This window comes from Bradyrhizobium sp. CIR18, assembly GCF_014198295.1.
Classification (GTDB): domain Bacteria; phylum Pseudomonadota; class Alphaproteobacteria; order Rhizobiales; family Xanthobacteraceae; genus Bradyrhizobium.
The window spans coordinates 168,411-225,125 of record NZ_JACIHF010000006.1; the positions used below are offsets into that span (position 1 = coordinate 168,411).

Consider the following 56,715-nt stretch of genomic DNA (forward strand, 5'->3'; position numbering starts at 1 on the left):
GCTACCAAACCTGTCCGTCCGGAACGACATGGCCTCTGCGAGTGCTATCGGTTCAGACCGTCAGCATAACTAAGCGATCGTTAATTTCGTGTGAGTTCGCGCACACATCGAAGCCGAAGCAAGCTCCGGGCCAATACGGGAGCTTCGAGGGCTAATGCCTCTGCCTCTGGAATCGGCTGGTGGCAGCCAGGATGAAGCCCCGCGGGAAGAAGCGCAGCGCGAATGGCACAATCTTGATGCCGAGACCAGGCAGCACTGCCCGTTTGTTGGCCATCAGGCCGCGATAGGCCTCCTGCGCGACATCGGCGGCCGAAACATTGAGCAGGGCCGTATCATGTCCGGAGCCGACGCCCGCGCGCGCCTGGAATTCGGTGGGCACGGGACCCGGGCAAAGCACGGTGACGCGAACGCCGCGCGGCGCGAGCTCGGCCCGCAGCGCTTCGGTGAAGGAAATCACGTAGGCCTTGGACGCGTAATAGACGGCCATGCCGGGGCCGGGCAGGAAGCCCGCGACCGAGCCGACATTGAGAAGGCCGCCCTTGTTCCTGATGAGTTGATCGGCGAAGCGCAGCGACAAATCGGTCAGAGCCCGCACGTTGACATCGACAATCCCGATCTGCTCGTCGCGATCGCGCTCGATGGCATCGCCGAACACGCCGAAGCCGGCATTGTTGACGAGGTGGTCGAGCTCGACGCCTTCGGCGGCGAGCGCCGCCGCGATGGTCTCGCCGGCGTCGGGGTCCTCGAGATCGCAGGCGATCACGATCGGCTTCTTGCCGCCTTTGGCGGCGAGCTCGTTCGCGAGCGCCTCCAAACGGTCGGCGCGCCGCGCTGTCAAAGCGAGACGATGTCCATTGGCGGCGAACACGCGCGCCAGCTCCGCACCTATGCCCGCCGAAGCACCGGTGATCAACGTTACCCGCTCAACCACGATCGAAGTCTCTTGAATTGAAGTTTTTGGCCCCGCAATGACGGAACGAGAGCATAAGCCGTGCGCGACAGGCAAGCGGTGTCGGCCGCATGGCCACCTGAGCGGGCGACAGGAGGAGCGGGAAAGCCGGGTTTTTACGGACGAATCCGGAGCCGGACGGCCGGCAGCTACATTAAAGTTTCGTCATGTGATCCGCACAACCGGCCATCCACCGGTTTGCGCGGATCAGCCGCCGACGGCGCTGTCCGTCACCTGACCACCAGCGCGCTCCGCCACCGTATGCTTCAGGTCGATCCGGTCGCGCTGGGAAATCCCGAGCAGGTCGGAGGCGCGCCAGACGACGTTGTCTTCGAATTCGGAGACCTGGCCGTCGGCATAGACCAGCTCCCACATCATCCGGACGATGCGCTTGCGGCCCTCTTCGTCGAGCGAGCGCATGATGACGCTGGTGAAGTGATAGAGGTCCACCGCCTCGCCCTCGACCTGGGTGGCGTCCGCGATCAGACGATCCGCAGTGCCGCGATCGAGCTTAAAGTGGCTTTCGATCAGGCTGTGCAGCTTGCGCTGCTCGGCCGCGCTCGGCTGGCCGTCGAGCGAGATTACGTGGACCAGCAGCGCGGTGGCCGCCAACCGATAATCGCTGTCACCGAACGTGCGGTTCTGGTCATTGGGGGCAACAATATCGGCGATGAATTGGCGCAGGCCGTCGAGCATAAGATCCTACCGAAATCGATACAGCCGCGAGGCGCGGCCGTTACCAGCATTATATGAGCAGGAAACTCAACCGGCGCAACGTGCGTCAGTTCCGCGCGCTGCATTACGTTTCGGCAATCTGGCCGCTGTGAATCGGACGCGAGTAGCAAGCCAAGCCCTTCGCTGTCGTCCCGGCCTAGTGCGCAATTGCGCACGGGCGCCGGGACCCATAACCACAGCCTGTGGATTGACGAAGACCTCACCATCCCGCCCATTCCAGAAATCACGCGGTATGGGTCCCTGCTTTCGCAGGGACGACAGCGGAATTCCGTCACGGAATCTCGTACACCACCATCTTGTCGGCGATGCCGCGCAGCGCCGCCTGTTTCTGGATCGGCTTGATCGCGCGCTGCTCCAGCACCTCCGCAACCGCGGGCGCATCGAGCACCGGGCCGGTGATGTGGATCTCCTGCGCGGTCGACAGGCTCTGCACGCGGGCGGCGATGTTGACCGTCTGGCCGAAATAATCCTGCCGCTCGTTGAGCATCACCGCGAGGCAGGGACCTTCGTGGATGCCGATCTTGACGATGAGATCATCAGTGCCGCGCCGCTTGTTGAGCTGGTCCATCGCCGCGCGCATCCGCAGGCCCGCGACGATGGCATGCTCGGGACGGACGAAGGTCGCCATCACGGCATCGCCGATCGTCTTCACAACGGCGCCCTTCTCGGAGGAGATGATCTCGAGCAGCGCATGGAAATGCGCGCGCACGAGATCGAAGGCGGCGAGGTCGCCGACGCGCTCGTAGAGCGCCGTCGAGCCCTTCAGATCGGTGAACAGGAAGGTGAGCGACGTGATCTGGAGCCGCTGGTCGAGACTGAGATTGTCCGCCTTGAAGACATCGCGAAAGGTCTGGTTCGACAGCATCCGCTTGGCGGTGAGGAACGGCTTGCGCTTGCCGATGAGATGATGAAGCGCCTCGGCCGCGATGAACACCGACGGCAGCACGCGCACGCCGGCCTGGTTCTCCAGCGACAGCCGCAGCGGACCCGGCCGCATGGTCGTGGTCCCCGTCGGGGCCTGCACCTTGTTGTACATGATGGCGAGCTGCTGACGATCCTTGGTCGGCTCGCCCTGGACGTCGATGAAATGGGCGGCGTGCGTGACCGGCTCGAAGATGATGACAAAGTCACTCGGCAGCTGCAGCGACATGGTCGCCTTCTCGCCGGCCGGCAACTCCATCGTATCCAGCGTCACCTCGTTCGCCAGCGTCGCGAACGATTCCTTGTTGAAGTCGACGCCGGAGCTCCAGAACACCTGCTTGAAATACTCCCACACCGGCAGCGTGTCGGGGTCATGCGCCGCGATGCGCCGGACGCGCGGATTCACGGTGAAGGACACCTCGACCTGATCGTCGACGGAGGCCTTGTAGCCGCAGGCGCAGAGCGCGCAGTGATAGTCGTCGGGCTTGAGCGCCTTCAACGTCGTGTGCGCGCCGAGCACGCCGCCGCAGCCTGGACACAGCACGTTCCAGCCGAGATCGAACAGCCCGAGCCGTGCTGCGTGCAGGAACGCCGAGATCGCGTGCTCTTCGTCGACGGCATGGTGCGTCGCGAAGTCGAGGACATTGACGCGATTGAGCTCGTGATCCTGGCCGTCCTCGATCAGACGCGCAATCGCATCGACCACCTTCGCGTCGGCGGTCTGCTTGAGAACGGAGAACTGGGCCTGGATGTCGCTCATCGCGGGACTCTGCTGGTTGAATCACGCCATCGGCCAGGCAATCGCCTGTCACCGACGGGTGATACGGAACATAGGTGAGTGGTCCGGCTGGGTCGTGACGACGCCGAGCGGGATCACGGGATCCGCCTGATCGGCGAGCTCGACGCGGAACGCGCCGATCAGCCGGGCCAGCGCCAGCACGGATTCAGCTTGCGCAAACGGTGCGCCGATGCAGACGCGTGGACCTGCGCCGAACGGCAGATAGGCGAAGCGATCGGGCGCCTCCGTCGACATGAAGCGCTTTGGAATGAACGCGTTCGGTTGATCCCACAGCTTCTCGTGCCGGTGCAAAAGCCAGGGCGCGATCATGATGATGTCGCCCTTGGCGATCTCGACGCCGGCCGCATTGTCCTTTTCGCGTGCTGCGCGCGCGACCAGGAAGGCGGGCGGATAGAGCCGCATGGTCTCGTCGATCACCGCGCGGGTGAATTTCTGGCGATCGATGTCGGCCATGCTGTCGAGATGCTCGCCGCTTGTCTCGGACGCCACCTCCTCCTGCGTCTCCGGATCGAGTGCGAGCAGATAGAGCGCCCAGAACAACGCCGTCGCCGTGGTCTCATGACCCGCCAGGATCATGGTCGCGACCTCGTCGACGAGCTGCTCGTCGGAAAAGCCCTTGCCGGTTTCCGGATCGCGCGCCACGTCCATGAGATCGAACAGGTCACGCGGCGGCGCGCCGTCCTTCTTGCCGGCAGCGCGCCGCTCGGCGATCAGCATGGCGACGAACTCGGTCCAGCGCTTGCGGAAGCGGGCGCGGGCAAAATCCATCGGGCTCGGCCACGACACCGGCAGCAGCATGTCGAGGAAGTAGGGCCGTCCCAGCCGGGACGCATACTCCATGATGAAATTGCGCAGGGTCGCGCCATGCCGGTCCATGCCGAACGAGAACATCGTGCGCCCGGCGATCTCTAGCGTCATGCGCTGCATGATTTCGCGCAGATCGACCGGCGCGCCCGTCTGCGTATCGAGCTTCGCGATGGTCTCGTCGAGCACCGCCGTCATGTGCGGCACGAGGTTGGCGGTGGCGCGCGGCGTGAAGGCCGGCGCGAGCGTGCGGCGCTGGAACGTCCAGGAATGACCTTCCGCGATCAGAAGCCCGTCGCCGAGCACCGGGCGCAGCATGCGGATGCCCGCCGGCGTGCGCGTATAGTTCTCATAATTGTTGAGCAGGACGTGCCGGATCGCATCCGGCTGATTCAAGATGAAGCTGTTGCGAAGGAAGAAGCGGCCCTTGATGACCTCTTCCTCATAGGCGGGCTGCCCCCATGTCGCGATCATGTTGCGCCGGATCACGGCAAGCCGGCCGAAGAACGACATGTCGTCGGGCGCACGCGGGGGAGCCGGGGGGACGATGGGCCTACGCACGCTGGCGATATTCATGGCTCTCTCCCGCAAGATGTGACGCTGGCAAAATAGCTAATAAGTCAGCTCGGCGACCGCAATCCTGTTCTCCTGGGCGGGCCAGGCGCGCGCCACAATTCGTTCTTCGCCGAACTCGGCCACAATGTTACGCCCAACCTCGCTGGCGGGAAGCCGCAGGGTTGCTGCCGCATCCGTGGGCACGCCTGGCTTGACGTCGGCCGGCTCCTTGCCGTCGAAGAGCACCACGTCCCGCGGCAGGCCGAAATAGCCCCTCGGCCGCGACATGATCACGACCGCGGCTGCGTCCTTGTCGGCCGGCCCGAGTGGGCGCGCGGCGCGCAAATGCACGACATCGGATGAGCGCGGGAACGGCGAGCGGTAGATGTGCGTCGTCGGCGTGTCGGGCGATGCCAGCACGAATTCGAGCGACCAGGCGGGATCGACCTGCGCCGGCCCCCAGCGGCCGTCGGCACCGGTCTTCGCGCTGTGCAGCGCACCACCCTTGCGCTCTCCGGTTTCCGGATCGACGCGGAAGATATCGACGGTTGCGCCCGCCGCCGGGCGATTGGTCGGCACGCCGCCCGGCGTCCCCGTGACGAGGCCGCTCAGCCGGACGCTTGGCTCCGGCACGATCGCGATGCGCGCGGGCTCGCGTCCCGCGATGAATTTGTAGATCTCGCGGAAGGCGCGCGGGTGGAATGCCACCTCGCGATGGTCGAGCGCGCCGAGCACGAGATTGGTGGCGCCCTTCAGCTCCGGCCCTTCATTGGTGACACCGGTCGGCGTACCGGGCTTGCCGATGAAGCGGCCGTCGGCCTGGGCGTATTTGTCCATGCCGTCGCTGCGCAAGGTGAGGAAGGCGACACCCGGCGTCACCTCACTCTCGCCCTCGTTCAGGCCACGCAGGAATACGCCACGGCCGTTGAACTCGTTGTTGGGCTGGTCGTCGGTGGCGAACACGCCGTGATTGGGCGTGCCGCACAAGACCGCGTGGCTGACGTCGCCGGCACCGCCATTCTTGATCACGTTGCGGATCGAATAGCCGCCGCGCGAGCTGCCGACCAGCGCCACGCGCGCCGCGCCGGTGCGGCGCTTCAGCTCAGCGATGGCAGCGGCGAGCTCGCGGCGCTGGTCCTCGGTCGAGGAGCGGTTCGCCTGCTCGACCTTGTCGTCGCTGCGCGCGTTGGGATCGGTGAAATTGATCGCCATCATGCGATCGCGCGCGATGCCGTTGGATTCCATCCGCCACAAGGTCGTCATCCAGAGCGCGTCGTAGTCGCCATTGCCGTGGACGAACAGGATCGGCGGCACCTCGGTGCCCGGCGCCGCAGCGGGCGCGGATTGGGCCGATGCGCCGGTCCGCAAGCTCGCAATTGCGAAAGGCAAGCTGCCGGCCCCCTGCAGGATCGTCCGTCGCGACAGCTTCATTTGTTCCTCCCGGCAAACCAACTCTTTGCACCGCTTATAGCGGCTTAACCACTGGACAGCGAAGGACTTTCGCGGGCATCACTGAATTGGCCGGAATCGCCCAGGATCACTCCAAGACCATTCTGCCAGCCCGTTTGGAAGGGGATATGACCGAGCAGACGAACCGCCAGAAAATCGCCGCCGACGGCATCACCGCGCCTCTGCGGTACACGGTGTTCCGGCGCATCTGGCTCGCCAGCCTGCTCTCCAATCTCGGCCTCCTGATCCAGGGCGTCGGCGCGGCCTGGGCGATGACGCAGATGGCGGCCTCGGCGGACAAGGTGGCGCTGGTGCAGACTGCCTTGATGCTGCCGATCATGCTGATCTCGATGCCGGCCGGCGCCATCGCCGACATGTATGACCGCCGCATCGTCACCCTGGTCTCGCTGATGGTCGCGCTCGCCGGCGCGACGGTACTGACGGTGCTGGCTGGGTTCAATCTCATCACCCCGGAGACGCTGCTCGCCTTCTGCTTCGTGGTGGGCAGCGGCAACGCGCTGTTCGGCCCGGCGTGGCAGTCTTCGGTCAGCGAACAGGTGCCGCCCGATGCGTTGCCTTCGGCTGTCGCCCTGAACGGCATCAGCTACAACATCGCGCGCAGCTTCGGTCCCGCGGTCGGCGGCGTCATCGTCGCCGCGCTCGGGGCGGTGGCCGCCTTCGCCTGCAACGCGATCCTCTATCTGCCGCTGCTGGTGGTGCTGCTGCTGTGGCGGCGCAGCACCGAGCCCTCGCGCCTGCCGCGGGAAAAGCTCAACCGCGCCATGGTCTCGGGCTTCCGCTACATCACCAATTCACCGCCGATCAAGATCGTGCTGTTGCGCACGCTGGTGATGGGCCTGATCGGCGGCGCCATCATGGCGCTGATGCCGCTGGTCGCGCGCGACCTGCTGCATGGCGGTGCGCAGACTTACGGCATCATGCTGGGCGCCTTCGGCATGGGCGCCGTGATCGGTGCGCTCAACATCCACGAATTGCGCAAGCGCATGAGCGGCGAGGCTGCGATCCGCGCCTGCACCATCTCGATGGCGTTTGCGATGGCCGCCCTTGCCCTGAGCACCGAGCCGGTGCTGACGGCGACCGCGCTGGTATTGGCCGGGGCGGTCTGGATGGCCGCGATCGCGCTGTTCAATATCGGCGTGCAGCTCTCAGCGCCGCGCTGGGTCGCCGGCCGCTCGCTCGCGGCGTTCCAGGCCTCGATCTCGGGCGGCATCGCCATCGGTGCCTGGGGCTGGGGCCATCTCACCGACTATGCCGGCGTCGAGATCGCATTGCTGACTGCGGCTGGCCTGATGCTGATCTCGCCGTTGCTCGGGATCTGGCTAACGATGCCGCGCGTCGGTGCCCGCAACGAGGATGCCGACGTGCTGGCCGATCCCGAGGTGAAGCTGTCCCTGACGGGACGCAGCGGACCTCTGGTGGTCGAGATCGAATATCGCGTCGCCCAGGAGAACGCGCGCGCGTTCCACAACGTGATGCAGGACGTGCAGCTCTCCCGGCAGCGCAACGGCGCCTATGGCTGGTCGATCGCCCGCGACATCGCCGACCCCGAATTGTGGACCGAGCGCTATCATTGCCCGACCTGGTTCGACTATTTGCGCCAGCGCAACCGCTCGACCCAGTCAGAACGCGCGCTGCATCAGCAGGCGATCGATTTCCATATCGGTCCCGAGCCGGTGCGGATCCGCCGCATGCTGGAGCGTCCGTTCGGTTCGGTGCGCTGGAAGGAGGAGACGCCGGATCGTGCCAGTGCCGAGGTGCTGCCGGTGGTCGCGACCGCGGCGGGGAGCAGTGTCAGACCGTAGCCCGGATTACGCTTCGCTCCATCCAGGCTACGAGAACTCTTACTGCCCGTGCTCGGTCAGCACCTTGTCGCAGCCTTTGCTCAGCTTCGTGCGGTGCTGCTTGAGGCAGGCGAGCACGGCGCCATCGCCATTGTTCATCACGGCACGGCAGAAGCGGGTGACGTCGCGCGCGCAGGCATCGTGGCCCGGCTGCTGCTGCGCGGATGCGACCGATGCGCCGAGCAGCAAAGGAAGAATGAAAAGAAATCTGGTCATCGCGTAATGCCTCTTACCCGGAAGAATGTGCGGGCGAAGCTAGTGCGACGATCCCTCAGCCGCAACGGCTTTATTGGCAGGCTGCATGGCGCTGCCGCGTGACCCCGGCTTGACGCCGGGGCGTATCGCGAGGGGAGCTAACCGACGCAACGATTGCAGTGTTGCGTGCTCTTACTGCTTGTCCTGGGCGTCAGCGACCTTGCGCGACGCGCCCTTGGCGAGATCCTTATCCATCACCGCGCGGCAGCCGGCGCTCAGATCGGAGCGATGCTTCATCATGCACGCCGTGATCTTCGGGATGTTGGGGATTTCCGACGAGCACAGGCGGAAGGCGTCGCCGGTGCACATCTGCTGCGCCTCGGCCGAGAAGGCGAAGCTCGAACTCGTCGCGACGAGTGAGACGATGGCGGCCAAGCCGAGCGCCAGGCTGGCGTCACGGAGACTGGCAGAGAAGGACTTGGTGTCAATAGGCTTGGTGTCAAGAGACTTGGTCATTTGAAGCTCCCATTGGCACCGTCGCAACGGTGCCCGTTGTTGATGGGAACTACGATGCTCCAGCAAAACAGTTTCCACTGTGATGATGGTCACGGGCGGCACCCCGACTGTGACGTCGGTCACTTTGGCGCACCTCCCTGAAATTCCTCCACAACCGCCGTCGTGTTGGTGTCACGTTAACTGTTACTTCGCATTAATGGCTCGTCGCGCGGGAAATTCCGCCGGTTTGGTTGCGTAATTGGAAAGAGTAGCGATGCGTAATGCGTTGGGCCTGATGTTGGCCAGTGTAGTTGCGGCGGTCGTGATCGCCGCCGGCGGTTGGTTTTATTATTCCTCGCGCGCCGATCAGGCCGCTCCCAAGACAATTGCCGCCCGTGCCGCCGATCCATTGCCGGCACCGGCGAAGCTCGCCGCCAGGGATGACGTCGAGACCACCGCGACGATCGCGGCCAGGCCGACAACGGTTGCTCAGGCACCCGCGCCCGCCCCGGCCATGCCGGTTCAGCAGAAATCGACCTGCGCCAATCCGAACGCGCTGGGCGTCTCCCGCGTGGTCGAGATCGACACCACCGGCGGCCCCGGCTTCGGCTTCGATCATTTCAAGCAATTCGACTTCCTCACCGACAAGGAGGTCGTGCTGACCTTCGACGACGGTCCCTGGCCCGTGAACACGCCGAATGTGCTGAAGGCGCTGGCGGATGAATGCACCAAGGGCCTGTTCTTCTCCGTCGGCAAGCACGCGACCTATCATCCGGAAATCCTGCGCCAGGTGCTGGCCCAGGGCCACACGGTCGGCACGCACACCTGGTCGCACGTCAATCTGAACGGCAAGAAGATGACCGAGCAGATGGCCAAGGACGAGGTCGAAAAGGGCATCAGCGCGGTGAAATTCGCGCTCGGTGCCAACCCCGCGCCGTTCTTCCGCTTTCCGCAGCTCCAGCATAATCCGGCGATCGTGAGCTATTTCGGCACCCGCAACGTCGCGATGTTCTCGACCGACGTCGACTCCTTCGACTTCCGCAAGGGCGCGACGCCGGAAAAGATCATCGAGACGGTGATGACCCGGCTCGACAAGCTCGGCAAGGGCATCATCCTGATGCACGATTTCCAGAAGAATACCGGCATAGCCCTGCCGACGCTGCTCGCGCGGTTGAAGGCCGGCGGCTACAAGGTCGTGCAGATGAAGGCCAAGACGACGCTGCAGACGCTGCCGGAATATGACGAAGCGATCATGAAGGACATGAAGGTGCCGACCGCGAGCACGAACACGCGTCCGATCGGAAGCGTGGTGCAGACGGTGTCGCAGTAAACGCCATCTATCCAATCCAAAACTCTTGCGTCATGGCCGGGCTCGTCCCGGCCATTTGCTTTTGGCGAGCCCCTTACCAATAGATGCCGTGGCGGTGCAGCTCGCTGATGATGCGGCGCTCGGTCCAGCGCTTGGACTTCGGCTTGTCCGCCCTTGCCGTTTTCTTGGTGGCGGGCTTGGTTGTCGCGACCGGCGCCGGGGTGGTCGTGGACGTGGTCGCCGCCGGAGCGGTCGGAGTGGCCGTGGCGGCCGGCGCAGAGAGCGACACTGCCGGCGGACGATCGGAATATTTCGGCGCCTCGGTGGCCGGCGCAGCTTCGCTCGCCTGCGGCGTGGAGGTGGTCGCCGAGGTTGGCGTGGTCAGTGCAGCGGGAGCCTGAGCGCCTGCCGCGGACAGCGACAGGCTGCGGGAGCCGTCTGCCTGGGCAGAGGCAGAAGCCAGGACCATGGCGGCAACCAGAATGATCTTGCGCATGTGAAATCTCCCCGTGATGGCGTGCCCGGGACATTACGGGGAAGGTGTCCGGGGTTAAGTGATTGGCCTCACACAATCGCGGAGCAATTTCGAACCGGCCGGCTGCGATCAACACCCCCGCCGATAAACCCGCAGCGTCACGTCCGGAAAGCTCATGCTGTCGAGCAGGCAGACGCCCTTTTCCGCATCCATGCGGGCGATGAGCTCATCGCCGACCCGCGGTCCGACCAGCGTGTGCTGGATCGAGCTCGATACGACGAGGATGTTCGACTGCAGAAGCGCGTCTGCGGTGGCCGCTGCCGTTCGATGCAGCATCTCGCCACGGACGACCAGATTCATCCGCGCCTGCGCCGCATACAACTGAATGGTCGCGGGCGTGACCGGGTAGGGACTCGAAAAGCCGATGTAAAGCGGGCCCGACAGCGGTGGCTTGACGTCGCGCAGAAGCGACCAGAGACGCTCGGTCGATGCGCGGATGCTGTCCTGCTGCTGCGCGCTCAGCGGCGTCGCCACGCTGAGCTGACCGATCACGACGTGCTTGACGAACAGCGCGAGGGCGATTGCGAGCGCAAGCACGCGGCCTGCCGTCAGCAGATGGCGACGGATGTCTTTCGCAAGGGCCGTGCGCGCAAGCAGTGATTCCATGGACGCCATGCTGGCGCAGCCATTGAGGACCATCGCGACGATGAACACGCCGTAGAACATTGCGCCGAAAAAATAGGTCTTGATCTCGGCAACGGACGGAATGGCGTAGGCAATCAGCACGGTGGCGAGCAGAACGACCGCATCCAGCACCGCGGCCGAGCCCTGGATCGCAGCGAGCACGAAGCGCAGCAGCATCAAGGCCAACCCGATAGCGAGCCAATAGTGCAGGCCGAACTGTCCCTCTCCACCGATGGAGAAACGTAGCAGCCCGGGCCAGAATCCTTCGCCCGTCGTCCAGAGGTCGCGCTGGCCGACGAACACCATGAGGATGTAGGTGACGGTCTCGACCAATGCGGGTCCGATCAGCACGGCCGTGGTCGCGATCAGCGGCAGCACAAACCACGCGAGCGCGCCGAGCGCAGTCCTGATCGACAGGCGCAATCCGCCGGCCTGGATGCAATCGACGACCAGCCGGATCGCGAACGCGCTGCCGAGCAGAGCAAGCGCAGCCGGGAACGATGTCGGCTTGATGCAGGCGGCGAGTGCGCAGGCAACGCCGAGGCCAGCCAGCGACCGGGCGCTGCGCCGGAGCACGCCGCGATAGACGATGGCACCGGCAGCAAGGCCGACGGTAAGTCCCGAGGGCAGATCGGGACGCGCCTCGGTAATCGTGTGCCACAGCACCGGCACGCACTCTGCTGCGACCAGACACGATGCGATCTCGAGGACCGGCCGTCGCCGAGCCAGCCAGATGATCCCGAGCAGGAAGCCGAAGACGATCACGGCATGAACGAGATAGGGACCGACATAGCTTCCGGGAAACGACCAAAAACCGGTGGCCGCCACCAGCGTCGAAAACGGCGCATGGTGATGCAGCAAGTCCCAGACGCTGCCGGCGACGCCGCGGCTTCCAAAGGCATTCACCCATCTGACCGCGTCTTCGAAATAGGCGACGTCGTCATAGAGCGGGGGAACGGACAGCCGGCTGTGCAGCCGCGACGCGTCGAGCGATTTGGAGGCGGCGATGGCGGTGATCAGCGCCGCTGGGATGACGAGACCGGGCAGCCGGACCCAGTCGCTCCGATCCGCGGCCCCGGTTCCGTTCGCCATGCCCCTGCCTGCCCCCAACGCCCACACCCCAGCCAGGCAGCATCGTAAGGACACCGGCATCGCGCGCAATGCGCCGGATGCAATGGCCGGGACCTAGGCTTGCGCTTCTTGGATCGGAAAGTTTGAGCGCTGGTGCCGCAAGAGGGATTCGAACCCCCGACCCCGTCATTACGAATGACGTGCTCTACCAACTGAGCTATTGCGGCGAACCCTGCCGGGGCCAAGGCGATGCCGGCCCCGATACGCGCGCTCCTGATATCGGGCATGGCCCGAATTGGCAAGGACAAGCCGGGTTCGAAATGCGGCTCAGGCGCCCCAGCGGGACCAGAATCCGCGCCAGCCGCCGGCCTGGGCCTTGGGTGTACCGATTTGTTCCGTAAATTCATCACTCGGACCCTCGTCATCGATCCCGGGATCGTCGGGGGCCCGGACGATCGGAATGACCGCGGGAATCGGCGCTGGCGCGGGTTTGCCGAGGTCGGCGCGGCTCCGGAACACCGGTGTCGCCGCCGGCGGCGGTGATTCGGCGGGCTCCGGGGCCGGTTGGACCGGTTCGGCGGTCACAACGGCCGGCTCTTCTTTGGCCATCGGGGGCGAATTGTCCTGCGCAGCTGGCACTGGCGCCGGTGCTGGTGCCGGTGCCGGTGCTGTCGCGGGCGGTTCCGCCGGGCGTTCGCTGGGAGCCACCGTCACCCGCTTCGGCGGCGGGGCCGCCAGCATGGCCTCCTCGAAGGCCGAGGATTCGATCGTGGTCCCCTTGTCCGAAGGCAGGCTCGCGACCGGGGTCTGCCACTGGAACGCATCGAGCCGGCCGGTGACCGGCGAGACCGGGCGCCAACGATCGCTGACATAGCCGTCCGCAGTCCAGGCCGGATCGTGACGGGCGCGCACCGCCCGCAGGGTCCAGGCGCGGGCGCGGCCGCTATCGCCATGCTCGGCACGCTCGATCTCGGCCATCAGCAGCGCGACGCGCTGGGTCGGATCGCTGAGATAAGGCGCGAGCACTTCGCGCGCGCGGGCGAACTCGGAGGCGTCGATCGCGGCACGCGCGATCGCGAGCTGGCCCTCGATATGGCCGGACTTGTCGGCAGGCGTCTTCGCCGCGAGCGTCTCGACCCGCTGCAAGCGGTGCCAGGCGGTATCGCCGAGCTTCACATGGGCATAGGCATCCGCGAGATCCGGATGCGGATTGGCGAGCCAGGCAGCTTCCACCCGCTTCATGGCGCGGCGCACCTGATGTGCCTCGCTGTCGAATTTTGCCGCGAGCACGGCCGCGGGCACCAAGGTCGGCGCAAGCTTCACCGCCTCCATCACGCTCTCGCGCGCGACGTCGCGGTCCATCGTCTGCAATTCGAGCGCGCGCGCCGTGAGCAACACACCGCGCTGCCGGCGATAGGCCTGCTTGTCGATCAGGCCTGCGGACAAATTCGAATCGAGGATCGCGAGCGCGCCGCTCCAGTCGCCGCGCGCGCAGCGGAAGCCGAGCACCGCTTGCGAGGCCCAGGTCGAGGACGGCGACAGCTTGATCGCTTCCTCCGCGATCATCACGGCGCCGACCGCATCGTCGGCGCGCTGCGCCTCAATGAACAGGCCGCGCAGGCCGAGCAGGCGCGTGTCCTCACGCTCGGCCATGGCGCGGAAGACGCGCTGCGCCTCGTCGCGATTGCCTTCGAGCTGCGCCGACTGCGCATGCAGGAGCAGCGCGAGCGGATCATTCGGGGCATGCCGCCGCGCCGTTTCCGCGTGCCGGCGGGCGAGTGCGGTATCACCATGACCGATCGCGAGCAGGCCGTGGGTGATGGCGTGGCGGCCCCGCGCGTGGCGCTTGTCGTGGCGGCGGCGGCGCAGACGCCCCGGCGTGCGCCAGATCGTCGTCACGATGCTCCAGACCAGCACGACGGCCGCGGCAAACAGGCCAAGCAGGAACACGAATTTGGGAAGCGTGGTCGAGGCGCGGAAACTGCCCGCAGTCAGGACGAGATCGCCGGGCTGGTCGGCAACCCAGGCCGCGCCGGCCGCCGCCAGCGCGATCAGGACAAGGAAGAGGACGATGCGAAGCATGGCGATCCCTATACGCGCTTAGTGTTGCGCGAAGCTTTATTGAGCAGGCTTGACGAGATCCGCCATGGCATCGTCGGCGAACTTGCGGGAAGCGGCGAGCGCAGCGTCGCGGGCATCGGCCTTGTCGAGCCAGGCCTGCGCCGGCGCACGATCGGCCTCGGCCAGCGTCTTGAGCTCGCGCCGCGCTTCCACGAAATCATTGCGAAGCGCCGCCGCCGTCACCCGTGCGACGATGGCGCCACGATCGTTGCCGACCCCGTCGGTGCGCTCGATGCGGACCAGCTTTGAGGCTCCTGCCTGGAGACGCTCGACGATGCCCGTGCCGCTGGTCTGGGCTTCCGCCGGCGGCGACAGCTTCGGCACGATGTTGAGCAGCTCGCGGCTCAGCGCCACCGGCGTCGGGATACCTGACGCGGCAAAGGTGTCGAGCGGCTTCAGCATATCGGGCTTTGTCACCATCGCCCGCGCTGCGGCCAATTGCGACTCGTAAGCATCGCCGTGACGAACGGCGACGTCGAGCAGGGCCGCCGCCACCACATGGCGCAGCGGCTTGTCGTCCAACGTCTTCGCATCGGCGATCTTCTCGCCCTGCTGCGCGAGCTCGGCACGTTCGGCCTTGCTGGCGCGCTCGAGCTGGGCGATGCGGTCGCTCAGAGCGGCGAGGTCGGGTGCGGCAGCGCGGGGGGCGGATTTCGCATCGTTCAATGTGCTCGCGGTCTTGTCGAACTGCGTACGCAGATTGGCGACGTCGCTGCGCAAGCCGCTCGCGGATTTCTCCAGCGCGTCGATCCGCGCCGCCATGGCCGGATCGGCGACGGGCTTGCCGGCCTTGGCTTCAACTGCCGCAACGCGACCGCTCAGCGCATCGACCGTCGCGCTCGTGACTTGCGGGGTGGCCGGCGGTGCCTGCACGGCGGGCCAGCCCAGCATCCAGCCGACCGCGATCACGACCGCCGCCGCGACAGCGCCGGAGAACGGCGCGATGACCCAGGGCGACATCGGCGCAGACACGGGAGCCGGCGCAACCGCGGCCTGCGGTTCGGTCCGCTCCGGCTCTGCGTCAACCTGGTCGGATTTTGCCTGCTCAGGCTCGGCGTGCTCCGGCGCCGGCGGTGCCTCGGGCTCGACTGCCGGCTCCTGCGGCTGGGTCGAGACTTCGGTGGCTTCGAGGTCGATGGTGGGCGGAGTGCGCTTGGCACGGCCGGACTCAGGAGCCAATCCTGCGTCTTCAGGCTTGTCGTCGGCCATCGTGACGGTTCCTCACTTCCATACGCGGGACGGACCCGATTACGTCGGATTCGGCTCGACCTCTTACGCCAAACGGGTGCGTAACGCACGCTCCAAGGTGGTAAATAAGGCATTTTCGTCCGGTGTCGCAGCCACCAGAACCTGCGACGCGCCGGCATCACGCAGCACGCTGGCCACCGTCTCGGACAGGCAGCATTGCGGTATGGCCAGCGCCGAGATTTCGACGCCTTCGTCCCTGGCCGCATCCAGGAACGCCCGGGCGCTGCGCCGGGAGTAGTGCAGCACCGCCTCGACGCCGTGGGCGGCAAAGCCCTCGCAGACCTCGCGCGGCAGATGCTTGACCGGCGCCATGCGATAGGTCGTCTGCGTGACCACGCTAAACCCCTCCGCACCGAGCTCGCCGCCGAGGTCGCGCGACAGATCCGCGCCTGCGAGATACAGCAGCGTGCTCTTTTTCTTCAGCACCTTGTCGCGCGCGCTCTGCATCACCTTGTCGCGCAAGGAGGCGGCATCGCCGCCGGCGACGATCACCTCGGCAAAGCCGGCGTCGCGCGCTGCAGCAGCCGTATGCTCGCCGACCGCAAACAACGGCAGCTCCAACAGACCAAGATCCCGCAATTGTGGCGCGACGGCACGGATCGCGTTGGCCGATGTGACGAGGATGGCACCGTAGGGAGCTTCACTCTCATCATGGAAGGCGACCGGCTCGAACTTGAGCACCGGCGCAAGCAGCACCGCAAGGCCTCGCGCACGCAGGCTTTCCGCCGTCGCCTCATTGTCGGGATGCGGCCGTGTGACAAGGATGGACATCGCTGGTGTTCCCGGACCAATTGGCGGCGACGCATTCGTGAGGAAGCCGCGCGTGACGATTGCGCAATCTGGCCCCGGAATGCTACCGGACGTACCAGAACTCTGCTTTACGGATGAGCGCAAGGGCGCAAATTGGATAACAATTCGCCAATGCTGGTGCTGGGCATTGAAACCACCTGCGACGAGACCGCCGCGGCGGTGGTCGAACGCTCGCCTGACGGCAGCGGCAGAATCCTGTCCAACATCGTGCGGTCGCAAATCGAGGAGCACGCCCGCTTCGGCGGCGTGGTGCCGGAGATCGCCGCCCGCGCCCATGTCGACCTGCTCGATGGCATCATCGAGCGCGCGATGCAGGAGGCCGGCGTCGGCTTCGCTCAGCTGGGCGGCGTTGCTGCCGCTGCGGGGCCGGGCCTGATCGGCGGCGTCATCGTCGGGCTCACCACCGCGAAGGCGATCGCGATGGTGCACGACACGCCGCTGGTCGCGGTGAACCATCTGGAGGCGCACGCGCTGACGCCGCGCCTCACCGACGGAATCGAATTTCCCTACTGCCTGTTCCTCGCCTCGGGTGGCCATACCCAGATCGTCGCGGTCACCGGCGTCGGCCAGTATGTACGGCTCGGCACCACCGTCGACGATGCGATCGGCGAGGCCTTCGACAAGGTCGCGAAGATGCTGGGCCTGCCCTATCCCGGCGGGCCGCAGGTCGAGCGCGCGGCGGCAAGCGGCGATGCCACGCGCTTTGCGTTTCCGCGGCCGATGCAAGGGCGTCCCGACGCCAATTTCTCGCTGTCGGGATTGAAGACGGCAGTGCGCACCGAAGCGAGCCGGCTGGCCGAGATCACGCCGCAGGACATCAGTGATCTCTGCGCGAGCTTTCAGGCCGCCGTGCTGGATTCGACCGCCGACCGGTTGAGCGTCGGCCTCAGGCTGTTCCGCGAAAAATTCGGCGCGCCGCGCGCGCTGGTCGCGGCCGGCGGCGTCGCCGCCAATCAGGCGATCCGCGGCGCCCTCGATGCCGTCGCGCAGCAAGCCGGGACGCAGCTGATCATGCCGCCGCCGGCGCTCTGCACCGACAACGGCGCGATGATCGCCTGGGCCGGTGCCGAACGCCTCGCGCTCGGCCTGACCGACACGATGGAAGCGCAGCCCCGCGCACGCTGGCTGCTCGATGCCAACGCAACGGCGCCGGCGGGCTACGGCAAGACCCGGGCGGGATACTAGCCATGACTGCATTCCAATCCGTCGCGGTGATCGGGGCAGGCGCCTGGGGCACGGCGCTGGCGACCGTGGCGGCGCGGGCGGGAAGGAGCGTCACGCTCTGGGCACGCAATGCCGAGCATGCCGCGCGGATCGCCTCGACACGCGATAATCCGCGCCTGCCCGGGGTGCGGCTCGCGGCGGAGATCGTCGTGACCAGCGATCTGGCGCTCACCGCGCACGCCGACATGTTGCTGATCGCAACACCGGCGCAGCATTTGCGTGGCGCCGTCAACATGCTGGCCTCGCATTTGACAGGGCCGGTGCCGATCGTCGCCTGCGCCAAGGGCATCGAGCACGGCACCCATAAATTCATGACCGACGTGATCGCGGAGGCCGCGCCGCACGCCCAGCCCGCGATCCTGTCGGGTCCAAGCTTTGCCGACGATGTCGCGCGCGGCTTGCCCACGGCGGTGACGCTGGCGGCAGGCGATGAGACGTTGGCGCGCGCACTGGTGCAGGCCCTGGGCTCGCCGACGTTCCGTCCCTATCACTCCACGGACATTCGCGGCGTCGAGATCGGCGGCGCGGCCAAGAACGTGCTTGCAATCGCAGTCGGCATCGCGGTCGGGCGCAAGCTCGGCGCCTCCGCCCAGGCTGCCCTGACGACCCGCGGCTTTGCCGAGCTGACGCGTCTCGGCCGCGCGCTCGGCGCACGCAGCGAGACACTCGCCGGCCTCTCCGGTCTCGGCGATTTGATCCTGACCTGTGCGAGCCCGCAGTCACGCAACTTCGCCCTTGGTCTTGCACTCGGCCGCGGCGAGCAACCGCCTGCCGGCAAGCTTGCCGAGGGTGAGTTCACCGCGCCGGTGCTGATCGAATTCGCAGCTTCGCAGGGCATCGAGCTGCCGGTATCAGAAGCGGTCGCGTCGATCCTGAGCGGCCGAAGCACGATCGACGCGGCTATCTCGGGGCTGCTGACGCGCCCCTTCAAGTCAGAGGAATAAACATGGCGTACTGGCTGGTGAAATCCGAACCATCGGTGTGGTCCTGGGACCAGCAAGTGGCGAAGGGCGCCAAGGGCGAGGCCTGGACCGGGGTGCGCAATTACACCGCGCGCCAGAACCTTGTCGCCATGAAGAAGGGCGACAAGGCGTTCTTCTATCATTCCAACGAGGGCAAGGAGATCGTCGGCATCGCGGAGATCATCAAGGAGGCCTATCCCGATCCGACCGACAAGACCGATAAATTCGTCTGCGTCGACATCAAGGCCGACAAGCCGTTGAAGACGCCGGTGACGATGGCCACGATCAAGGCCGAGAAGAAGCTGGCCGACATGGCGCTGGTGAAATATTCGCGCCTGTCGGTGCAGCCGGTGACAGCGGAGGAGTGGAAGCTCGTCTGCAAGATGGGCGGGATGTAGGCGCTGCCGTAGCCCGGATGGAGCGCAGCGAAATCCGGGACAGTCTTTCCGTATGCACCGATCCCGGATTACGCTGCGCTCCATCCGGGCTACGATGTCCGGTTCTGCATCTCCGGCAGCGCAAACACCTCGCATGGCGCGGCAATGCCGCGCAGCGAATGCGATCCGAGCGCGACCAGCGGCATGTCCGTTTCCGCGGCGAGCGCTCCCGACACCAGCACGGCCCGCCCCAGCGGCTTGCACAATCCTTCGAGCCGGCTGGCGAGATTGACAGCGGGACCGATCGCCGTGAAGTCGAGCCGGTTGGCGGCGCCGATATTGCCCCACAGCATCTCGCCCAGATGGAGCGCAGCGCCGAATGCCAGCGGCGGCAACCGTTGAGCGCCGCGCTCCTTGTTGAGATAGACCATGCCGGCCTCCGCCGCGCCTGCGGCACGCAGGGCGGCCTCGCAGGCCCGGCGGGGCGATGCATCGACCACCGGAAAGATCGCGAGCACGCCGTCGCCGATGAATTTCAGTACTTCGCCGCCGAAGGCGTGAACGGCACCGGCGATGCGGTCGAACCAGGCATCGAGCGCGGCGATGACCTGTGCCGGCGGTGAGGTTTCCGACAACGTCGTGAAGTTGCGGAGGTCTGCATAGAGCAGCGCGGCCTGAATGGTCTCGCCGAGATCGCGGCGCAGAGGTGCCGCCAGCACCCGCTCCGCGCTGCGCTTGCCGAGATATGCGTCTAACGTCGCGCGCAACGTGGCGCGCGCGGCGAGCACGGCGAGGGGCGTCGCTGCGAAACGCGCGGCCTGGCGCAATTGCCCGATGTCGTCGGCAGTGAAGGGACGCGGCCCGATCCAACAAAGCTGCGGCCCATCGGGCCGCCCGATGACGTCTTCGTGGACCTCGCCCCGCGCGATGTCGCGCAGCCAGCGGCGGCCGGCATCGTTGGGCGGATCGGGCGCCAATCCGCCGGGCGCGAAGCCGAGTGCTTCGATCACTTGGCCGCTGTCTGCACGCCACAGCCAGGTCCGCTTTGCGATCAGAGGATGCGGCACCTCCAGCGTCAGGGCGCCCGCCGCAAGCGCCACGCCGTCGGCGACCAGATAGGCGCCGAGTTCCGCAAGCAGGCGATCAGCTCCGGCGCTATCCGAGGCGGCATCGACGAGCCAGGCGAGGGTCGGGGAGAGCTGCATGGCTCGATCATGGCGAAGGCAGGCGGCCTTTGTCACGGGCAATCCTTGACGCGCCGCTTTGGCGCCGCCATGTCCTGGTGTCAGCGAAGGGATGATCGCCGATGACCGAACCGTTCATAGTGCGACGCGAGACCCAGATCGCGGCACCACGTGCCACCGTTTTCGCCTACCTGACTGACCCCGAGAAAATCCTGAGCTGGATGGGCTCCGATGCCACCACGGAGCCGCATCCGGGCGGGCTCTATCTGCTCAAGGGCGTCGGCCCGCGCGGCGGCGTCGCCCGCGGCGCCTTCCGCGAGGTCGTGCCGGTGCATCGTCTGGCCTACACGTTCGGATGGGAAGGCGGCCAGGAAGTACCGCCCGGCTCAAGCCTCATCGAGATCGACCTGATCGAGCGTGACGGCGGCACGCTGCTGCGCATGACCCATAGCGGCCTGCCGAGCGAAGCGCAGGCCGCCGCGCACGCGACGGGGTGGGCGCATTATATGGAACGGCTCACGACCGCAGCCGCAGGCGGCGATCCCGGTCCGGACATGGGTGTGTCAGATAAGAAGTAGCTCTCGTAGGGTGGGCAAAGGCGCGCTCTTCGCGCCGTGCCCACCACCTTTCACCATGAGCAAATGGTGGGCACGCTTGCGCTTTGCCCACCCTACGGCAGCGCGACGTGTCGTTACACCGCGGCGGTCGCCACCACCTGCGCCAGCAACTGCTCGCGCCTCGCCTGCGAGCGCTGGCCCTTCATGGTCGCGGCGAAGCGCTCGAGGATGCCGTCCTCGAACGCCGTGACGATGGTGTCGTGGACGTAGCTCTTGCGGCAGATCGCCGGCGTGTTGGAGAGCTTGTCGGCAGCGGCGCGGATTGCGTCCAGCACCTGCTTCTTGCGGCCGCGCTGGCTGGTCGCCGGCGTGATCCGCGACAGCGATTCCACGACGACGGCAGACGCCATCAGCGTACGGAAATCCTTCAGCGAAATCTTGATGCCGGCGATCTCGCGCAAGAACGCGTTCACCTGCGTGGTGTTGACCGCGCGCACGATCCCGTAGGCATCGCGATACTGGAACATGCGCTTGCCGGGGACCTCCTGCAAAATGCCGATGGCGCGCACCAGCTTGGCCGCGTCGCACTCCTTGCGCACCGCCTTGCCGCCCTTCGCCTTGAAGGTCAGCACGAAGCAATCGTCCTCCAGCGTGACGTTGGACTTCAGCAGCGTGGTCGCACCGCGGGTGCCGTTGAGACGGGCATAGGATTCATTGCCGGGACGGATCGCGGTGCGCGCGATCAGCTCGATCACGGCCGAGAGCGCGAATTCACGCGTCGGCTCGTCGCCCGACAGGAATGCCGAGACCTTGCGCCGGATCTTTGGCAGCGCGCCGACGAGCTTTTCCAGCCGATGCGCCTTGCGGTGCTCGCGGACCTTTTCCCAATCGGCGTGATAGCGATATTGCAGCCGGCCCGCGGCATCGCGGCCCACCGCCTGGAGATGCGAGCTCGGATCGGACGAATAGCGAACCTCGCGATAGGCCGGCGGCACCGCCATGGCGTGCAGCCGGCGGATGGTGCGGGCGTCGCGGATATGTGCGCCATTGGGACGCACGAAGGAATAGCCCTTGCCGCGCCGGACGCGGCGAATGGTCAGCTCGTTCTGGTCGCCGAGCCGCAGGCCGAGCTCCCTGGCGAGCGCTTCGACCGTCGCCGCGGGCGCCGTGTCGAAGGCCTTCTTCGGGCCCGGACGCCTGAAAGGGGCCGGTTTCGGCCACTGTCCGAGGGCCTTGGCCAGCGCAATAGCTGCAGGATCGGCTGAAGCGGGCCGTATCGTCCCGAGATTCTGCTGATCCATCATAGCCTTATGCCTTAGCCCTGTCTGTTACCGGTCAATGCCGCTGTTCTTATTTTTGTTCCGAAGGGTCTCTTTGGACCCGGGTTGGCCATTTAGGGTGTTCCGAACCGTATTGCGAGTCCCGAATCAGTGAGAGGCGGTTTCCAAATACCTCTACTAATGCATGGGGCCCCTGCGCCGGCCTATTCCGCGGAGCTGGGTCAAGACCCCGAAAGCCGCCCGCCGGCTTGTTTCAGATCTGCGACAGTCGCAGCAGGCGGGCTTGATCCTCCGCATGGCCGGCCGCCCGCCGAAGGTCCAGCTTGTGCTCCTTGTCGGGCCCGGTTAGCCCGACGCATAATCAGTCAATGATCAAGTCGGCTCGCCGGTCGCCAGCGTTCGGCCTGCCGTATGTGGAGGGAAGCATGTCCGAGAAGATCTACGACGTCCCGGCGGAGTGGGCGAAGCGCGCCTGGATCGACCAGGCCAAGTACAAGGAGATGTACGCTCGCTCGATCTCGGACCCGAACGGTTTCTGGGCGGAGCAGGCCAAGCGCATCGACTGGATGCACGCGCCGACGAAAATCGAGAACGTCTCGTTCGCGCCCGGCAACATCTCGATCAAATGGTTCGAGGACGGCATCCTCAACGTCGCCTACAACTGCATCGACCGCCATCTCGCCAAGCGCGGCAACCAGACCGCGATCATCTGGGAAGGCGACGATCCCTCGCAGTCCAAGCATATCACCTATCAGGAGCTGCACGACGAGGTCTGCCGGATGGCCAACATCCTGCGCACCCGCAACGTCAAGAAGGGCGACCGCGTCACCATCTACCTGCCGATGATTCCGGAAGCGGCCTATGCGATGCTCGCCTGCGCGCGCATCGGCGCGATCCACTCCGTGGTGTTCGCGGGATTCTCGCCGGACAGCCTCGCCCAGCGCATCAATGACTGCAAATCCAAGGTCATCATCACCGCGGACGAAGGCCTGCGCGGCGGCAAGAAGGTGCCGTTGAAGGCCAACGTCGACGCCGCGCTCGCGAAGGCCGACGACGTTGACTGGGTCGTGGTGGTCAAGCGCACCGGCGGCAAGATCGACATGAACCCGACGCGCGACCTCTGGTATCACGAGGCAGCGGCGATGGTGACGACGGAATGCCCGGTCGAGCACATGCATGCCGAGGATCCGCTGTTCATCCTCTACACTTCAGGCTCGACCGGCCAGCCCAAGGGCGTGCTGCACACCTCCGCCGGCTATCTCGTGTTCGCCTCGATGACGCATCAATACGTCTTCGATTATCACGACGGCGACATCTACTGGTGCACCGCCGATGTCGGCTGGGTCACCGGCCACAGCTACATTCTCTACGGGCCGCTCGCCAATGGCGCGACCACGCTGATGTTCGAAGGCGTGCCGAATTACCCGGATAATTCCAGGTTCTGGAACGTCATCGACAAGCACAAGGTCAACATCTTCTACACCGCACCGACCGCGATCCGCGCGCTGATGCAGTCCGGCGACGAACCGGTGAAGAAGACATCGCGCGCCTCGCTCCGCCTGCTCGGCTCGGTCGGCGAGCCGATCAATCCGGAAGCGTGGGAGTGGTATCACCGCGTCGTCGGCGACGACCGCTGCCCGATCGTCGACACCTGGTGGCAGACCGAGACCGGCGGCATCCTGATCACGCCGCTGCCGGGCGCGACCAAGCTCAAGCCGGGCTCGGCGACGCAGCCGTTCTTCGGCGTGGCGCCTGAGATCGTCGACGCCGACGGCAAGGTGCTGGACGGCGAGACCTCGGGCAATCTCTGCCTGACGCGGTCCTGGCCCGGCCAGATGCGCACGGTCTACGGCGATCACGCCCGCTTCGAGCAGACCTATTTCTCGACCTACAAGGGCAAGTACTTCACCGGCGACGGCTGCCGGCGTGATGCCGACGGCTATTACTGGATCACCGGCCGTGTCGACGACGTCATCAACGTGTCCGGCCATCGCATGGGCACCGCGGAAGTCGAGAGCGCGCTGGTGGCGCATGAGAAAGTCTCGGAGGCCGCGGTGGTCGGCTTCCCGCACGACATCAAGGGCCAGGGCATCTACGCCTACGTCACCCTGATGGCCGGCGTGCAGCCGACCGAGGATCTGCGCAAGGAGCTCGTCACCTGGGTTCGCAAGGAGATCGGCCCGATCGCATCCCCGGATCAGATCCAGTTCGCGCCGGGTCTGCCCAAGACCCGCTCCGGCAAGATCATGCGCCGCATCCTGCGCAAGATCGCCGAGGACGAACCGGGCAGCCTGGGCGATACCTCGACGCTGGCCGATCCCGCCGTGGTCGATGATCTCGTCAAGAACCGGCAGAACCGGAAGCCGGCGTAAGGCAAGCTCGTGCCCCGGACGCAGCGCAGCGCGCACTTCGCGGTGCGCTGCTGAGCCGGGGCCCATCGAGCCGCGCACGAAGAGAAGAACTGGGTCCAGGCTCTGCGGCGCACCGCTGCGCGCTGCGCGTTGTCCGGGACACGAGACTGCCTTTCGCACCGAGGCCCCAAAACAACAGCCGTTCACATCCTCACGCACTCGTCAGCGGGCGGGCCGGTGCGGCCGCATCTTTCCCGCCGAGTGTTGTTTTCAGGTCATTTACTTTATTTCGAACATTTCCTTTGTTCCCCCTGCTGACTGGCCCTTGGCAGCCGTGCGTGGAAACCAACCGGTTAACGGGCGCGGTTAAGAATGTCCCCTGACAAGGACGTGGCCAGCTGGCGATTGCCGGTTCTGCGTAATTTTGGACGATCCGTTCGGGCTAGGGGAAAATCGATGTCGATAAGGATTGCTGTGGCGCTCGCTGCCACCATCGGGGCTGGGGTCTTGATGTCGACGGCGGCGCAGGCGCGGCCGGAAATGGTTGGGGCACATCTGGCCGACTATTCTCCGGGCACGATCGTGGTCAAAACCAGCGAGCGGCGGCTTTATCTCGTCCTCGATAACGGCCACGCCGTGCGCTATCCGGTCGGCGTCGGCAAGTCCGGCAAGCAGTGGGCCGGCACCACCCGCATCGACGGCAAGTACCGCAATCCGGCCTGGTCGCCGCCCGCCGAGGTGAAGCGCGACAAGCCGAGCATCCCTGACGTCATTCCCGGCGGCTCGCCGCGCAACCCGATGGGCGTCGCGGCGATGACGCTGGCCGGCGGTGAATACGCCATCCACGGCACCAACGTGCCGGGCTCGATCGGCGGTTTCGTCTCCTATGGCTGCATCCGCATGCTCAACGATGACATCACCGATCTCTATGGCCGCGTCTCGGTCGGCACGACGGTGGTCGTGACGCGCTGATCGCCGGGATCAAGGCAAGACAAGAAAAGGCCGCGTCCGGAGACGCGGCTTTTTTGTTACCAGAAGCGCCAGCTGCGCGCGCACCAGCCGTCGCGATGGCCGCCATTGTAGCTTCGCGCAAAACCGCCGGCGAGCAATGCCGCCGAAACGTTCGCAGTCCGCCGGGTCGCGACGTCGGCGAGAACGCGGCCGTATTTGTCAGGACCGAGATTGGCGATCGTCACGTCGCCCTGACCGAGCAGATCGCGCAATGCGCGGGCCGCGGCTTCGGCCTTGTCCTGCTCCTCCCGGCAAGACGCTTTCATCTCGGGCGCGTCGATGCCGCGCAACCGAACCCGCACGACGAGATCGCGGCCGCCGCGCTGACGAACCCGCGCGAGAAAGGTGTCGCCGTCGACGGTGCGAATGACGTCGACCGGCTCGCGAACATCGGGATGGCGCGCCTGCTCGAGAACGATCTCGGCGTTCCGCGTGCGATCGCCATCCGTGTCCGGAATTAGCCAGCCCATTCCGTGGCGGAAGGTGAGCACGACGGCCAGCGCGATGCCCACCACGAACATCCACGGCAATAATCCGGAGAAGCGCCGACCGAACGGCGAGCCGCCGAATTGCGGCCGATAGGGATTGGGTCGGTCCTGGAAACGCATCAACTCACGCTAGGACAGAGTCGGGGGAACTCAAAGCACGAGCGCGCACATAGCGGAACCATGCAGGAAAATTCCATTGTCGGATACGTCGGCCGTAGTTCTACTGGGGATCCGCGAATATTACCCAAATCTCAATCATTGGTTGCGAATACCTGTTATACAGCAACGCGAGGAGAGAGCGGTGGGGTCATTCAGGTTTCGCATTGGAACAAAGCTCGGCATCGTCACCGGCGTGAGCGTTGTGCTGGTCTGCGGCATGCTGACCAACCAGATGCTCGGCAACCGGTCGATCGCCGAATCCAATCGCCTGGTCACGATCAACTATCTCAACAAAGGCAATGCGCAAGCGGCGCAGACGGCCATGGCGCGGGCGCAGCTCGCAGCTCTCGAGATCAGCTCCGCCTCGTCAGCCGGAGAGATTGACAAGCTCCTCGAGAATCTCCGCGCGCGAGCAGGCGAAGCCGGCGCGGAAATCGATGCGGCGACCGACCGGGCGACCCGCAAGGTCACCCAGGACGCCTATCGTGAGACCAAGAAATTCGTCGATGCGTATCTGGCCAGCGGCATTGAACTGGCGGGGGCGCAAAAGTCCGTCATTGGCGCCCCCTCCGGCGGCGCCAGGACTGCGGCAGAGTCGACGAAGGCAACCATTCTCGCAGAGCGTATGCGTCCGGCAGCCCTGGAAGTCAGCAAACGGATCGACGATCTGGTCGGCGTTGCCAACGAATTCGCGGCGCGCCGCAAGGGCGAGATGCTGGCCGAACTCGACCGCGTCGCCACCTTCGCATTGATCGTCGGCGTCTTCGTCGTTCTGACGTTGATCGGGTCCGCCGTCTTTTCCGTGTCGAACATCGCCCGGCCGATCCGGCGCATCGGCGACGTGCTTCTCCAGCTCGCCGGCGGCAACAAGGCGGTCGAGATTCCCTACACGCGCCGCGGCGATGAGGTCGGCGACAACGCTCGCGCGGCTCAGACCTTCAAGGAAAACCTGATCCGTATCGAGCAGATGGAGGTCGAACAGAAGAATCAGGAAGCCGCTGCGGCCGCTCAGCGCAAGGAAGAAATGGCCCAGCTCGCCGGCGTGTTCGAGGCCGCGGTCGGCGGCATCATCGACTCCGTGTCAGCAGCCTCCCAGCAGCTCGAGGCAGCCGCCGGCACGCTGTCGGGAACCGCGGAAGAGACCCAGCAACTCTCCGGAATGGTCGCGGCGGCCTCGGAGGAAGCCTCCACCAACGTCGGAGCGGTCGCGTCCGCCGCCGAGGAAATGAGTACCTCGGTCGTCGAGATCGGTCGCCAGGTCCACGATTCCAGCCGCATCGCCAGCGAAGCGGTCAGGCAGGCGGAGCGCACCGACGTCCGGATCAATGAACTGCTCAAGGCGGCGGGCCGAATTGGCGACGTCGTCAAATTGATCACCGCGATTGCCGAACAGACCAACCTCCTGGCGCTGAACGCAACGATCGAGGCGGCGCGCGCCGGCGAATCCGGCCGCGGCTTTGCAGTCGTGGCGAGCGAGGTGAAGGCGCTCGCGGCGCAAACCGCGCGAGCGACCGAAGAGATCAGCGCGCAGATCGCCGGCATGCAATCGGCAACCGAGGACTCCGTCGGAGCGATCAAGGAAATCGGCGCGACCATCGCCCGCATTTCAGACATTTCGTCCACCATTGCAGCGACGATCGAAGAACAGGGTGCAGCGACGGCCGAGATTGCGCGCAACGTCAGCGAAGCCGCCAAGGGAACCGTCGAAGTCGCAGACAAGATCGCCCAGGTCAGTCATGGCGCGAGCGCGACCGGCGCGGCGTCGGGGCAGGTGTTGGCATCGGCGCGCTCGCTGTCGAGTGAAAGCAGCCTCTTGAAGACGGAAGTCGAGAAGTTCCTCACCACCGTGCGCGCGGCATGAAACGGCGTAGCGGCGACCAGCGCTTCTTCAATGCTCGTCGCATATGGATAGCGCCTCCGGGATTCCCCGGAATTGTCCGGTACCGCCGACAACTGTAGGTTGGAAAATATCCCACGGGCAATCGTTCGTGGAACTCCCTGCAGTGGGCCCCGACATGAACATCGACGCAATTTCCGCCGATTCGCTCGAACGAATGGCCGATCTCGTTCGGCAGCAGCATAGTTCCCTCGACACCGTGCTGCTGTCGCCGGTGGGCGAATTCCAGACCAGAGCCGTCACGCTCGCGACGTTGATGCGTGAAGTGACGGACTGCCTCGCCGAGGATTTCCTGCACCGTCCGGCGCAGGACTTTCCGATGCTCTATTTTGCATGCGGCAAGGCCAGAGTCGGATCGACCGCCCTCAGCAATCTTTTCGGCATGACCGGCATGCCTTCATATTATCAACCGCTGAAGGCGATCCTGCGCGACGCGCTCGTCGGCCGCCCGCTGGCGCCCTGGATCATCCCCTCGGCAAGCGACGAGCCGCACATCTTCAGCAAGGAAACGATCGGGCCCTACGTCCTTGCCGAGAGCTTGTTCAATCCGCTGCAGCTCTTGGTCGAGGCAGGCTATCCCCGCGACCGTCTGCATCTCATCATGCTCGACCGCGAGCCGGCGAGTTCGCTGGCGTCATGGCTCGAGAAGCTGATTTCGCGCGCGCCCGAAGACACATTGCTGCGGCACTATGTCGTTGCCGCACTCAGCGCGGCCCGCGTCGCAAGTTACGCGCAACAACACGGCGTTCCCGTCACGCACTACGTCTACGAGGTAAGCAAGGAGGCGCTGTCGTCGGTGCGCGTCTTGTTCGACCGCCTCGGCCTTTCGAGCAGCTTTACCGAGAATGCCGTGACGTCATGGCAGGAACCGGGAGACGTGCAAGCAAACAACGCGCGCGTCATCTTCCCGAGCGAAGCGACGATCTACAAGGTGCCCAATCTGCACACCTCCGATAGCGCCTATCGCTACCAGCGTCGCGCGACGGCCTCAATGAGCGAAGCTCAGCTGGAGATTCTGGAGCGCTGCGGGGTCAATGACGCCTATCGAGCTTCGGTCGCGGCGTGCGTTCGCGATCTCGGCCTGAATGCGGCAATTTCGGCGCATCTGTTCGGCGAATGGTTCGCCGAGGCCGCGTGATCAGCATGCTGGACATTCCCACAAGCACCGAGCCCGCCCTCCTTGAAGGAACCGGCCGCGAGCCGCTTCACGCCGCCAGTCATCTCCGGCGCCTGGAGGCGGAAAGCATCCACATCCTGCGGGAGACGGCGGCCGAATTCCGCAAGCCGGTGATGCTGTATTCGATCGGCAAGGACTCCTCGGTGCTGCTGCACTTGGCAATGAAGGCCTTTCATCCCGGCAAGCCGCCGTTTCCGCTGCTGCATGTCGACACGACATGGAAGTTCCGCGAGATGATCGCGTTTCGCGACCGCCGCGCGCTCGAACTCGGCATCGACCTGATCGTCCATACCAACAATGACGGCTTGAGCCAGGGCATCGACCTCTTCACCCACGGCTCAGCCCGCTACACCGATGTCATGAAGACCCAGGCGTTGCGGCAGGCGCTGGACCTCCACGGCTTCGACGCCGCGATCGGAGGCGCGCGACGCGACGAGGAGAAATCGCGCGCCAAGGAGCGCGTGTTCTCGCACCGGAGCGCGGCGCATCGCTGGGATCCGAAGAACCAGCGGCCCGAGCTGTGGAGCCTGTACAACACGATGCTGGCGCCCGGCGAGAGCATACGGGTGTTTCCGCTGTCGAACTGGACCGAGCTCGACGTCTGGGACTACATCCTCGCCGAGGACATCCCGATCGTTCCGCTCTATCTGGCGGCTTCGCGCCCGGTGGTCGAGCGCGACGGCACGCTGATCATGGTGGACGACGAACGGATGCCGCTGCTTGCAGGCGAAGAGCCGCGATGGCGCTCCGTCAGGTTTCGCACCCTCGGCTGCTATCCGCTCAGCGGCGCCACGGTCTCGACCGCGGCAACGCTCCCCGACATCGTGCGCGAGATGATGGCCTCGCGCACCTCCGAGCGGCAGGGACGCATGATCGACCGGGACAGTGCCGCATCGATGGAGCGCAAGAAAGCGGAAGGCTACTTCTGATGTCCTATCACGAGGCCCCCACGATCGCCGCCTCCGGTGCGCCGCGACTCGAACAGGATGATCGTCCGACGCTGCGCTTCGTCACTTGCGGCAGCGTCGACGACGGCAAGAGCACGCTGGTCGGCCGGCTGCTCTACGATTCCAAGACGCTGCTCGACGACCAGATCGACGCGCTGGCGTCCGAGAGCCGGACGGTCGGCACCACCGGTGGCGATTTCGATTTCGCGCTGCTGGTCGACGGCTTGCAGGCCGAGCGCGAGCAGGGCATCACGATCGACGTCGCCTACCGCTTCTTCGCCACCAGGCTGCGCCGCTTCATCGTCGCCGACACGCCGGGGCATGCGCAGTACACGCGCAACATGGCGACCGGCGCCTCCAACGCCGATCTTGCCGTGGTGCTGGTCGATGCCCGCAAGGGCGTGACCACGCAGACGCGGCGCCACAGCCACATCCTGTCGCTGCTGGGTATCCGTCACGTCGTGCTCGCCGTGAACAAGATGGACCTGATCGGATTCGACGGGGGTCGCTTTGCGGCCATCACTGCCGAATACCTGACCATGGCCGGACAGCTCGGAATCCCGCAGGTCCAGTGCATTCCGGTCGTCGCACCCGACGGCGACAACATCGTCACGGCCAGCGCGCGGATGCCCTGGTACACCGGGCCGACGGTGACGGCCTATCTGGAATCGGTCGACGTTTCCGGCGATGTCTCGCAGCGGCCGTTCCGGTTGCCGGTGCAATGGGTCAACCGGCCGCATGCGGAGTTTCGCGGCTTCTGCGGGCGTATCGCCAGCGGAACGATCGCGATCGGCAAGACCATCGCCGTGCAGCCCTCGGGCCGCCAGACGCGCGTCGCGCGCATTCTCACGCCCGGCGGCGAGCGCGATCGGGCTGCGGCGGGCGAATCGGTGACGCTCACATTGACCGACGAGATCGACGTCAGTCGCGGCGACGTGCTGACGACGGGACCCGCGCCACAGGTCTCCGATCAGCTGGCGGCGCATCTGGTCTGGTTCGACGACGAGACCATGGTCGCGGGCCGTCGCTATTTGCTCAAATGCGGCGCGGCCTCGACCGGCGCGGTGATCACGACGCTCAAGCACCGCATCGCCATCGACACCATGGCGCATGAAAACGCCGCCACGCTCGACGCCAACCAGATCGGCTACGCCCATCTCAGCCTCGACCGTCCCTTGGTGTTCGAGGCCTATCGCGACGACCGCGACATGGGCAGCTTCATTCTCGTCGATCCGATCAGCCATCGCACCGCCGCCGCGGGAATGATCGATCTCTCGCTCCGCCGCGCCACCAACATTCATTGGCAGCGGCTTGCCGTCGACAAATCCGTGCGGGCGCGGCTGAAGCAGCAGCGGCCCTGCGTGCTCTGGTTCACAGGGCTGAGCGGTGCCGGCAAATCGACGATCGCCGATCTCGTCGATCGCAGGCTTGCCGAACTCGGACGCCACGCCGCACTGCTCGACGGCGACAATCTCCGCCACGGCATCAACCGCGACCTCGGCTTCTCCACCGCGGACAGGGCGGAGAACGTCCGGCGCACCGCGGAGATCGCGGCGCTGTTCGTCGACGCCGGCATGATCGCGCTGGTCGCACTGGTCTCACCGTTCCGCAGCGAGCGCGAGCTGGCGCGCCAGCGCGTCGAGACAGGCGAGTTCATCGAGATCCATGTCGCGACCCCGCTCGCCGAATGTGAGCATCGCGATCCCAAGGGGCTCTATCGCAAGGCACGGGCGGGAGAGCTGCCGGCGTTCACCGGCATCGATCATCCCTACGAGACGCCGCAGGCGCCGGAGATCACCATCGACACGTCAGAAATGTCGACTGACGCGGCCTGCGAGCGCATCATCCGCTATCTCAGGGAGAATCATTACCTTTAGTGGCAAGACCTTTAGTGCCAAGACCTTTAGCAGCAAGGGCGGACAGCCTTCGGACCGGCGATCGCTCAGAAGTCGGAGGCGATGCCCTTGCGCTCCCAGTCGCCGTAGCGGGTCGGCTCGGGTCCCTTGGGTCCCTGCAATTCCTTCGGCGCCGCCTTGCCGTCCTCCTTGGCCTGCACGGCTGCGGCCTGCCGGCGCGCCTCGGCTTCGGCCAGCGCGCGCTGGGCTGCCGGCGTGAGCTGCTTGCGGTCGGAAACGGGAGACTGGTCACTCATCGCCAGGCTTTCTAGCGCAGGACGAGCCGCAACGCGATGTCCAATAACGCATTCCTGAAATCGGCCCGGAACGGCTGAAAAAGCCGGAAGCGATTCTTACATTTGGCATATTCGCGTGCCAGAGATTGGGTTCTCAAGGCATGCGCCCATTGCGGCGGAACTGCCGCTCGCTCAGAACCTTGCTTCCGCATGCCATCTCAACGTTTCGCCCCTCCGTCCGAAGTGCCCGGTCTCGCGGCGCGACGGATTGCCGCCGACATCGTCGACGGCGTGCTGCACAAGCACCGCACGCTCGACGACCAACTCGACGGCAGCAGCGCCCATCCCGGACTGAAGACGCTGGCCGACCGCGACCGCGCGCTGATGCGGCGCCTGGTCGCCACGGTGCTGCGCCGGCTCGGCACGCTCGGCCATGTGCTGTCCCGCCTGCTCGACAAGGGCATCCCCTCCGATGCGCCGCGCGCGCAAAGCGCGCTCCTGATCGGCGCGGCGCAGATCCTCTGGATGGACGTGCCGGATCACGCGGCCGTCGACCTCTCCGTTCGCCTGGTGCAATCCGACCGGCGCGCCGCGCGCTATGCCGGCCTCGTCAATGCCGTGCTGCGCCGCTGCGCGCGCGAGGGCACGGCGCTGGTCGAGGAGGTCGCCGCGCAATCGCTGGATCTGCCGCCATGGCTGCTCGCGCGCTGGAGCGCGCATTATGGCGAAGCAACCGCAAGGGAGATGGCGCTGGCGCTCGGCCACGAGCCGTCGCTCGATCTCACGGTGAAATCCGATGCCGCGCAATGGGCGAGCCGCCTGCACGGCGAGACGCTGCCGACCGGGACGGTGCGGATGCTGCTGCACGGCTCGGTGACCATGCTGCCCGGCTTCGCCGAGGGACAATGGTGGGTGCAGGACGCCGCCGCCGCGCTGCCGGCCCTGTTGTTCGGCGACGTCAAGGGCAAGTCCATTGCCGATCTCTGCGCCGCCCCCGGCGGCAAGACCGCGCAACTGGTGCATGCCGGCGCGCATGTCACGGCGATTGACCGCTCGCCAGCCCGGGTGACGCGGCTGCGTGAAAACCTGGCGCGGCTGTCGCTCCAGGCCGAGACCGTCGTCGCTGACGCCGTGGAATGGGCCGGCCCTGCCGAAGGCTTCGACGGTATTTTGATCGATGCGCCCTGCACCTCGACCGGCACGATCCGCCGTCATCCCGATGTGGCATGGCTGCGGCAGGAATCCGATGTCACCGCCATGACTGTGCTGCAGCAGCGGCTGCTGCGAAAATCGGTATCGTTGCTCAAGCCGGGCGGCACGCTGGTCTACTGTACCTGCTCGCTGGAACCCGAAGAGGGCGAGCAGGCCGTGGCAACGCTGCTGGCGAGCGAGCCTGCGCTTCGCCGCGTCCCGATCGAGGCCGCGGAGGTCGCGGGCCTGGACGAAATCATCACAGGGGACGGCGATCTGCGCACCCTGCCCAGCCATCTGCCGAACGCCGATCCCAAGCTCGGCGGGCTCGACGGGTTTTTCGCGACCCGGCTCGTTAAATCCTGATTTTGCACCGGATTTTGCGGCCGCGACGCTGATTCGCACACGTTCAAGGTGGTGTCAGACGTCCGATTTTGGGATTAATAGGGATTCGTCGGAATCCTCTCCCCCTTCAAGGCAAAGCGTGTCGGTCGCTCAACGCAGACGTATCTCGACGCTGGTCATGAACCGCTTCGCGCGGAACATGCTCGCGCGCGCGAGCGGCGGTTCCGTTGCGCTGTCGCGGGTCTGGCCCGGCCGCACCGACCGGCTGATCATCGCGCCGCATGATCTGCGCACCGCGGATGCGACGCGCGCCGCTGAAATCTATGCCGGCCGCTTCGTCTTCGCCGGCAAGATCGTCAATTGCCACGGCCGTTCGATCTTCGATCTCGAGCCGCCGTCGGAAGATTGGGAAGTCGCGCTGCTCGGCTTCGGCTGGCTGCGCCATTTGCGCGCCGCCGACACCGCGCTGACACGGGCGAATGCGCGCGCGCTGATCGAGGACTGGATCGCCAACCCCGCCAACAAGCGCCGGCCGGTCGCGCGACGTGCCGACGTGCTGGCCCGGCGCGTGATCTCGCTGCTTTCGCAAGCGCCGCTGGTGCTCAACGAGACCGACAACAAGTTCTACCGCCGTTACCTGCGCGCCCTCGCGCGCGAGATCCGCTTCCTGCGCTACACCATGGTCAACATTCCCGACGGGGTGCCGAAGCTCCAGGTGCTGATGGCGCTGTGCTATGCGGCCTTGTGCCTTGCCAACCAGGCCGGCCAGATCCGCAGCGCATCGAAGAAGCTGTCGGACGAATTGCAGCGGCAGATCCTGCCCGACGGCGGACACATCTCGCGCAATCCGGGGGCGCTGATTGAACTCCTGATCGACCTGCTGCCGCTGCGGCAGACGTTTGCTGCGCGCAACATCGCGCCGCCACCGGCGCTGCTCAACGCGATCGACCGCATGATGCCGATGCTGCGCTTCTTCCGCCACGGCGACGGAAATTTCGCGCTGTTCAACGGCATGAGCGCGACATCGTCCGACCTGCTCGCAACGCTGCTCGCCTATGACGACACCCACGGCGCGCCGATGGCAAACATGCCGCATACCGGCTTTCAGCGCCTCGATGCCGGCCAGACCACTGTGATCATCGACACCGGCCCGCCGCCGCCAGCCGGCGTCAGCCACGACGCCCACGCCGGCTGCCTGTCGTTCGAACTATCCTCCGGCATCAGCCGCATCGTCACCAATTGCGGCATGCCGACCACGGGCCGCGACAATTGGCGGCCGTTCGCCCGCGGCACCGCGGCGCATTCGACGCTGACCTATCACGATACTTCGTCGTGCCAGTTCGTCGAGATGTCGGCGATGAAGCGGCTCCTGCACGGCTCGCCGGTCACGAGCGGGCCCGTCGAGGTCGAGAGCTATCGGGAGATCGTTCAGAACGGCACGCTGCTGACGACGTCGCATGACGGCTATCTCTCCAAATTCGGCGCAATCCACCGCCGCGTGCTGATGATCGCCAATGATGGCGCGCGCATCGACGGCGAGGACACGCTGTCGCCGCCGCAGGGCGGACGCTTCAAGGGCGCCGACGCTAACTTTGCGCTGCGCTTCCATCTGCATCCGGCAGTGAAGGCGAGCCGGCTGTCGGATGCGCGCGGCGTCATGCTGGTGCTGCCGAACCGCGACGTCTGGACCTTCGAGGCGCTCGACGACAAGGTCGACCTCGAGGACAGCGTGTTCCTGGCCGGCAATGACGGGCCGCGCCGCACTGCCCAGATCGTGATCCGGCAGGACGCGAGGCAGGCGCCTTCGATCCGCTGGAGCTTTGTCCGCTCCACGGCATCGCCGACCGTCACCAATGCCCGCCGCAACGCCCGGCGCGAACCGGAACTTCCGCTGTAAACGCGCGGATTCGGCCCCATCTGATCGTTGTGAAGCACGCCGAAAACTGCTATCGAGCCCTCGCTCGCGCGACTGGCGACCTTGGATGGAGCACCATCGGGAAGCGCGACACATATCTGCCGCGCGCCTGGGCATAGACACTCCTTAAGACAGAGGATCTTGCTCATGACTGACCATCCCCGCCGCGTCACCCGCGCGCTTCTTTCCGTCTCCGACAAAACCGGCCTGATCGAATTCGCAAAGGCGCTCGCCGCCCATGATGTCGAGCTGGTTTCGACCGGCGGCACGGCAAAAGCGATCGCCGCGGCCGGCCTCAAGGTGAAGGACGTTTCCGACCTCACCGGCTTCCCCGAGATGATGGACGGCCGCGTCAAGACCTTGCATCCGAAGGTGCATGGCGGCCTGCTCGCGATCCGGGACAACAAGGAGCATGCGGACGCGATGAAGGCGCACGGCATCGCGCCGATTGATCTTCTCGTCGTCAATCTCTATCCGTTCGAGGCGACCGTCGACAAAGGCGCCGCCTTCGAGGATTGCATCGAGAATATCGACATCGGCGGCCCCGCGATGATCCGCGCCGCCGCCAAGAACCATGATGACGTCGCCGTTGTCGTCGAGGCAGATGACTACAAGGCCGTGCTCGACGAGCTCGCCGCCAACAAGGGCGCGACCACGCTGAAACTGCGGCGGCGGCTTGCCGCGAAGGCCTATGCGCGCACCGGCGCTTACGATGCCGCGATCTCGAACTGGTTCAATCGCCAGCTCGAGATCGACGCGCCCGACTTCCGTGCCTTCGGCGGCAAGTTGATTCAATCGCTGCGCTACGGCGAGAACCCGCACCAGACCGCGGCGTTCTACGCGACCCCCGACAAGCGCCCGGGCGTCTCCACCGCACGGCAGCTCCAGGGCAAGGAGCTCTCCTACAACAACATCAACGACACTGACGCCGCCTATGAATGCATCGGCGAGTTCGACGCCAGGCGCACCGCCGCCTGCGTCATCGTCAAGCACGCCAACCCCTGCGGCGTCGCGGAGGGATCGAACCTCGTCGACGCCTATCGCAAGGCGCTGGCCTGCGATTCCACCTCGGCCTTCGGTGGCATCATCGCGATGAATCGCCCCCTGGACGCAGATACGGCCCGCGAGATCACAAAACTCTTCACCGAGGTGATCATCGCGCCCGACGCCACCGAGGAAGCGATCGCCATCATCGGCGGCAAGAAGAACCTCCGCCTCCTGCTCGCCGGCAGCCTGCCCGATCCGCGCGCGCCAGGCCTCACCGCCAAGACGGTCGCCGGCGGCCTGCTGGTGCAGAGCCGCGACAACGCCGTGGTCGACGACATGACGTTCAAGATCGTGACCAAGCGCTCGCCCACGGACACGGAGATGCGTGACCTCAAGTTCGCGTTCCGGGTCGCAAAACACGTCAAGTCCAACACCATTATCTACGCCAAGGATCTCGCCACCGTCGGCATCGGCGCCGGCCAGATGAGCCGGGTGGACTCGGCGCGCATCGCCGCGCGCAAGGCCCAGGATGCGGCGAGCGAGCTGAAGCTCGCCGAGCCGCTCACCAAGGGCTCGGTGGTGGCGTCGGATGCGTTCTTCCCCTTCGCCGACGGCATGCTCGCCTGCATCGAGGCCGGCGCCACCGCGGTGGTGCAGCCCGGCGGCTCGATGCGCGACGACGAGGTGATCAAGGCCGCCGACGAGCACGGCATCGCCATGGTGTTCACGGGCACGCGGCATTTCCGGCACTGAGCCCTTCACCACAAGCGTAGCCCGGATGGAGCGAAGCGAAATCCGGGTCAGCGCCTCTACGGAAACAGGTTTCCCGGATTGCGCTGCGCTTCATCCGGGCTACGAAGGCCCGCGGCTAATCCCGCACCCGCATCAACAGCCCCAGCCCCGCGACGAAGAACACCACCAGCACGGCCATGCCGGCCTTCTGGCTTGCGGTCACCGCCGTGACCATGCCGATCAGCAACGGTCCGATGAAGGACGTCACCTTTCCGGTCAGCGCGAACAGGCCGAAATACTGCGCGATGCGGTCCTTCGGTGCGAGGTGGATCAGCAGCGTGCGTGAGGCCGCCTGGAGGGGGCCACCGGCCGCACCGATGAGGCAGCCCAGCACGAGATAGGCGCGCTCGGCCGCGCTCGAGAACAAGGGAGCGTCTGCTTGCGGCGGCGCGACCTTGATGAACAACACACTGTCCTTGTCGACCAGGAGAATCGCCGCCACGGACAGCAGCAGCACGAGCAGGCTGCCGGCGATGACGCGCTTCGGCCCGAGACGATCATCCAGCTTGCCGCCGAACCAGGCGCCAAATGCGCCGGCAATCGCGAGCATGATGCCGAAGGTGCCGATCTGGATGGTGTGCCAGCCGAAGGTGCCCGCGGCATAGATGCCGCCAAAGGCGAACAGCGACACCAGACCATCCGTGTAGATCATATTGGCGAGCAGAAATGCCGCCAGCGATCTCTGTTGCGGCAAGCCTCTGATCGATTGCCTCAGCTCCCACAGCCCCTCGCGCAACGCCTCGCGCACCGGGCGCTTCGCCGGATAATCCGGCGTGAACAGGAACAGCGGTGTCACGAAGACGATGAACCACAGCCCGGTCAGCGGCCCCACGATGCGATCGCCCTGATGGCTGACCGGATCGAGCCCGAACAGCGGCGTGAAGCCCAGCAATGTGCGGCCGGTCTGCGGGTTGGCCGCGAGGAAGCCGAGCACGATGATCAGGCTGACAATCCCACCGACATAGCCGGTGGCCCAGCCGGTGCCGGAGAGCCGTCCGATCCGCTCCGGCGGCACCAGCGTCGGCATCATCGCATTGTTGAAGAGGGTGGCGAATTCCGCGCCGACGCTGGCGAGCGCGACTGCGGTGAGCAGGGGCGGAATGATGGAGGGATCGCCGGGCTTGCCGATCCACAGCGTGCAGGATGCCGCCACCAGCAGCGCACCGAACCCCGCGATCCACGGCTTCCGGCGGCCCGAGGCGTCCGCGATGGCCCCCAGCACCGGCGACATCAACGCGATCGCAAGGCCCGCGGCCGCCATCGCAAATCCCCACAGTGATTGGCCGGTGGCGGGGTTCGGCGCAATGCTGGTGGCGAAATAGGGCGCGAACACGAAGGTCGTGATCAGCGTGAAATACGGCTGCGCGGCCCAGTCGAAGAAAATCCAGCTGACGACGGCGGCGCGCGGCGGATAGGTCCGCGCCACGCCGGCCATGCGCACATCCGGGGCGATCGTCGTCATCGCGCAGTCCTCATCACGAACAGTTTTGCCTCTCTTGGGGCAAACCGTATAGCATTGCAGCGAGGCATGTGAACTGGTTCGAAGCCACGGCGGAAGCTTGATGATGTCGTCATATTCGACAAGGCGGACATTTTTCGCCTTCATAGCCGCCCTGGCGTTTGGTCTGTTACCGGCAGCCGCCCAGGATGCGCGACGGGCCTATGTCCCAGCCGCGCCTGACACGGTGCGCGCCGTCGCCGCCGAGCACGGCATGGTCGTCGCGCAGGAGAAGATATCCGCACAGATCGGTGCCGATATCCTGCGGAGCGGTGGCAATGCGGTCGATGCGGCGGTCGCGACCGGCTTTGCGATGGCCGTGACCTATCCGCGTGCCGGCAATATCGGCGGCGGCGGCTTCATGGTGATCCATTCCGCGGACCGCAACGAAGACATCACGATCGATTACCGCGAGACGGCGCCGGCGGCGACCACGCCGCAAATCTTCCTCGGCGCCGACGGCAAGCCCGATGTTGCGAAGTCACGGGATTCCGCCCTCGGCGTCGGCGTGCCCGGCACGGTTGCCGGTCTTTCCCTCGCGCTGGAAAAATACGGCTCCGGCCAGTTCACGCTGGCGCAATTGCTCGCGCCCGCCATCGCGCTGGCCCGCGACGGCTTCGTCGTCAGTGACGACATGGCCGACACGATGCCGGCCTGGCACCGGCGGCTGGCTCGCTGGCCGTCTTCGGCCAAAATCTTCTCGCGGCCCGACGGCACGCCGATCGGTGAAGGCGACAGGCTGGTGCAGGGCGATCTCGCTGAAACCCTGTCGGCCGTCGCGGCACAGGGGCCACGCGGCTTCTATGAGGGACCGGTCGCGGAAAAGCTCGCCAAGGCCGTGACGGACGCCGGCGGCATCATGACGCCAGCCGATTTGAAGGCCTATCAGGCCGTGATCCGCGCGCCGGTGCGCGGCACCTATCGCGGCTATGACATCGTGTCGATGCCGCTGCCTTCGTCGGGCGGTGTCGTGCTGGCGGAGACGCTCAACATCCTCGAGGGCTTTCAGCTCGCCGATCTGAAGCAGGGATCGCCGGCATCGCTGCATCTTCTGATCGAGGCGATGAAGCGCGCCTACGCAGATCGCGCGCGCTATCTCGGCGATCCCGCCTTCGTCAACGCACCGATCGAAACGCTCGTCGCGAAGGACTACGCCGCCAAGCTGCGCGCCGGCATCTCCGCCGAGCGCGCCACGCCGTCAAAGGAGCTCGTTTCCGCGGCTCCCTCGCCGCGCGAGGGCAGCAACACCACGCATTTCTCCGTCGTCGATGGACGCGGCAATGCCGTCAGCAACACCTATACGCTGAACTTCAGCTACGGCGTGGGCCTCGTTGCCGACGGCACCGGCGTCCTGCTCAACAACGAGCTCGACGATTTCACCGCCGCAATCGGCGCCTCCAATGCCTACGGTCTCGTCGGCTTCGAGGCCAATCTGCCGGGCCCCGGCAAGCGGCCGCTGTCCTCGATGTCACCGACCATCGTGCTCAGGGACGGCAAGCCGGTGCTGGTGACGGGCTCGCCCGGCGGCAGCCGCATCATTTCAAGCGTGCTGCAGGTCATCGTCAACGTGCTCGACTACAAGATGGATGTTGCGGCCGCCGTCGCAGCGTCACGGCTGCATCACCAATGGTTGCCCGATGAAGTGCGTGTCGAGCGCGGCTTTCCCAGCGATGTTCTGGATAAGCTGAAGGCGATCGGCCACGTCATCGTCGAGCCGATGGGGCAGACGTCGGCCAACTCGATTGTCGTGACACCCAACGGACCGCTCGGCGCGCCCGATCCGCGCACGCGGGGCGCAGAAGCTGCGGGGCAGTAACAACGTCGTCTGCATGGCACGGGAGCGCGGACCCGCTAGCTCTCGCTGTCACGCGCTATCGCGGCGTGTACACGCCGGAGCGCCGGACGTACTGGGCCTACGCGGCGGGCTAGGCGCTCGACGGCATGACTAACTACCGTCCCACCTGGTATGGCCCGCCCTTTTCAAGCGCGCGCGCATAGGCCGGGCGCGCGTGGATGCGCTCGAGAAACGCCATCGCCTTGGGATGGCCCTGCTCGAGCCCGCCGCGCGCTTGCGCCGCTTCCAGCGGAAAGCTCATCTGGATGTCGGCTGCGGTGAATTCGTTGCCGGCAAACCACTCGCTCTTGCCGAGCTCGCCTTCCCAGTAATCCATGTGCTGCTTGAGCTGCGGGTTGACCAGCGTGGTGAGCGCCTGGTTCGAGACCTTGCGCACCAGCGGACGAAGCAGCGCAGGCGCGCGCTTCGGCATCAGCGTGAACAGCAGCTTCAGCAGCAGCGGCTGCATCGCAGATCCCTCGGCATAATGCAGCCAATAGGTGAAGCGCAGCCGCTCCGGCGTGTTCGGCGGCGGAATCAGCCGGCCGTTGCCATAGGTCGCGATGAGATATTCGATGATCGCGCCGGACTCGGCGATGGTGTTGCCGTTGTCGGTGATGACGGGCGACTTGCCGAGTGGATGAATGGCGCGCAGCTCCATCGGCGCGCGCATGTCCGGCTGGCGCTGATAGCGCACGATCTCGTAGGGCACGCCCAACTCTTCGAGCAGCCACAGCACGCGCTGCGAGCGGGAATTGTTGAGGTGGTGAACGGTCAGCATTGGCGAGGTCCCCGGGGCTAGGCGTGGTGGCTAGGCGTGGTCGGTCGGCGGCGCCGTTCGTGCCAGCCCGAGATCACAATGTCGAGCCATCAGGACGGATATTTTCACCCGGGTATATTGACGCCGATAATTTACCCGGGTATTAAATGACCCAACGTCGTCAAAATGGCAATGATTCCAATGCAGAAGTTCTTCACCGCATTCCAGGGGCAGCGCCGCCTGGTGTCCGGGCCGGCAGGCGAGGTCGCGCTGGTCGTCAAGCGGGTGGCGACGCGGCCGGACGAGCCCATCATCATCTTCGAGGACGGCACGGGTCGATCGATCGACTTCGATCTGCGCGGCGGGGATCGCGAGGTCCTGGCGCGGTTGGCGAAGCTTGTCCCGCCGCCGGTCGAGGAGAGCACGCCGCCGAGCGAGCCGCGCGGGCGCGGGCGGCCGAAGCTCGGCGTGGTCGCGCGCGAGGTGACGTTGCTGCCGCGACACTGGGAATGGCTCGGCACGCAGCCGGGCGGCGCCTCGGTGGCGCTGCGCAAGCTCGTCGATGAGGCCAGGCGCGCCAGCGGCGACAAGGACCGCGAACGGCAGGCGCGCGATGCGGCCTATCACTTCATGTCGACCATGGCGGGCAACCTGCCGCAGTTCGAGGAAGCCTCGCGCGCGCTGTTTGCCGATGACCGGCGACGCTTCACCGGGTTGATCGCAGACTGGCCTGTCGATATCCGCGACCACATCGTCAAGCTCGCCTACAGCGACCGCGCTTAAGGCGCTCTGTCTCGCGTTCCCATCGACGGCCGAGCCGCGCATTGCGCGGCAACGGCTTCGCACGCCCTGATAAAAGGCCAATCCATGTCTGCCCCCAAGCCGCTCTGGACGACATTCCTCCGCTTCCTCGCACCCTTGATGCTGAGCAACGCGCTGCAATCGCTGTTCGGCACCGTCAGCAACGTCTATCTCGGCCAGATGATCGGCATTGATGCGCTCGCAGCTGCCTCGGCGTTCTTCCCGGTGATGTTCTTCCTGTTCGCCTTCGTCATGGGGCTGAGCACCGGCGCGACCGTGCTGATCGGCCAGGCCTTTGGCGCGGGCGAGCACGGCCGGATCAAGAGCGTCGTCGGCACGACGCTCGCGATCGGCCTTCTGCTTTCAATCTCAGTGGCGCTGATCGGCGGGCTCCTCAGCCGTCAGCTGATGATGGCGCTCGCCACGCCCGCGGACATTCTCGACCAGGCCAGCGCGTATGCGCAGATCATGCTGCTGACGATGCCGCTCGGCTTCGTCTTCCTGCTGATGACGGCGATGATCCGCGGGGTCGGCGATGCGTTGACGCCGCTGCTGGCGCTGGCGTTGTCGACCGCGATCGGCCTGATCCTGACACCGTTGTTGATCCGTGGGTCGTTCGGACTGCCGGCGGCCGGCATCACCAGCCCGGCGTGGGCGGCGGCGATATCGAACGCGCTCACGCTGATCGTGCTGGCGTTCTATCTGCTGCGAAAGAAACACGCGCTCGCGCCGGATGCGGCGCTGCTACGTCACCTGCAGCTCAACGGCGTCATGCTCGGAAAGATTCTCGGCATCGGATTGCCGAGCGCCATCGGCATGGTGGTGATGGCGATCGCAGAGCTGGTCTTGCTCGGCCTCGTCAACGGGTTTGGATCGGACGCCACTGCGGCCTATGGCGCCGTCAACCAAGTGATGGGCTACACGCAGTTCACGGCGATCTCGATTTCGATCGCGGTCTCGATCCTCGGCGCGCAGGCCGTCGGCAGCGGCGACAGGGCCCGGCTCGACGGCATCGTGCGGACCGGGCTCGCTTTCAACCTCGTTTTGACCGGCGGGCTCGTGGCGCTGATCTATCTCGCGCCGCGCGCGATCCTCGGCATCTTCATCACCGATGCCGCCGTGGTCGATCTGGCAAAAGGCCTGCTCGACATCGCCCTGTGGAGCTCGGTGCCGTTTGGCCTCGGCACAGTGTTCTCAGGCGCCATGCGCGCGGCTGGCGTCGCATTGACGCCCATGCTGCTCTCGATCTTCGCGATCCTCGCGATCGAGCTGCCGGCCGCGGTGATCCTGAGCCACACGATCGGCCTTGCGGGCGTGTGGGCCGCCTATCCCATCGTGTTCTGCGCCATGTTCGTTTTGCAGATGGGCTATTACCTCCTGGTCTGGCGCAAGCGGGCGATCCGGCGGCTGGTCTGATTCCCAAAGTATTATGCTCATCATTAAACGGTAGACCCGCAGGGCACGCTGCGTCACAATGCGGGAAAAGCCAGATCAAAAAAGTTAGGTCACGGAGAACGATTTGCCCCGCACAGCCCCGCAGTTCCTGTTCGATTTCGGCAGCCCGAATGCCTATCTCAGCCACCTCGCGATCCCCGCGATCGAGCAGCGCATTGGCGTCAAGTTCGAATACGTCCCGATTCTGCTCGGAGGCATCTTCAAGTCGACCAACAACAAGTCCCCCGCCGAGACGCTCGCGGGCATCAAGAACAAGCGTGAATTCCAGCAGGTCGAGACCGAGCGCTTCATCAAGCGCTTCCATGTCCAGCCCTATGCCTGGAATCCGCATTTCCCCGTCAACACGCTGAATCTGATGCGCACGGCGATCGCGGCGCAGCTCGAAGGCGTGTTCGAAAGATACGTCGAGGCGGCCTTCCACCACATGTGGCGCGAGCCGAAGAAAATGGACGATCCCGAGATTGCGGCGAAGGCGCTGGCGTCCTCGGGCCTCGATGCCCAGAAGCTGTTTGCCCGTGCCGGAGAGCCCGAGGTGAAGGGCAGGCTGATCAAGAACACCGAGGAAGCGGTCGCCCGGGGCGCGTTCGGCTCGCCGACCTTCTTCGTCGGCAACGAGATGTTCTTCGGCAAGGAGCAGCTGCGCGAGGTCGAGGAGATGGTGCTCGGGACCTAGCCGCTCATTCTCCGGCGACAGAATGTGATCGCCGCAACATTCTGGACTGCTTCGCTTCGCTCGCAATGACGATTATAAGTGGCCGCCAACAGCAATAATCAAGAGCAACAATGGAGTATCCCATGCGTATCCTCGTGGTCGGCGCCGGCGCCATTGGCGGCTATTTTGGTGGCAGGCTGTTGCAGGCCGGCCGCGACGTCACCTTCCTGGTCCGGCCGCGCCGCGCCGGCGAGCTCGCAAGCGCCGGCCTCGTCATCAAGAGCCCGAATGGCGACGTGACCTTGAAGAATCCCCCGACCGTGCAGGCCGACGCGCTCAAGGACAAGTTCGACGTCGTGCTCTTGAGCTGCAAGGCATTCGATCTCGACGACGCCATCAAATCGTTTGCGCCAGCGGTCGGACCTGACACGGCGATCATCCCGATGCTCAACGGCATGAAGCATCTCGATATCCTCGATGCCAAATTCGGCAAGGAGCGCGTGCTCGGCGGCCTCTGCGCCATCGCGGCGACCCTGAACGAGAAGCGCGAGGTGGTGCAGCTCCAACCGATGCAGTCGCTGAACTACGGCGAGCGCGACGGAAAGCTGTCAGATCGTGTCAAGGCGATCGACGAGGCCTTCAAGAGCGGCATCACCGGCGCCGCCGCCAGCCAGAACATCATGCAGGACATGTGGGAGAAGTGGGTGTTCCTGTCCTCGCTTGCGGCCTCCACCAGCCTGATGCGCACCTCTGTCGGCAACATCCTCGCCGCGCCCGGCGGTCGCGATTTCCTGCTCGGCATGCTGGACGAGACCACCGCCATCGCCACCGCGTCGGGCTATACGCCGGGCGGGCCGTTCTTCGAGCGGGTGAAGGGCAACCTCACCGCCGAGGGCTCGCCGATGACGGCCTCGATGTTCCGCGACATCAAGGCGGGGCTGCCGGTCGAAGCCGATCACGTCATCGGAGATCTCATCGCGCGCGCCGATGCCGCCAAGGTGCCGGTACCCAAGCTGCGCATCGCCTACACGCATTTGAAGGCCTATGAGAAGCAGCGGGCGGGGTAGGTCGCAGGCACACACTCCGCTGTCGTCCCGGGGCGCGCTAAGCGCGAACCCGGGACCCACCACACGGAGCAGTGTGACGCGACCCTCCCACTCCGACTCTTCGCAAAAACAGCATCCTGTGGGTATGGGTCCCGGCTCTGCGCTTCGCTTGTCCGGGACGACAGCGGAGCTTGTGGCAACGGCTCCGCACTATTTCAAATGCGCCAGATAGTGCGAGACGGCGGTGATTTCCTCGTCGCTCATGTGATAGGCGACATCGGCCATCGCGGCGACGCCGCCGCCGACGCGCTGGCCAGCTTTGTAGTCGCGCAACGCCTTGACCAGATATTCCTCGCGCTGGCCAGCCAGTCGCGCCACTCCCTTGGTCCCGGCGAAGCTGTCCGTATGGCATGAGGCGCAGCGACGGCCGGCGGAAACTTGCGCGCCTTTCTTCGACAGGTCCGGATCGCTGTCCTCCGGTCCCTTCGGCGGCGTCAGCTGCGAGAAATAGGCGCCGAGATTGCGGATGTCCTCATTGGTGATCTCCTCGACGATCGGCTGCATCTGGTCGTTCTTGCGCGAGCCCGCTCGGAAGAACACGAGCTGCCACTGGATGAACTGATCAGGCTGGCCGGCCAGCGAGGGGATGTTCTCGGTCTGCGAAATGCCGTTCTCGCCGTGACAGCCGGAGCAGACGGCAGCCTTCTCCTTGATCGCAGCGTTGTCCGCAGCCTGAGCCGGGACGAATGCGAGCGCTGCAAGCGAAAGCGCGCCGATGGCGTACGAAGAAAACTGGCGGCGCATCGTGGGAATTCCGATCTATCTAGCTCATTCCAGGGCGTGCGAAGCACGAGCTAAGATGCGCAATTGCGCAGCTGAGATTCCATAACCCCGATTCGTGGTTATGGGTTCCGGACTTGCGCTGGCGCGCAATCCGGAACGACAGCGTGGCTTTGAAATGAAAGAGACTGCGGCACCTTCCGGCCACCGCAGCCTCGTATCGTACCCGTGCTACTTCTTGCTGTAGCTGATGCGGTAGATCGCGCCGGCCCAGTCGTCCGCGACGAGGATCGAACCATCCTTGTCGAGCAGGATGTCATTGGGACGGCCGAGATAGCCCTGGTCACCCTCGAGCCAGCCGGAGGCGAAGATCTCCTGCTTGGGATTCTTGCCGTCGGGCCCGACGATTACGCGCACGATGCGCGCGCCCTGGTACTTGTGACGATTCCAGGAGCCGTGCTCGGCGATCAGGATGTTGTTCTTGTAATCGGCGGGGAATTGATTGCCGGTGTAGAACTTCATGCCGAGCGGAGCAACATGCGCGCCGAGATTCAGCACCGGCGGCGTGAACTCGGAGCACTTGTGGCCCATGGCGAACTTGTCGTCCGGCAGGTTGCCCTGGTGGCAATAGGGATAACCGAAATGCTCGCCGATCCGGTTGATCATGTTCAGCTTGTCCGAGGGCAGATCATCGCTGATCCAGTCGCGGGCATTCTCGGTGAACCAGAGCTTGCCGGTGCGCGGATCGACGTCGCCGCCGACCGAGTTGCGGACGCCCAGCGCCCAGATTTCGGCGTTGCCGGTCTTGGGATCGACACGCCGGATCTGCGACACGCTGGTCGGAGGGATGCCGACGTTGAAGGGAGGTCCGAACGGCAGGAAGAACCAGCCTTCCTTGTCGACCGCGATGTATTTCCAGCCATGCGCGGCATAGGACGGCATGTCGTCATAGACGACCTTGCCGTCGCCGAGCTTGTCGAGATTGGCCTCCGCATTGTCGTAGCGGATCAGCTTGTCGACGGCGATGACGTAGAGCGCACCGTCCTTGAAGGCGAGACCGGTGGGCATGTTCAGGCCCTTAAGGACGGTCTTGACCTCCTTCTTCCCGTTGTTGTCCTTGATGGCATAGACGTTGCCGAGGCCGAACGAGCCCACGAACAGCGTGCCCTTGTCACCCCAGGCCATCTGCCGCGCGGCCAGCACGCCGGAGGCGTAGACCTCGATCTTGAAGCCTGCCGGCAGCTTGATCTTCTTGACGATGTTGGCGAGCTCGGCATCGGACGCGCCGGTCGGCGGTCCCGAGGGCGGCGCGAGGCCCTTCTGCGCCTCGGTCTCGTCGCCGAGGAACCAGTCATCGGGCGGATGGGTCCAGAACTCCTTGGTGCCGGATTCGTATTTCTTCAGCGCCCGGTTCTTGTCCTGCTGCTGCGCATTGCCAGCGCTGGTCCCCGCGAGAAAGGCAACCGCTGCAAGCGCCAGAACGGATTGAAAGACGGATCGATGGAATTTCATCGCGTCACTCCCCTAAGGCAGCCGTCAGGGCTGCGCATTATTTTATTTTGCTAGTCGAGAGGCGAAGTTTTAAGTCCGTCGGCACGACAGACGCAAAAAGGTTAGCACATCTGCGACCGGTGAGAAGCGCGCCGCGTGCGCCGCCGTTGCGCTCCGGAAAAATTGAGACGGAATGTCAACGGACGAACGCCGCGACACCGCTCTCGCTGCAGCGCGGAATCAATTGGCGCGCGGATCGTTCGCAGCCGGCGGGAGGGGGTGGACCTACAAAAACGCGAAAACAACCCCATGCACAGTAGAACGGCTCAAGCGGCTTGCTCCCGGCGAGACCAGACAGACATCTGACGCGTCGAGCAAAACAGCAAATCCGGCGCCTAAGAGGCGACCGGGTAGGGTCCGTCGTCGAACACCGCGTCATGATAGCCCTTCGAGCCGATCTCACGCGCCAGCGGGCTACGGAAATCGCGCTCCGTGCGCAGGCTGTGCAACACATGCGCGAAATCGAATTCCGGCCGCCAGCCCAGCTCGCGCCGCGCGCGTTCGTTGACATAGACACGGTCGATCTCGGGGAGGAGGTTCCAGCCCCGCGCCGCGTAAAGCCGCGCGCAATCCGGGTAGAGCTCGCGCACGACACCGGCCGCATCGCGCGCAAGCGCGGCGAGATGGCGCAGCTCGAACGGGCTGGTGGCGGAGACGATGTAGCGGGCGAAGCCGATCTTCGGGGCGCGTTCGGCGGCGAGCAGATGGGCATTCACGGCGTCCGCGATATCCAGCCGGCGATAGAGCAGCTCGTTGGCCTGCGCGTTCTCCAGCGTGTAAGCCGAGCGCATCGCCGGATCGTCATCGTCTTCCGGAAAGAAGCGCGAGGTCCGCAACACAAGGACGGGCAGACCGCGCTCGCGATAGAACAGCTCGCACAGGGTCTCCGCCATCAGTTTTGTCGTGCCGTAGATGTTCTTCGGCACCGGCGGCAGATCCTCGGTGACCCACACGGCGGCCTGCCCGGCCCCGGAGCGGAGCTGCGAGCCGAACGCGCTGGTGGTGCTGGTGAAGACGAAGCTGCGCACGCCCGCGCTCGCTGCCGCCTCGAGCAGGTTAAGCGTGCCGGTGACGTTGCTGTCGACAAAATCCTGCTTGCCGTGGGTTGCCAGATGCGGCTTGTGCAGCGTCGCGCTGTGGATGACGGCGGTGACGCCGTCCATCTGGCTGCGCACGAAGCCGGGATCGACGATTGAGCCGACCGCGTCGGTGAAGGGCGAGGGCTTTAGGTCGAGCCCGCGCGCGGGCAAACGACGCGCCCGGAGCGTCCGGAGAATGGCTTCCCCGAGATGGCCGGCACTGCCGGTGACCAGAATTGTCATTGAGAACCCAGGACAGCCGCCAGCGGCGTGGCGAACCACGTTTCCGTCCGGCTCGGCTGGATGCTCTGGGAAAAATTGGAGCGGGCGAAGGGGCTCGAACCCTCGACCCCGACCTTGGCAAGGTCGTGCTCTACCACTGAGCTACACCCGCATCCTGTGTCGGTCGCGTGACGCGCCGGCAACGGCTGTCGTATGCCAAAAGCGGGAGGGGAATGCAACAGCTACCGGCGACCTAGATTCGGTTCTTGGGACCCCATATGGAGCCTGAATGCGGCCAAATGGCCCGAAACTGCCCCGGAACTGGCGAATCGGCCTCGGTGGATTGAAATTCGGCCGTCCCGGCCCAATTTAGGAGCCGACAGCGAAGCATATGAAATGGCAACGTGCTAAAGACCCGCCATTCCAGACATAGACGAGGGGATCCCCGTGACGATCATCGACCAAGGTAACGGAGCGGCGGGCCCGGCTGCGGCCGATCTGATCAAGGACACGACCACCCAGACCTTCGTGAAGGACGTCATCGAGGAATCGAAGCGCCAGCCGGTGCTGATCGATTTCTGGGCGGAGTGGTGCGGCCCCTGCAAGCAGCTTACCCCTCTGCTCGAAAAGGCGGTCAAGGCCGCCAAGGGCAAGGTCAAGCTGGTCAAGATGAACATCGACCAGCATCCGGCGATCCCGGGCCAGATGGGCATCCAGTCGATCCCGGCCGTGATCGCCTTCGTCAACGGCCAGCCGGCCGACGGCTTCATGGGCGCGGTGCCCGAGAGCCAGCTCAACGCCTTCATCGAAAAGCTGACAAAAGGCGTGACCGCGCCGGGCGAGCCCAATATCGCCGAGATCCTGCAGGAGGCTGAAGCCGTGCTCGCCGAGGGCGATGCGGCTGCGGCAGCGCAGATCTACGCCGAGGTGCTCCAGCATGATGCCACCAACATCGCGGCGCTCGCGGGCCTCGCAAAATGCTATGCCGTCTCCGGCGCGATGGAGCAGGCCAAGCAGACGCTCGCCATGGTGCCGGAATCCAAGCGCGGCGACCCCGCGGTGAAGGCCGTGCAGACCGCGATCGATCTCGCCGAGCAGGCGCAATCGCTCGGACCGGTCGCCGAGCTGGAACAGAAAGTCGCCGCAAACCCGCTCGATCATCAGGCCCGATTCGACCTCGCGACCGCGCTGAACGCGCAAGGCAATCGTGCGGCCGCTACCGAGCAGCTGCTCGCGATCGTCAAGCGCGACCGCAAATGGAACGACGACGGCGCCCGCAAGCAGCTGGTGCAGTTCTTCGAGGCCTGGGGCGGCACGGATGATGCAACCGTCGAGGGGCGCAAGCGCTTGTCGACGATCCTGTTTTCGTAGGCGCGGTTGACCAAGTCAGCGGGGACCGGGACCAGATGCCGATCAACATCGAATATCGCGGACCCGCCGACCTCCCGGAGATCATTCCGGTGTTTCCGCTGCCGGGCGCGCTGCTGCTGCCCCGCGGACAGATGCCGCTCAATATCTTCGAGCCGCGCTACCTGTCGATGGTCGATGATTCCTTCCGCGACGGCCATCGCCTGATCGGCATGATCCAGCCTGATGTCGCGCACTCGCCGAAAAATTCCGACAAGCCAACGCTGTTCCGCGTCGGCTGCGTCGGCCGCATCACCCAGCTCGCCGAATCCGGCGATGGCCGCTACATCCTTGAGCTCACCGGCGTTTCGCGCTTCAAGGTGGTCGAGGAGCTCGAGGTGCTCACCGCCTACCGGCAGTGCAAGGTGGATTTCTTCGCCTTCGTCGACGACTTCACCGCGCGCATGGGCGAGGACGAGGTCGACCGCGAGGCGCTGCTGGCCGTGCTGGCGGACTTCCTGAAGGCCAACAATCTCAAGGTTGACTGGGAAGGCGTCGAAAGCGCGCCCAACGAAGCACTCGTCAACGCGCTGGCGATGATGTCGCCCTATGGCCCCGCGGAGAAGCAGGCCATGCTGGAGGCGCCCGACTTGAAGACCCGCGCCGAGATTCTGATCGCGGTGACGGAGATGGACCTCGCCAAGAAGCGCACCAGCGGCGATCCTCCGCTGCAGTGAGGATACGGGTGCTCACGCAGCGCAGACGGCTGCCTGGGTACCTCGCCTCAGCATTTTCGCAATGTTGGATGCAGGCATCGGCCGACCGAAATAGTAGCCTTGCGTTTCGACGCACCCCTCTTCACGGAGGACGTCCAGCTGCTCCTTCGTTTCGACGCCTTCGGCGGTCGTCGTCTTGCCGAGGCTGACTGCGAAGCGAACGACTGCTCGCGCGAGATGGTGCGCGTCCGCCCTTGCGCTGGACAGTTCGTTGACGAAGCTGCGGTCGACCTTGATCTTGTCGAACGGAAATCTTTGCAGAAAGCTCAGCGACGAATAGCCGGTGCCGAAGTCGTCCAGGGCGATTCGCACGCCGAGCTCGCGCAGTTGACCAAGTGCTGCGAATACGGCTTCGCTGTCATGCATGATCACCGTCTCGGTGACCTCGAGCTCGAGCCGGTGTGGCGCAATTCCCGAACTCGCCAGTGCATCGACAATGACCGGAACGAGCTCCTTGCTTCTGAATTGAGCGGGAGACAGGTTGATCGCGATCCTGAGATGGGCAGGCCATTTGGCGGCTTCCGCACACGCCGTCCTCAAGATCCATTCTCCCAGCGGCACGATCAAGCCGGCCTCCTCCGCGAGCGGAATGAATTCGCCGGGCAAGACCAGACCACGCCGCGGGTGATGCCAGCGCAGCAGGGCTTCGAAGCCGCGGATCTCGCCGGTCGCGGTATTGACGAATGGCTGGTAGTGCAGCTCGAATTCGCGGCCAGCAAGCGCATCCCGCATGTCGCGCTCCAGGTTGCGTCGCGCATGCATGAGCTGGTCGAGTTCCGGCTCGAAGAAGCGGAATGCGCCACGTCCACCGCTCTTGGCCGAGTAGAGGGCGAGATCCGCGCTCTTCATCAGCACGTCGGAATCACTGCCATCGCGCGGCGCGATGGCAATGCCGATGCTGGTTCCCACCGTGACCCGGTGATCGCCGAGATCAAAGGGTTCACAAAGCGCCTTTCTGATGTTCTCGGCAAGGGTGGCGGCCTCGACGGCCGGGTTGGTCACGTAGTCGATCACCGCGAACTCGTCACCGCCCAGTCGCGCGATCAGCGCGGTTTCCGTGGTGCATTCGCGCAGACGCGCAGAAACGGCGCGCAGCAGGGAATCGCCCGCCGGATGTCCGAGCGTGTCGTTGACTTCCTTGAAGCGATCGAGGTCGAGCATGAGCACGGCCAGATCGACGCCGCCGCCACGCGTAACCGCAATGGCGTGCTCCATCCGCTCCCTGAGCAGCACGCGATTTGGCAGATCGGTCAACGCATCGTGTTGCGCCATATGAGCGATCCTTGCCTCGGACCGGCGTTGCTCGGTGACGTCAAGATGCGTGGCCACCCACCCGCCGCCGGCCATTGGCTGTCGCGTCACGCAGATCAACCGACCATCCGCGAACTCGTCGATTCTGCTCGAGACTGCATCGAACGGCAACGCTGCCAATTTCGACAGGAACTGCTCGGCTGCGCCCTCGCTGGTGTCGCTCTTGAGAATGCCGGTCACGACTCGATGCCTGATGATGTCGGCGTGCGGGGTCCCCGTCGTCAGCAGTTCCGGCGGCAACCGATAGAGCCGGGCATAGCGCTCGTTGCAGACCACAAGTCGCTTCTCCGCATCGAACATGCAGAGAGCCTCGACCATGTTGTTGATGGCCGTATCCAGCCTGAGCTTCTGGTCCTGCAGTTCGTTCTGCGAGCCTTCGAGCTGCTGCCGGGCGACCGAAAGCTGGTTGATGATCTCCTCGAACCTGGCGGTCCGGGTCGCCAGGCGACGATCGGCCAGCACGCCGATCAGGCTCATTCCCAGCACGGACAGCGCCACGCCGGCGATAGCAAGCGCGAGGAAGGCCGGAGAAAGCGAAAGGCTATCCGTCATCGCTCGCGTTGGATCTGGCGTGATCTGCACCGCCCCCATGGCGGTGAAATGATGCGATACGATGGCGAGTGTCAGCAGGACTGCCGCCGCAAGCGTGCCCCGGTAGCCCTGGTACCTGAGCGCGACAGCTAGCGCGGCGCAGCCGAGACACATGCCTAGAATGATCGAGACGAACACGAGGTCCACCGACCAGGCGACTCGACCCGGCACTTCAAGTGCCCACATTCCGAGATAGTGCATGCTGGCAATGCCGCCGCCGATGATGATGCCCCCTGCCATCGCGCGCCACAGGCCGGAGGTGCCGACTGCAACGCCGAAACCGACCGAGGTCAGGAGCATTGCCGCAGCGAGAGAAAACGCGGTCGGCACGATGCCGTAGCCCGTTGGAACGCCCGGCTCGTAGGCGAGCATCGCGACGAAATGCGTTGCCCAGATGCCGTATCCGATGGCCGCGCCGGCAATCGTGATCCAGATCCACCGCCTTCTTGCGCGCGTCGCGATCGCACGATGAAAGATGCTGACCGCGACAATACTTGCAGCGAAGCAGACCAGACCAGCGAGTACAACGAGCCGCCAATCGTGCTCGACCGCAAGGCAGGAGAAAACGCGGAACATTCAGCAGCGCTCCATCGTCGATTGTTATCGATGGTGGATCGGCTAGACGCCATTCACGTTAATTTTGTGCCGTGCATGATTGCATGCTTACCGGCATGTTAACGGTACTCGTACAACTTGATCCGACGAACGGCCCGAGGCCATGCGGCGACCGTGCCAGAGCGGGGTGCAGGACGCGTGCAACGATCGGCAACGATATTTAGGAATGGCCGCGGATGCGCTTGCGCCCGGTGATCATCGCGCGGACCAGGCTCTCGCGCTGGAGTAGCCCCATCAGCACCACACCGAGCACGTGCAGCACGACCAGGACGATGACCGCATCCGATGAATAATGGTGGGTGTCCTCGACCCACCAGACGCCGAAGAAGGTGGTGGTGACCGACATCGCGCCCGTAATCGTCGAGACGGCGAGCGAGGCCAGCAGCGCCACCAGCATCAGGGTGCCGGCGGGATTGAGCCCGATATAGCGGCCGGTGATGCCGCGGCGCAGATTCCAGAGATAGCTTGGCGCCGCCCGAAGCCTCACTCTGATCATGCGGAAGCGCGAATAGCGACTTCCCCAAAACCCCCAGGCCAGGCGAAAGGCGAGAAGTCCGAGCACCGCATAGCCGATGATGCGGTGAGTCCGGTCGTAAACGGTCGGCGTGAACCACGCGGCCAGAACGCTCGCCGCGAGAGCCCAGTGCCAGAGGCGCAGCGGGAGGTCCCAGACCGCGACCGTCCGCGAAGCGGTTCGATCCGCGGGGGTCCGGTCGGACACCCCGCGCGCTTTTGGCATCGCTTCTTCGATCAAGCGAAGACCATCCTCAAGCCTTTGCTTTGCGCGGATCAACTCGCGCGGTTTACTTTGCGGTCTACTTGGCGATCGTGTGCTTCAGGCTGAGATCTTCGGGGCTGTAGAACAGCTCATAAAGCTTGCCTTCCTTGACGCCGTAGACCTCATAGCAGGAGCCTTCGATCTTGGAGCGCCGCACCTCGTAGCCGAGCGCCTTGGCCTTGGCTTCGGCCTCGCTGGCCGGCTTCCATGACGCCTTGTCGAGCTTGGTGCAGTCCTTGAATCCGTCGGCCATGGCCGCCGACCCCATGCCCATTCCAACCGTCAGTGCAATGGCAACAACACGAATGACCTTCACGAACGTCTCCTCCTCTGTCGTGCGCGCTACGCGAGCCGCGAAGCCGGACTGAAGGAAGCAAAGGTGATGGTGAAGTCAATCCGGTACGGGCCAATTGGATTTAGAGTTGTTCTAACGACCGCCAAAAGATCAGCGCTGTCCGCAGGCAGCCCGCCTTCGCAGGGGCGCTGCGGCCTTACGCCTCACGGGTTGGAATCCGCGCTTCACCCGGCCGGATCTTCGTCAATCCTGGACGACCGCTGGCCGGTCGGGACAAGCAGGGTCTCGCCGGTCGCGACGAGGGAAAGCTCGCCGCGTTCGTCTTCGGCGAAGAGCTCGGCCCGAGCGAAGACCTGGCGGCGCCCGGCACGCACCGCTGCAATCACCGGCACGGGCAGCTCGCGCCACAGCCAGACAAATGTGCTGCGCAAGGTTTGCGATATCATGGGTCCGGCGCGTCAAGTCGAGGGGCGGAAGCAGCGGCTCGCTCGCGTCGGCAGGTTCAGTATCCGGCGACCGCGAGCGCGACCACGGCGGTGAGCGCCTTCCAGCCAAAGCCGCGTCCGCGCGACCACCAGGCGTTAGCGGCGGCCGCAAAGCTGTAGACGGCGACGATGGTCGCCACGATCCAATGCCGCGCGCTGTCCGATCCCAACATGGGTGCCGCAAGCAGGAGCACACCGCCGCCGATCCAGGCGACCGTCCCGGCCTGCCAGACCAGCCGGATCAGCGTGCGCAGGCTTTCCGGGGTGATGGTCGCCTTGGCGAACACCTTGGTTTCGCCCAGCACGCCATGGATTAGGGCGACGACAATTCCGGCGACGCCGGCACATTGCAACAGCAGATCACGCATCAGCAGACCTCGCCTATCTCTCCATACAGTTATGTATGGTGAGATAGGCGCTGGCCTGCGGCCTGTCAATACACTAGTGTATGGTTCGCCTCCGGGAACCCGAGATGACCGAACAGCTCTCCGCCGACGACTGGATCAAGGAAGGTCTCAAGGCGCTGGCCAAAAGCGGCTTCACCGCGCTCAAGGCCGATCCGCTGGCAAAATCCATGGGGGTGTCGCGCGGCAGCTTCTATTGGCATTTCGCCGATCTCGGCGCGTTCCAGGCCGCCGTGCTGAAGCGCTGGCGCGAGATCGCGGCCGAGCAGATCATCGCCGATGTCGAAGCCGCCGGCGACGAACCGCTCAAGGCGCTGCTGCGGAGGTCATTCGGCGCGCGGCTCGAGCTCGAGCGCGCGGTACGCAATTGGGCGGCCTTCGATGCGGCCGCGCAAGGGGCCGTGCGCGCGATCGACCGCCGCCGGCTCGACTATATCGAGGGGCTGCTGGAAAAACGCGGGCTCACCCCGGCAATTGCGCAGGCCCGGGCGCAGATCCTGTATTGGACGTTCCTCGGCTTCGCCCTGTCAGGCGCGCCGGTGCCGGCAGCACGGCTCCAGGCCCTGCTCGACGAGGTCTTGACGATGATCGCAGCCTGAGCCCGCGATGGGCGGACGCGAATTTCTGTGCTAGAGGCAAGCGATGCCGGAGACCCCAATGAACGCGCCTACCGAACGTCCCGAAGCCAGCGTCGATCCCAAATTGCTGGAGATTCTGGTCTGCCCGCTGACCAAGGGCCCGCTGGAGTTCGATTCCGCGAAGCAGGAGCTGATCTCGCGCAGCGCCAAGCTGGCTTATCCGATCCGTGACGGCATCCCGATCATGCTGCCGGAAGAGGCAAGAAAGATCGATTGAGGTCGTGACGACTGCCCCGGATTACGCTTCGCTCCATCCGGGCTACGAAGTTGGTGTGCGATAGCCGCGCAACATCCTCGGTGTCGTCCTGGCGAAAGCCAGGACCCATAACCACCGAATTGC

At 65.3% G+C, this 56,715-nt stretch carries 51 protein-coding genes, 2 tRNA genes and 1 riboswitch (1 of these 54 cut by a window edge); of the genes, 24 read left to right on the plus strand and 29 right to left on the minus strand.

Going from position 1 to position 56,715, the window contains the following annotated elements; genetic code table 11:
* The 6 genes from GGD65_RS21040 to GGD65_RS21065 all read right to left on the minus strand — a co-directional run.
* Positions 1-30, minus strand: the start of a protein-coding gene (locus GGD65_RS21040) for a glutamine amidotransferase (protein WP_092261489.1). Its footprint begins 765 nt before the window's first position; only the first 30 of its 795 coding nucleotides appear in the window; it begins with the start codon at positions 28-30; its stop codon lies off the left edge, out of view.
* 121 nt (positions 31-151) lie between these two features.
* Positions 152-931, minus strand: coding sequence for an SDR family oxidoreductase (locus GGD65_RS21045; protein WP_183236492.1), 780 nt, complete (start codon positions 929-931; stop codon positions 152-154).
* A 225-nt stretch (positions 932-1,156) separates the two neighbouring features.
* Positions 1,157-1,645, minus strand: a complete 489-nt coding sequence (locus GGD65_RS21050; RefSeq protein WP_018318970.1) for a TerB family tellurite resistance protein — start codon at positions 1,643-1,645, stop codon at positions 1,157-1,159.
* A gap of 310 nt (positions 1,646-1,955) precedes the next feature.
* On the minus strand, positions 1,956-3,365 hold the full coding sequence (locus GGD65_RS21055) for an adenylate/guanylate cyclase domain-containing protein (protein ID WP_018318971.1): 1,410 nt from the start codon (positions 3,363-3,365) through the stop codon (positions 1,956-1,958).
* 48 nt (positions 3,366-3,413) lie between these two features.
* Positions 3,414-4,784, minus strand: a complete 1,371-nt coding sequence (locus tag GGD65_RS21060; protein WP_183236493.1) for a cytochrome P450 — start codon at positions 4,782-4,784, stop codon at positions 3,414-3,416.
* 36 nt (positions 4,785-4,820) lie between these two features.
* Positions 4,821-6,194 (minus strand): hydrolase, encoded by a 1,374-nt coding sequence (locus tag GGD65_RS21065; RefSeq protein WP_183236494.1) that lies wholly within the window; start codon positions 6,192-6,194, stop codon positions 4,821-4,823.
* Positions 6,195-6,340: 146 nt separating this feature from the next.
* On the opposite strand from GGD65_RS21065, the gene GGD65_RS21070 reads away from it, so the two are divergent.
* Positions 6,341-8,035 (plus strand): MFS transporter, encoded by a 1,695-nt coding sequence (locus GGD65_RS21070; protein WP_179732393.1) that lies wholly within the window; start codon positions 6,341-6,343, stop codon positions 8,033-8,035.
* A gap of 39 nt (positions 8,036-8,074) precedes the next feature.
* Here the strand turns inward: GGD65_RS21070 and GGD65_RS21075 are convergent, their stop codons facing one another.
* Both GGD65_RS21075 and GGD65_RS21080 read right to left on the minus strand, forming a co-directional pair.
* A complete protein-coding gene (locus tag GGD65_RS21075) occupies positions 8,075-8,290 on the minus strand; it encodes a cysteine rich repeat-containing protein (protein ID WP_018318984.1) in 216 nt (71 codons plus the stop codon).
* 171 nt (positions 8,291-8,461) lie between these two features.
* Positions 8,462-8,785, minus strand: a complete 324-nt coding sequence (locus tag GGD65_RS21080) for a hypothetical protein (protein ID WP_183236495.1) — start codon at positions 8,783-8,785, stop codon at positions 8,462-8,464.
* Between the two features lie 253 nt (positions 8,786-9,038).
* Here GGD65_RS21080 and GGD65_RS21085 point away from each other — a divergent pair, with 253 nt between their 5' ends.
* Positions 9,039-10,094, plus strand: coding sequence for a polysaccharide deacetylase family protein (locus GGD65_RS21085; protein WP_092261497.1), 1,056 nt, complete (start codon positions 9,039-9,041; stop codon positions 10,092-10,094).
* A gap of 73 nt (positions 10,095-10,167) precedes the next feature.
* Here the strand turns inward: GGD65_RS21085 and GGD65_RS21090 are convergent, their stop codons facing one another.
* The 6 genes from GGD65_RS21090 to GGD65_RS21115 form a co-directional block, all read right to left on the minus strand.
* A complete protein-coding gene (locus GGD65_RS21090; protein ID WP_183236496.1) occupies positions 10,168-10,569 on the minus strand; it encodes a hypothetical protein in 402 nt (133 codons plus the stop codon).
* Between the two features lie 108 nt (positions 10,570-10,677).
* A complete protein-coding gene (locus tag GGD65_RS21095) occupies positions 10,678-12,324 on the minus strand; it encodes a hypothetical protein (protein ID WP_183236497.1) in 1,647 nt (548 codons plus the stop codon).
* Positions 12,325-12,454: 130 nt separating this feature from the next.
* Positions 12,455-12,530 (minus strand) — tRNA-Thr (locus GGD65_RS21100).
* Between the two features lie 100 nt (positions 12,531-12,630).
* A complete protein-coding gene (locus tag GGD65_RS21105; RefSeq protein ID WP_183236498.1) occupies positions 12,631-14,385 on the minus strand; it encodes a heme biosynthesis protein HemY in 1,755 nt (584 codons plus the stop codon).
* Between the two features lie 36 nt (positions 14,386-14,421).
* Positions 14,422-15,633: a COG4223 family protein gene (locus tag GGD65_RS21110; RefSeq protein ID WP_183236499.1), complete on the minus strand. Its 1,212-nt coding sequence runs from the start codon at positions 15,631-15,633 to the stop codon at positions 14,422-14,424.
* A gap of 63 nt (positions 15,634-15,696) precedes the next feature.
* Complete coding sequence (locus GGD65_RS21115; RefSeq protein ID WP_092261502.1) at positions 15,697-16,443, minus strand: uroporphyrinogen-III synthase; 747 nt, start codon at positions 16,441-16,443, stop codon at positions 15,697-15,699.
* 150 nt (positions 16,444-16,593) lie between these two features.
* On the opposite strand from GGD65_RS21115, the gene tsaD reads away from it, so the two are divergent.
* Genes tsaD through GGD65_RS21130 form a run of 3 tightly spaced genes read left to right on the plus strand, consistent with a single transcriptional unit; the run spans position 16,594 to position 19,066 of the window.
* Entirely contained in the window at positions 16,594-17,667 is a 1,074-nt protein-coding gene (gene tsaD, locus GGD65_RS21120; RefSeq protein ID WP_183236500.1) for a tRNA (adenosine(37)-N6)-threonylcarbamoyltransferase complex transferase subunit TsaD, read from the plus strand.
* A 2-nt stretch (positions 17,668-17,669) separates the two neighbouring features.
* A complete protein-coding gene (locus tag GGD65_RS21125; RefSeq protein ID WP_092261504.1) occupies positions 17,670-18,650 on the plus strand; it encodes an NAD(P)H-dependent glycerol-3-phosphate dehydrogenase in 981 nt (326 codons plus the stop codon).
* A gap of 2 nt (positions 18,651-18,652) precedes the next feature.
* On the plus strand, positions 18,653-19,066 hold the full coding sequence (locus tag GGD65_RS21130) for an EVE domain-containing protein (protein ID WP_018323603.1): 414 nt from the start codon (positions 18,653-18,655) through the stop codon (positions 19,064-19,066).
* 89 nt (positions 19,067-19,155) lie between these two features.
* Here GGD65_RS21130 and GGD65_RS21135 read toward each other — a convergent pair whose 3' ends face one another.
* Positions 19,156-20,250, minus strand: a complete 1,095-nt coding sequence (locus GGD65_RS21135) for an adenylate/guanylate cyclase domain-containing protein (protein WP_183236501.1) — start codon at positions 20,248-20,250, stop codon at positions 19,156-19,158.
* A 101-nt stretch (positions 20,251-20,351) separates the two neighbouring features.
* On the opposite strand from GGD65_RS21135, the gene GGD65_RS21140 reads away from it, so the two are divergent.
* A complete protein-coding gene (locus GGD65_RS21140; protein WP_018323601.1) occupies positions 20,352-20,807 on the plus strand; it encodes an SRPBCC domain-containing protein in 456 nt (151 codons plus the stop codon).
* 113 nt (positions 20,808-20,920) lie between these two features.
* Here the strand turns inward: GGD65_RS21140 and GGD65_RS21145 are convergent, their stop codons facing one another.
* Complete coding sequence (locus GGD65_RS21145) at positions 20,921-22,090, minus strand: DNA topoisomerase IB (protein ID WP_183236502.1); 1,170 nt, start codon at positions 22,088-22,090, stop codon at positions 20,921-20,923.
* Positions 22,091-22,491: 401 nt separating this feature from the next.
* Here GGD65_RS21145 and acs point away from each other — a divergent pair, with 401 nt between their 5' ends.
* Both acs and GGD65_RS21155 read left to right on the plus strand, forming a co-directional pair.
* A complete protein-coding gene (acs, locus tag GGD65_RS21150; protein ID WP_179732414.1) occupies positions 22,492-24,438 on the plus strand; it encodes an acetate--CoA ligase in 1,947 nt (648 codons plus the stop codon).
* Between the two features lie 435 nt (positions 24,439-24,873).
* Positions 24,874-25,389, plus strand: a complete 516-nt coding sequence (locus GGD65_RS21155) for a L,D-transpeptidase (RefSeq protein WP_018323598.1) — start codon at positions 24,874-24,876, stop codon at positions 25,387-25,389.
* A gap of 56 nt (positions 25,390-25,445) precedes the next feature.
* Here GGD65_RS21155 and GGD65_RS21160 read toward each other — a convergent pair whose 3' ends face one another.
* Positions 25,446-26,036: a thermonuclease family protein gene (locus tag GGD65_RS21160; RefSeq protein ID WP_018323597.1), complete on the minus strand. Its 591-nt coding sequence runs from the start codon at positions 26,034-26,036 to the stop codon at positions 25,446-25,448.
* A gap of 181 nt (positions 26,037-26,217) precedes the next feature.
* On the opposite strand from GGD65_RS21160, the gene GGD65_RS21165 reads away from it, so the two are divergent.
* The 4 genes from GGD65_RS21165 to cysC all read left to right on the plus strand — a co-directional run bounded on the left by GGD65_RS21165 (position 26,218) and on the right by cysC (position 31,973).
* Positions 26,218-27,936, plus strand: coding sequence for a methyl-accepting chemotaxis protein (locus tag GGD65_RS21165; RefSeq protein ID WP_183236503.1), 1,719 nt, complete (start codon positions 26,218-26,220; stop codon positions 27,934-27,936).
* Between the two features lie 154 nt (positions 27,937-28,090).
* Positions 28,091-29,110 (plus strand): sulfotransferase family protein, encoded by a 1,020-nt coding sequence (locus GGD65_RS21170; RefSeq protein ID WP_183236504.1) that lies wholly within the window; start codon positions 28,091-28,093, stop codon positions 29,108-29,110.
* A gap of 5 nt (positions 29,111-29,115) precedes the next feature.
* Positions 29,116-30,078 carry a sulfate adenylyltransferase subunit CysD gene (gene cysD, locus GGD65_RS21175; RefSeq protein WP_183236585.1) on the plus strand — a complete coding sequence of 321 codons (963 nt, stop codon included), beginning with the start codon at positions 29,116-29,118 and terminating at the stop codon, positions 30,076-30,078.
* Positions 30,078-31,973 (plus strand): adenylyl-sulfate kinase, encoded by a 1,896-nt coding sequence (gene cysC / locus GGD65_RS21180; RefSeq protein ID WP_183236505.1) that lies wholly within the window; start codon positions 30,078-30,080, stop codon positions 31,971-31,973. The genes cysD and cysC overlap by 1 nt, the downstream gene beginning before the upstream one ends.
* 65 nt (positions 31,974-32,038) lie before the next feature.
* Here cysC and GGD65_RS21185 read toward each other — a convergent pair whose 3' ends face one another.
* Complete coding sequence (locus GGD65_RS21185; protein WP_183236506.1) at positions 32,039-32,248, minus strand: DUF1674 domain-containing protein; 210 nt, start codon at positions 32,246-32,248, stop codon at positions 32,039-32,041.
* Between the two features lie 189 nt (positions 32,249-32,437).
* On the opposite strand from GGD65_RS21185, the gene GGD65_RS21190 reads away from it, so the two are divergent.
* The 3 genes from GGD65_RS21190 to purH all read left to right on the plus strand — a co-directional run bounded on the left by GGD65_RS21190 (position 32,438) and on the right by purH (position 37,418).
* Positions 32,438-33,784 carry an RsmB/NOP family class I SAM-dependent RNA methyltransferase gene (locus tag GGD65_RS21190; RefSeq protein WP_183236507.1) on the plus strand — a complete coding sequence of 449 codons (1,347 nt, stop codon included), beginning with the start codon at positions 32,438-32,440 and terminating at the stop codon, positions 33,782-33,784.
* Between the two features lie 157 nt (positions 33,785-33,941).
* Entirely contained in the window at positions 33,942-35,660 is a 1,719-nt protein-coding gene (locus GGD65_RS21195) for a heparinase II/III family protein (protein WP_183236508.1), read from the plus strand.
* Positions 35,661-35,718: 58 nt separating this feature from the next.
* Positions 35,719-35,800, plus strand: a riboswitch (ZMP/ZTP riboswitch).
* A 25-nt stretch (positions 35,801-35,825) separates the two neighbouring features.
* A complete protein-coding gene (gene purH / locus GGD65_RS21200) occupies positions 35,826-37,418 on the plus strand; it encodes a bifunctional phosphoribosylaminoimidazolecarboxamide formyltransferase/IMP cyclohydrolase (protein ID WP_183236509.1) in 1,593 nt (530 codons plus the stop codon).
* A 115-nt stretch (positions 37,419-37,533) separates the two neighbouring features.
* Here purH and GGD65_RS21205 read toward each other — a convergent pair whose 3' ends face one another.
* Positions 37,534-38,919 (minus strand): MFS transporter, encoded by a 1,386-nt coding sequence (locus GGD65_RS21205; protein WP_018323588.1) that lies wholly within the window; start codon positions 38,917-38,919, stop codon positions 37,534-37,536.
* Positions 38,920-39,019: 100 nt separating this feature from the next.
* Here GGD65_RS21205 and ggt point away from each other — a divergent pair, with 100 nt between their 5' ends.
* Positions 39,020-40,771: a gamma-glutamyltransferase gene (gene ggt, locus GGD65_RS21210; protein ID WP_183236510.1), complete on the plus strand. Its 1,752-nt coding sequence runs from the start codon at positions 39,020-39,022 to the stop codon at positions 40,769-40,771.
* A gap of 133 nt (positions 40,772-40,904) precedes the next feature.
* Here ggt and GGD65_RS21215 read toward each other — a convergent pair whose 3' ends face one another.
* Positions 40,905-41,570 carry a glutathione S-transferase family protein gene (locus GGD65_RS21215; protein WP_018323586.1) on the minus strand — a complete coding sequence of 222 codons (666 nt, stop codon included), beginning with the start codon at positions 41,568-41,570 and terminating at the stop codon, positions 40,905-40,907.
* Between the two features lie 165 nt (positions 41,571-41,735).
* Here GGD65_RS21215 and GGD65_RS21220 point away from each other — a divergent pair, with 165 nt between their 5' ends.
* The 4 genes from GGD65_RS21220 to panE all read left to right on the plus strand — a co-directional run bounded on the left by GGD65_RS21220 (position 41,736) and on the right by panE (position 45,524).
* Positions 41,736-42,332 carry a DUF2239 family protein gene (locus tag GGD65_RS21220; protein WP_183236511.1) on the plus strand — a complete coding sequence of 199 codons (597 nt, stop codon included), beginning with the start codon at positions 41,736-41,738 and terminating at the stop codon, positions 42,330-42,332.
* An 84-nt stretch (positions 42,333-42,416) separates the two neighbouring features.
* Positions 42,417-43,766: an MATE family efflux transporter gene (locus GGD65_RS21225; RefSeq protein WP_183236512.1), complete on the plus strand. Its 1,350-nt coding sequence runs from the start codon at positions 42,417-42,419 to the stop codon at positions 43,764-43,766.
* A gap of 103 nt (positions 43,767-43,869) precedes the next feature.
* Positions 43,870-44,478, plus strand: coding sequence for a 2-hydroxychromene-2-carboxylate isomerase (locus GGD65_RS21230; RefSeq protein ID WP_183236513.1), 609 nt, complete (start codon positions 43,870-43,872; stop codon positions 44,476-44,478).
* 122 nt (positions 44,479-44,600) lie between these two features.
* Positions 44,601-45,524: a 2-dehydropantoate 2-reductase gene (panE, locus tag GGD65_RS21235; RefSeq protein WP_183236514.1), complete on the plus strand. Its 924-nt coding sequence runs from the start codon at positions 44,601-44,603 to the stop codon at positions 45,522-45,524.
* Between the two features lie 189 nt (positions 45,525-45,713).
* Here the strand turns inward: panE and GGD65_RS21240 are convergent, their stop codons facing one another.
* The 4 genes from GGD65_RS21240 to GGD65_RS21255 all read right to left on the minus strand — a co-directional run bounded on the left by GGD65_RS21240 (position 45,714) and on the right by GGD65_RS21255 (position 49,307).
* Positions 45,714-46,307: a cytochrome c gene (locus GGD65_RS21240; RefSeq protein ID WP_183236515.1), complete on the minus strand. Its 594-nt coding sequence runs from the start codon at positions 46,305-46,307 to the stop codon at positions 45,714-45,716.
* 207 nt (positions 46,308-46,514) lie between these two features.
* Entirely contained in the window at positions 46,515-47,795 is a 1,281-nt protein-coding gene (locus GGD65_RS21245; protein WP_018323581.1) for a sorbosone dehydrogenase family protein, read from the minus strand.
* 374 nt (positions 47,796-48,169) lie between these two features.
* Complete coding sequence (locus GGD65_RS21250) at positions 48,170-49,156, minus strand: NAD(P)-dependent oxidoreductase (protein ID WP_183236516.1); 987 nt, start codon at positions 49,154-49,156, stop codon at positions 48,170-48,172.
* Between the two features lie 76 nt (positions 49,157-49,232).
* Positions 49,233-49,307, minus strand: a tRNA-Gly gene (locus GGD65_RS21255).
* A 275-nt stretch (positions 49,308-49,582) separates the two neighbouring features.
* On the opposite strand from GGD65_RS21255, the gene trxA reads away from it, so the two are divergent.
* Entirely contained in the window at positions 49,583-50,506 is a 924-nt protein-coding gene (trxA, locus tag GGD65_RS21260; protein WP_183236517.1) for a thioredoxin, read from the plus strand.
* A gap of 35 nt (positions 50,507-50,541) precedes the next feature.
* The gene (locus GGD65_RS21265; RefSeq protein ID WP_018323574.1) at positions 50,542-51,219 is read left to right on the plus strand and encodes an LON peptidase substrate-binding domain-containing protein; all 678 of its coding nucleotides are present in this window, start codon (positions 50,542-50,544) and stop codon (positions 51,217-51,219) included.
* A 12-nt stretch (positions 51,220-51,231) separates the two neighbouring features.
* Here GGD65_RS21265 and GGD65_RS21270 read toward each other — a convergent pair whose 3' ends face one another.
* The 5 genes from GGD65_RS21270 to GGD65_RS21290 all read right to left on the minus strand — a co-directional run bounded on the left by GGD65_RS21270 (position 51,232) and on the right by GGD65_RS21290 (position 55,701).
* Positions 51,232-53,736, minus strand: coding sequence for an EAL domain-containing protein (locus GGD65_RS21270; protein WP_183236518.1), 2,505 nt, complete (start codon positions 53,734-53,736; stop codon positions 51,232-51,234).
* Between the two features lie 199 nt (positions 53,737-53,935).
* Positions 53,936-54,514 carry a cytochrome b/b6 domain-containing protein gene (locus tag GGD65_RS21275; protein WP_049815150.1) on the minus strand — a complete coding sequence of 193 codons (579 nt, stop codon included), beginning with the start codon at positions 54,512-54,514 and terminating at the stop codon, positions 53,936-53,938.
* A 76-nt stretch (positions 54,515-54,590) separates the two neighbouring features.
* Positions 54,591-54,869: a PepSY domain-containing protein gene (locus tag GGD65_RS21280; RefSeq protein ID WP_018323571.1), complete on the minus strand. Its 279-nt coding sequence runs from the start codon at positions 54,867-54,869 to the stop codon at positions 54,591-54,593.
* A gap of 203 nt (positions 54,870-55,072) precedes the next feature.
* Entirely contained in the window at positions 55,073-55,294 is a 222-nt protein-coding gene (locus GGD65_RS21285) for a hypothetical protein (protein WP_183236589.1), read from the minus strand.
* Between the two features lie 56 nt (positions 55,295-55,350).
* Positions 55,351-55,701 (minus strand): hypothetical protein, encoded by a 351-nt coding sequence (locus GGD65_RS21290; RefSeq protein ID WP_183236519.1) that lies wholly within the window; start codon positions 55,699-55,701, stop codon positions 55,351-55,353.
* 104 nt (positions 55,702-55,805) lie between these two features.
* On the opposite strand from GGD65_RS21290, the gene GGD65_RS21295 reads away from it, so the two are divergent.
* Positions 55,806-56,336 carry a TetR/AcrR family transcriptional regulator gene (locus GGD65_RS21295; RefSeq protein ID WP_183236520.1) on the plus strand — a complete coding sequence of 177 codons (531 nt, stop codon included), beginning with the start codon at positions 55,806-55,808 and terminating at the stop codon, positions 56,334-56,336.
* 58 nt (positions 56,337-56,394) lie between these two features.
* Complete coding sequence (locus tag GGD65_RS21300) at positions 56,395-56,592, plus strand: Trm112 family protein (protein ID WP_007598651.1); 198 nt, start codon at positions 56,395-56,397, stop codon at positions 56,590-56,592.
* Positions 56,593-56,715 lie beyond the last annotated feature (123 nt).

Excerpts from the sequence above, each read along its gene's own strand:
- GGD65_RS21050 (WP_018318970.1), bottom strand. The coding sequence starts at position 1,645 with ATGCTCGACGGCCTGCGCCAATTCATCGCCGATATTGTTGCCCCCAAT.
- GGD65_RS21055 (WP_018318971.1), bottom strand. The coding sequence starts at position 3,365 with ATGAGCGACATCCAGGCCCAGTTCTCCGTTCTCAAGCAGACCGCCGAC.
- GGD65_RS21060 (WP_183236493.1), bottom strand. The coding sequence starts at position 4,784 with ATGAATATCGCCAGCGTGCGTAGGCCCATCGTCCCCCCGGCTCCCCCG.
- GGD65_RS21065 (WP_183236494.1), bottom strand. The coding sequence starts at position 6,194 with ATGAAGCTGTCGCGACGGACGATCCTGCAGGGGGCCGGCAGCTTGCCT.
- GGD65_RS21070 (WP_179732393.1), top strand. The coding sequence starts at position 6,341 with ATGACCGAGCAGACGAACCGCCAGAAAATCGCCGCCGACGGCATCACC.
- GGD65_RS21075 (WP_018318984.1), bottom strand. The coding sequence starts at position 8,290 with ATGACCAGATTTCTTTTCATTCTTCCTTTGCTGCTCGGCGCATCGGTC.
- GGD65_RS21080 (WP_183236495.1), bottom strand. The coding sequence starts at position 8,785 with ATGACCAAGTCTCTTGACACCAAGCCTATTGACACCAAGTCCTTCTCT.
- GGD65_RS21085 (WP_092261497.1), top strand. The coding sequence starts at position 9,039 with ATGCGTAATGCGTTGGGCCTGATGTTGGCCAGTGTAGTTGCGGCGGTC.
- GGD65_RS21090 (WP_183236496.1), bottom strand. The coding sequence starts at position 10,569 with ATGCGCAAGATCATTCTGGTTGCCGCCATGGTCCTGGCTTCTGCCTCT.
- GGD65_RS21095 (WP_183236497.1), bottom strand. The coding sequence starts at position 12,324 with ATGGCGAACGGAACCGGGGCCGCGGATCGGAGCGACTGGGTCCGGCTG.
- GGD65_RS21105 (WP_183236498.1), bottom strand. The coding sequence starts at position 14,385 with ATGCTTCGCATCGTCCTCTTCCTTGTCCTGATCGCGCTGGCGGCGGCC.
- GGD65_RS21110 (WP_183236499.1), bottom strand. The coding sequence starts at position 15,633 with ATGGCCGACGACAAGCCTGAAGACGCAGGATTGGCTCCTGAGTCCGGC.
- GGD65_RS21115 (WP_092261502.1), bottom strand. The coding sequence starts at position 16,443 with ATGTCCATCCTTGTCACACGGCCGCATCCCGACAATGAGGCGACGGCG.
- tsaD (WP_183236500.1), top strand. The coding sequence starts at position 16,594 with ATGCTGGTGCTGGGCATTGAAACCACCTGCGACGAGACCGCCGCGGCG.
- GGD65_RS21125 (WP_092261504.1), top strand. The coding sequence starts at position 17,670 with ATGACTGCATTCCAATCCGTCGCGGTGATCGGGGCAGGCGCCTGGGGC.
- GGD65_RS21130 (WP_018323603.1), top strand. The coding sequence starts at position 18,653 with ATGGCGTACTGGCTGGTGAAATCCGAACCATCGGTGTGGTCCTGGGAC.
- GGD65_RS21135 (WP_183236501.1), bottom strand. The coding sequence starts at position 20,250 with ATGCAGCTCTCCCCGACCCTCGCCTGGCTCGTCGATGCCGCCTCGGAT.
- GGD65_RS21140 (WP_018323601.1), top strand. The coding sequence starts at position 20,352 with ATGACCGAACCGTTCATAGTGCGACGCGAGACCCAGATCGCGGCACCA.
- GGD65_RS21145 (WP_183236502.1), bottom strand. The coding sequence starts at position 22,090 with ATGATGGATCAGCAGAATCTCGGGACGATACGGCCCGCTTCAGCCGAT.
- acs (WP_179732414.1), top strand. The coding sequence starts at position 22,492 with ATGTCCGAGAAGATCTACGACGTCCCGGCGGAGTGGGCGAAGCGCGCC.
- GGD65_RS21155 (WP_018323598.1), top strand. The coding sequence starts at position 24,874 with ATGTCGATAAGGATTGCTGTGGCGCTCGCTGCCACCATCGGGGCTGGG.
- GGD65_RS21160 (WP_018323597.1), bottom strand. The coding sequence starts at position 26,036 with ATGCGTTTCCAGGACCGACCCAATCCCTATCGGCCGCAATTCGGCGGC.
- GGD65_RS21170 (WP_183236504.1), top strand. The coding sequence starts at position 28,091 with ATGAACATCGACGCAATTTCCGCCGATTCGCTCGAACGAATGGCCGAT.
- cysD (WP_183236585.1), top strand. The coding sequence starts at position 29,116 with ATGCTGGACATTCCCACAAGCACCGAGCCCGCCCTCCTTGAAGGAACC.
- cysC (WP_183236505.1), top strand. The coding sequence starts at position 30,078 with ATGTCCTATCACGAGGCCCCCACGATCGCCGCCTCCGGTGCGCCGCGA.
- GGD65_RS21185 (WP_183236506.1), bottom strand. The coding sequence starts at position 32,248 with ATGAGTGACCAGTCTCCCGTTTCCGACCGCAAGCAGCTCACGCCGGCA.
- GGD65_RS21190 (WP_183236507.1), top strand. The coding sequence starts at position 32,438 with ATGCCATCTCAACGTTTCGCCCCTCCGTCCGAAGTGCCCGGTCTCGCG.
- GGD65_RS21195 (WP_183236508.1), top strand. The coding sequence starts at position 33,942 with ATGAACCGCTTCGCGCGGAACATGCTCGCGCGCGCGAGCGGCGGTTCC.
- purH (WP_183236509.1), top strand. The coding sequence starts at position 35,826 with ATGACTGACCATCCCCGCCGCGTCACCCGCGCGCTTCTTTCCGTCTCC.
- GGD65_RS21205 (WP_018323588.1), bottom strand. The coding sequence starts at position 38,919 with ATGACGACGATCGCCCCGGATGTGCGCATGGCCGGCGTGGCGCGGACC.
- ggt (WP_183236510.1), top strand. The coding sequence starts at position 39,020 with ATGATGTCGTCATATTCGACAAGGCGGACATTTTTCGCCTTCATAGCC.
- GGD65_RS21215 (WP_018323586.1), bottom strand. The coding sequence starts at position 41,570 with ATGCTGACCGTTCACCACCTCAACAATTCCCGCTCGCAGCGCGTGCTG.
- GGD65_RS21220 (WP_183236511.1), top strand. The coding sequence starts at position 41,736 with ATGGCAATGATTCCAATGCAGAAGTTCTTCACCGCATTCCAGGGGCAG.
- GGD65_RS21225 (WP_183236512.1), top strand. The coding sequence starts at position 42,417 with ATGTCTGCCCCCAAGCCGCTCTGGACGACATTCCTCCGCTTCCTCGCA.
- panE (WP_183236514.1), top strand. The coding sequence starts at position 44,601 with ATGCGTATCCTCGTGGTCGGCGCCGGCGCCATTGGCGGCTATTTTGGT.
- GGD65_RS21240 (WP_183236515.1), bottom strand. The coding sequence starts at position 46,307 with ATGCGCCGCCAGTTTTCTTCGTACGCCATCGGCGCGCTTTCGCTTGCA.
- GGD65_RS21245 (WP_018323581.1), bottom strand. The coding sequence starts at position 47,795 with ATGAAATTCCATCGATCCGTCTTTCAATCCGTTCTGGCGCTTGCAGCG.
- GGD65_RS21250 (WP_183236516.1), bottom strand. The coding sequence starts at position 49,156 with ATGACAATTCTGGTCACCGGCAGTGCCGGCCATCTCGGGGAAGCCATT.
- GGD65_RS21265 (WP_018323574.1), top strand. The coding sequence starts at position 50,542 with ATGCCGATCAACATCGAATATCGCGGACCCGCCGACCTCCCGGAGATC.
- GGD65_RS21270 (WP_183236518.1), bottom strand. The coding sequence starts at position 53,736 with ATGTTCCGCGTTTTCTCCTGCCTTGCGGTCGAGCACGATTGGCGGCTC.
- GGD65_RS21275 (WP_049815150.1), bottom strand. The coding sequence starts at position 54,514 with ATGCCAAAAGCGCGCGGGGTGTCCGACCGGACCCCCGCGGATCGAACC.
- GGD65_RS21285 (WP_183236589.1), bottom strand. The coding sequence starts at position 55,294 with ATGATATCGCAAACCTTGCGCAGCACATTTGTCTGGCTGTGGCGCGAG.
- GGD65_RS21290 (WP_183236519.1), bottom strand. The coding sequence starts at position 55,701 with ATGCGTGATCTGCTGTTGCAATGTGCCGGCGTCGCCGGAATTGTCGTC.
- GGD65_RS21295 (WP_183236520.1), top strand. The coding sequence starts at position 55,806 with ATGACCGAACAGCTCTCCGCCGACGACTGGATCAAGGAAGGTCTCAAG.
- GGD65_RS21300 (WP_007598651.1), top strand. The coding sequence starts at position 56,395 with ATGAACGCGCCTACCGAACGTCCCGAAGCCAGCGTCGATCCCAAATTG.